Raw genomic sequence first — 55728 nt, 5'->3', positions numbered from 1 at the left:
GATCTCGACGTGGTCGGTCGCGCAGCGCGGGTGGCACCACGTCGCGTTCCGCAGCACCTGCTCCATGTGGCCCTTGACCCCCAGCGCCCGGTAGGCCTGCAGGAGGTGCTCGTTGCCGGTGAGGCCGAAGAGGTACTCGTGGAAGGCCGCGTTGGTCTCCGTGTAGGCGGCCGCGTCGGTGAACGCGTCGCCCTCGACGTAGGGCAGCGTCGCGTCGGCGAGCAGCCGGTACCCCGCGAGCTGTGAGGTCGACAGCCGCCCGACCGTGAGCTCGACGGCGCCGAGCTCGAGGGCCTGCCGGGCGTCGAAGATCGCGTCGGACTTCTCGATGCCCGGGTGCTCCTCGCCGATCTCGTAGACCCCCGCCGCGCCGGTGGGCGCGGCGACGGGCACGGGACGCGGGCGCGGGGCGACGAGCGGGTCGAGGCCGTCGAGGCCGGTCGCGAAGACCTGCCCGGCGGCCGCCGCCGCGTCGGCGTGGACCGTGAGGCCGACCGGCTCGTCGAGCGCGTCGGCGCGGTCGCCGCCCAGGGGGGCGCCCATGAGCTGGCCCGCCACGTGCAGACCGTCCGCCGGGTCGGCGGTCACGCGGCTCGCGCCGCCACCGCCGCCGGACGGGCCGAGCGGCTCGACCTCGATGGGTCCGAAGACGGACTGCCCACCGATGCGGTCGGCCTCCCGCGCGACGATGAGCTCGGCCGCGGCGATCGCGGGCAGCGGGGTCGTGGCGCGGTCGCCGTCGGCCGGGGCGCCGGCGGGCGTGCCCGGGGCGGGCGTGGCGTCCCGCGTGTCCCTGTCCGTGTCCGTGCCGGTGTCGCTGCCGGTGTCGACCGTCTCGGGCGTCGGCTGCGTGGCCTCCGGCTCTTCGTGCGCCTGCGTCACCTCGGCGGGCGGCGCGGCCCCGGCCGCGGTGCCCGACAGGGCGAACTTCTCGTAGTAGAAACCGGCCGGCTCGACGTCGCCGGAGGCGAGGTGGGAGCGGACGGCCTCGACCATCGGCGGCGGACCGCACAGGTACACCGCGGCGTCGCCGGCGTGCAGGTGCTCGTCGGTGAACAGCGCCGTGACGTAGCCCTGGTTCGTCGCGGTCGTGTTCTTGTCGGCGACGCAGTAGTCCCACGTCATGTTCGGCAACTGCTCGGCGAGGCCGGCGAGGGTGTCGAGCTCGATGACGTCGTCGTCGGTCGTCGCCCCGTACACGAGGCGGATCGAGCGCTCGCTGCCCTCGGCCACGAGCCGCCGCAGGATCGCGAGGATCGGCGCGAGGCCGGTGCCGCCGGCGAGCAGGACGAGCGGCCGCGGCGACTCGCGCAGGAAGAAGCTGCCGTTGGGGCCGGTGAAGGTCACCTCGTCCCCGACCGCCGCCCGCTCCTGCAGGTAGGTCGACATGGCGCCGCCGGGAGTGACCTTGATGAGGAACGTCAGGGCCTCGTCGTCGGGGGCGTTGCTGAACGAGTACGAGCGCGTCTCGTCGGTGCCCGGCACGGCGATGTTGACGTACTGGCCCGGCAGGAACGCGAGCTTGTCGCGGTCGGGGGTGCGCACCTCGAGCGAGAACGTGGTCGGCGACACCCGGTCGAGGCGCGTCAGCTCGCCGCGGAACGTCTGCGCCTGCGTCTTCGCGACGGCCGAGGTCGACGCGATCTGCAGCACGAGGTCGGACGACGGCTTCATGCTGCACGGCAGGCAGTAGCCGGCCTCGGCCTCGTCGCCCGAGAGCGCGTCCTCGATGTACGTGCCGCCGTCGTACTCACCCGACTCGCAGAACGCCTTGCACGTGCCGCACGCGCCGTCGCGGCAGTCGAGGGGGATGTTGATGCGGGCGCGGTAGGAGGCGTCGGCGACGGTCTGGCCGTCGGCGCACGTGATGAACTTCGTGACCCCGTCCTCGAAGGACAAGGCGACCTGATGGGTCATGGACGTCACAGCCTCTCCCTGTTCGTGTGCGGGGCCATCAGACGTGGTAGACGTCGACGACGTGGTGGATGTAGTCGTTCTTCAGCACCACGGTCTTGCGGCGGATCAGCGGGGTCTCGCCCGAGAAGTCGATCGTGTAGAACGACGTGCCGTAGTACGGGTCGACGGTCTTGTAGCGGAAATACATCGTGTGCCAGTTGAACCTCACGCTGACGAGGTCGCCCTTGCGTTCGATGACCTCGACGTTGGTGATGTTGTGGCTCGTGCGCGGCTCGGGCAGCGACGTCGCGCTGGAGCGCTCGGTGCGGATGCGGAACACCCGGTCCTCGAGGCCGCCCTTGTTCGCGTAGTAGATGAGCGACATCTCACGCTGCGGGTCCTCGGTGAGGCGATCGGCGTCGTCCCAGCACGGCATCCAGTACACGACGTCGTCGGCGTAGCACTCGAGCCACTTCTCGAACTCGCGGTCGTCGAGGTAGCGGGCCTCGCGGTAGAGGAACTGGTCGATCGTGTGCTGGTCGATGTGGGCGTTGCCCGGCTCGGATCCCGCGGCGGGCGTCGCGGCGGGGGCCTGGGTGGGAGCGGTCGTCGTCGGTCGGTCGGTCGTCGTCGTCATGTCGGTGCTCCTCACGCACTCGTGCCGGGGGTGGGGCTCGTCGCCGCGGGCGTCGAGCCGTTCGCGCGGGTCGCCTCTTCCTGGGCGAGGGCGCCGCGCATCGTCTCGAGCCAGTAGCCGTGCTGGACCGGGTAGAGGCCCTCGTCCTCGTTCGTCGTGCCGGCGGAGATGACGCCGTCCATGCCGAGGGAGGAGGCCACCGGGTCGGGGCCCGTGAGCCAGTGCTCGGCGCCGCGGCTCATGTCGTTCCACGGGGCGGCCGTCGCCCGGAACGTCAGCTGGCAGGAGCGGAACTCCTCCAGGTCGTCGGGGGTCGCCATGCCGGAGGCGTTGAAGAAGTCCTCGTACTGGCGGATCCGCCAGGCGCGCGCCTCGTCGGACTCGCCCTTGGGGGCGATGCAGTAGATCGTCACCTCGGTCTTGTCCGGGGCGATCGGGCGGAAGTGCCGGATCTGCGTCGAGAACTGATCCATGAGGTAGACGTTCGGGTACAGGCACAGGTTGCGGCTGCCCTTGACCATGAACTCGCCCTTGGCGTCACCGAACTCGGCCTTGAGGCGGTCCATCTGGTCCCATAGCGGGCGGTCCTGCGGGTTGCCCGCCCAGGTCCACAGGCACAGGTGGCCGTTCGGGTAGCTCCAGTAGCCGCCACCGGACTTGCCCCACGTGCCGGCGTCGACGGTCTTCGTCGTGTTCTTGCTCTCGCCGGTGTTGCGGCGCGAGGTCGTGGCCGCGTAGTTCCAGTGCGTCGCCGTGACGTGGTAGCCGTCGGCGCCGTTCTCGGCCTGCACCTTCCAGTTGCCGTCGTAGGTGTACGTCGAGGAGCCGCGCAGCACCTCGAGGCCCTCGGGCGACTGGTCGACGAGCATGTCGATGACCTTGGTCGTGTCGCCCAGGTGCTCGGTGAGCTCGGGCACGTCGGGGTTGAGGCTGCCGAAGAGGAACCCGCGGTAGGAGGCGAACCGCGCGACCTTCGTGAGGTTGTGCGAGCCGTCGGTGTCGAAGTTCTCGGGGTAGCCGGCGCCGTCGGGGTCCTTGACCTTGAGCAGCGTGCCGTCGTTGCGGAACGTCCACCCGTGGAAGGGGCAGGTCAGCGTCGTGCGGTTGTCGGTCTTGCGGCGGCAGATCATCGCGCCGCGGTGGGCGCAGGCGTTGATGAGGCAGTTGAGGGTGCCGTCGCGGCCGCGGGTGATGACGATCGGCTGGCGGCCGATGTAGGTCGTGAAGTAGTCGCCCGGGTTCGCCACCTGGCTCTCGTGGGCGAGGTAGATCCAGTTGCCCTCGAAGATGTGCTTCATCTCGAGCTCGAAGATCTCCTCGTCGGTGAAGATCCGGCGGTTGGCCCGGTAGACGCCGGACTCGCGATCGTCGACGACGGCATCGGTGAGGACCGCGCGGGCGGTGTCGAGGGTGCTGGTCATGGTGACTCCTTCGTCTCCAGGGGTTTTCGGGGGCCGCTGCCGACGGGCGGTCGGGGCGGGACGAATGGCCCGACCATCCCACCGACGCACCGCGGCGCGATACTGGGGGAATGCCTAGGGGCGACCTGGGTGGGGGCAGGTTCGGCGTCCGAAAAAGCGACGATCATGCAGCTCAGGAGATCTAAGGGCCGCCTCGGTCGGCCTTTCGGACCGAATTGCCGCTCACCGATATTCTCTGCGTATGGAACTGCGCCAGGTCCGGTACTTCGTCGCCGTCGCCGAGGAGTGCCACTTCGGCCGGGCCGCCAAGCGGCTGCACATGGCCCAACCGCCCCTGAGCCAGCAGATCCGCCGGCTCGAGGACGAGCTGGGGGTCGTCCTGCTCGAGCGCACGACGAGGCGCGTCGCGCTCACGCCCGCCGGCGAGCGCTACCTCGAGCGGTGCCGCCGCATCCTCGCCGACGTCGAGGCGGCCGGGCAGGAGGCGGCCCGCGTCTCGGCGGGGGAGGTCGGCCGGGTCGTCGTCGGGGTCGTCGGCTCGGCCACGTACGCCGTGCTGCCGAGCCTCGCGCGACGGCTGCGCGCGGACCTCCCGGACATCGAGGTGGAGTTCACGAGCGAGATGCTCACGCCCGACCAGGTGGTGGCCCTGCACGAGGGGAGCCTCGACGTCGTCCTCATGCGCACCCCGACGCCCGTCGGCGACCTGCTCGTGCGGGTGCTGCGTCGCGAGCCGCTCGTCGTCGCCGTCCCGACCGGGCACGCGCTCGCGGAGCGCGAGAGCCTGCGCCTGGAGGACCTGCGCGACGAGCCGTTCGTCACCTACCCCTCCGGGTACCGGTCGGTGCTGCACGACGTCGTCGCGGGGGCGTGTCAGCGCGTCGGCTTCCGGCCGCGTCAGGCCGCGCAGGTGGCGCAGACCTCGACCCTGCTCGTCTTCGTCGCCGCCGGCATCGGAGTGGCCGTCCTGCCGGAGTCAGGACGCCGGCTGCGGCTGGAGGGCGTGACCTTCGTGCCCCTGCAGGACGGCCCGAGCGTCGAGCTGGCCGTCGGCTGGCGGCCCGGGTCGTCGGCCGCGGTCCAGCGCGTCGTCGACCTCACGACCGATCTGCTCACGGCGCCGGACCCGGTTTCGGCCGACTCGCGGGCCGCCCGCGACGAACCGCCGCAGGTGAGCGGCCCTTAGGTATATCTATCGTCTCAATCGCTCATAAATGGGTACTTGTGTGTCCGAATGTCCACCCCTACGTTGAGGGCAGATCGGCAGCGCGGCAGACGCCTCGCCTCCGCCGATCACCCGTCTTCGAAGGGAGGACCCCGTGACCGCGCTCGACACCGACCTGGCCGGGACCGGCCCGGGCGCCACCGACGCGGGGGCGGTCGATCACGACCGCGCCGCCCGCTCCGCCGCCCGGGACCTGCGCATCACCCGGATCGAGGCCGTCCCGTTCGCGATCCCGTACGTCAAGCCCCTGAAGTTCGCGAGCGGCGAGGTCCGCACCGCCGAGCACGTCCTCGTCCGGGTCCACACGCACGACGGCCTCGTCGGCGTCGCCGAGGCCCCGCCGCGCCCGTTCACGTACGGCGAGACCCAGGCCTCGATCATCGCCGTCGTCGAGCAGGTCTTCGCGCCCCAGGTGCTCGGCCTCTCGTCGCTCGCCCGCGAGCAGGTGCACGCCCGGTTGCGTCGCACCGTCGGCAACCCCACCGCCAAGGCGGCGCTCGACATGGCCCTCTGGGACATCGTCGGGCAGGCCTTCGGGGCGACGGTCACCGAGCTGCTCGGCGGTCACGGCACGTCGATGCGGGTCAGCCACATGCTTGGGTTCGCCGACCCGGCCGCCATGGTCGACGAGGCGACCCGCATGAGCGAGACGTACGGCATCTCGACGTTCAAGGTGAAGGTCGGCCGGCACCCGGTCGAGCTCGACGTCGCCGTGTGCCGCGCCCTGCGCGAGGCGTTCGGTGACGCCGTCGAGCTCTACGTGGACGGGAACCGCGGCTGGACCCCGTCCGAGTCGGCCCGGGCGCTGCGCCTCATGGACGACCTCGACCTCACGCTGGCCGAGGAGCTGTGCCCCGCCGACGACGTCCTCGGGCGCCGCTGGCTCGTGCGCCAGTCGCGCATCCCGGTCGTCGCCGACGAGAGCGCGACCACGCCCGGCGAGGTGACCCGCGAGCTGCTCGGGGGCTCCGCCGACGCCATCAGCATCAAGACCGCCCGGACCGGCTTCACCGATTCCCAGCGCGTGCTCTTCCAGTGCGAGGGCATGGGGGTCGAGGTCGTCATGGGCAACCAGATCGACGGCCAGCTCGGCACCGCCTGCACCGTCGCCTTCGGCGCGGCCTACGCCTCGACGAGCCGCCGCGCCGGCGAGCTGAGCAACTTCCTCGACATGTCCGACGACCTCCTCGCCGAGCCGTTGGAGATCTCCGGCGGCGAGCTCGCCGTGCGCGAGGGTCCCGGGCTGGGCCTGCGCATCGACGAGGCGAAGCTCGCCCGCTACCGCACGGATCGCTGAACCGGGCGGGGCCCGACGGTCCCGCCCGCACGATCCACCCGATCCACCCGATCCACAGGACAACCGGCGGCCCGCCCGTGCCCCGGACGCACCACCCGTCAGCACACCATCACGAAGGAGTGACCAGGATGACCATCGACGAGAAGACCGAAGCCACGCAGGCCGCGAAGGAGCAGGGCGACCTCATCGCCCGCGCCGCCGACTCCGGCGCCAACGCCACCGCCGCGTTCCGCAAGAAGCAGGGTCAGGGCCTCGACGTGCCGCCGGAGCGCGTCAGCGCCATGGCCACCGACGCCGTGCAGGCCCTGCACGACGTCATCCGCAAGCACCAGATGACCTACGCCGAGTACGACGCGCTCAAGGCGTGGCTGATCCGCGTCGGCGAGGACGGCGAATGGCCGCTGTTCCTCGACGTGTGGATCGAGCACGTCGTGGAGGACGTCAACACGAGCCACCGCGAGGGCAACAAGGGCAGCATCGAGGGCCCGTACTACGTACCCGACGCCCCCGAGCAGGGCTCGCACGCCTCGATCCCGATGCGCGACGACGAGTCCGGCGACGAGCTGCTCTTCCAGGGGCAGGTCCGCTCCACGGACGGGTCCGCCCTCGGCGGGGCGAAGGTCGAGCTGTGGCAGGCCGACGCCGGCGGCTTCTACAGCCAGTACGCGCCCGGGCTGCCGGAGTGGAACCTGCGCGGCACCTTCACGACGGACGACGAGGGCCGCTTCGGGATCACGACGATCCGTCCCGCGCCGTACCAGATCCCCACCGACGGTGCCTGCGGCAAGCTCATCGCCGCCGCCGACTGGCACGCCTGGCGCCCGGCCCACCTGCACCTCAAGGTGTCGGCGCCCGGCCACGAGCTGCTCACCGCCCAGCTCTACTTCCCCGGTGACCCGCACAACCAGGACGACATCGCCTCGGCCGTCAAGCCGGAGCTCATGCTCGACCCTCAGGTCGGCGAGAACGGCGCGCAGACCGTCGACTACGACTTCGTCCTCGACCCGGCCCGCGGCTGACGCGCGAGCCATCTGCACGACGCCGGGCCCCGGTGAGCGCGTCTCACCGGGCCCGGCGCCCGCGGTCGGGCGACCCGACCGCCCCCGCCCTCTCCCCGCCACCGGCCTGTCCCCGCCACTGACCTGTCCCCGCCACAAACCTGTCCCCCCGCGTCGACCCCCCTCGGCCGACCCGAGCCCCCGCGAGGCCCCTCATGCTGTTCGCCGTCAAGATGGACGTCGCCCTCCCCACCGACCTCGACCCGACCGTGCGCGACGAGACGCTCGCCCGCGAGAAGGCCTACTCCCAGGAGCTGCAGCGCGGCGGTGAGTGGGTCAGCATCTGGCGGTGCGTCGGGAAGTACTCGAACCTCTCGATCTTCGACGTCCGCGACAACGAGCGGCTCCACGAGATCCTCTGGGGTCTGCCGCTGTTCCGCTTCATGAGCATCGAGGTCACCCCGCTGGCCACGCACCCCTCCGACATCCGCGCCTGAGCCCGTTCACGGGCCGCCCCCACCCCGAGCGAGGTACCGCCATGACCGTGTCCCCGTCCCGAATCCCCGGCGATCTCAACCGCCTCGACCGCGAGACGGGCATGCTGCTCGCCACGGTCGACAGCCTGTCCGCGGAGGAGATGGCCGGCCCGTCCCGCTGCGAGGGATGGACGCGCGCCCACGTCGTCACGCACCTCGCGCGCAACGCCGACGCCCTCGTCAACCTGGTCCACTGGGCGCGGGCGGGGGAGGAGACCCCCGCCTACGCGTCGACGCAGGAGCGTGACCGCGCCATCGCCGAGGGCGCCCAGCGGCCCCACGACGAGATCAAGCGCGACCTCACCGCCGCCTGCGAGCGGTTCGGTGTCGCGGCCCGCGACCTCGCGGGGACCCTCGCGGTCGAGGACGTCGCCATCCGCGGCCGGGCCGTGCCCGCCCGCGGCCTCGTGGCCACGCGGATCACCGAGGTGATCCTCCACCACGACGACCTCGACACCGTCTGGGAGCTCGAGGAGGCCGACCCCGACGCCCAGCTCGACGCGCTCGAGGAGGCGATCCGCCGGCTCGAGGCGAACGACGCGGCGCCCGGCCTGGAGCTGCGCACCCAGGAGAAGGACGCGTGGCAGGTCGGCGGCGGCGGCCCGGTCGTGTACGGCTCCCGCGCCGGCGTCCTCACCTGGCTCGCCCGCGGCCGGGCCGACGCCGTGCGCAGCGACAGCGACCTGCCCGACCTGCCCTCCTACGGCTGATCCGCGCGAGGCGCCGTGACGTGCCGCGAGCTGCGACGCAGGGTCGGGCTCGACATCGGCATCGTCGGCGTTCACCGCCCTCAGGGACGTCGGGTCAGCTCACCGCGCCGGGGTCGACGTCGGTGTCCTTCTGTTCGTGGACGTCCTGCGCGATGCGCTCCACCTCGTCCGGATCCACGTCGACGCCGGCCTCCTCGAAACCCTCCTGCAGGTTCGACGCCACGGTCGACGGCTCCGCGCCAGGGTCCCAGCCCTCGGCGCGCTCGACGACGTGCTCGGCCGCCTCGGTCTTCGCGGCCTGCTCCTCGCCCGACCCGCTCGTGGCGGTGCCGGGTCCGTTCGGGTTCTGTCCGGTTCCGTTGTCAGCGCTCATGCCGGACGGGTACCCGGCAGCGACGCCCGGAAAACGACGGACCGCGCGAAACGGGCGAACCCGCTCCGCGTGGGGGCCTCGGACGAGGCCGTGACGAAATCGTGACCTTCGTGAACTCACTGGTTAGTACAAAACCGTTGACGGCGCCGGTGGCGGTCCGCCATCGTGGGGGACGCACCTCGACGGGGAGGGCAGCGGAACGACGCGCGCATCCCCGAGCCGGAGCCCGCGCCGCGGGTCTCCACAGGACCGCGCGGCAGCGCCCCTCGGAAGGAACGTCGACCCATGTCCGTCACGCACGCGCCCGGCGCGCAGTCGAAGAAGGCCGCCGCCAGCGGCTGGATCGGCAGCGCGCTCGAGTACTACGACTTCTTCATCTACGCCCAGGCGGCGGCGCTCATCTTCCCGACGCTCTTCTTCGACAAGAGCAACCCGCAGATGGGCATCATCGGCGCCCTCGGCACCTACGTCGTCGGCTACGTCGCCCGCCCCATCGGCGCCTTCGTCCTCGGGTCGTGGGGTGACAGGCACGGGCGCAAGAACGTCCTCGTGCTCTGCATGCTCCTCATGGGCGTCTCGACGATGCTCGTCGCCCTACTGCCGACCTACCAGCAGGTGGGCCTGCTCGCCCCGGCCCTGCTCGTGGCCCTGCGCATCGTCCAGGGCTTCGCGGTCGCCGGTGAGATCTCCGGGGCGTCGTCGATGATCCTCGAGCACGCGCCCTTCGGCCGACGCGGCTTCTTCGGCAGCTTCACGCTGCAAGGCACCCAGTTCGGCCAGATCCTCGCGGCCGCGGTCTTCCTCCCGCTCGCGCACTTCCTCCCGGACGAGGCCTTCCAGAGCTGGGGCTGGCGTATCCCGTTCGCGCTCAGCGCGTTCGTCGTGCTCGCGGGCTACATCATCCGCCGTCGCGTCGACGAGACGCCCGCCTTCGAGGAGGAGATGGCCGAGGGTGAGGTGGCCCAGGCCCCCATCGCCGTCGCCTTCTCCCGCAACGGCAAGACGATCCTGTGCGTGTTCCTCATGGCGCTGACCAACATCGTGGCCGTGACGACCTCGATCTTCGGCGCGACGTACGCGACGAACAAGTCGTACGGGATCGGCTTCAGCGCCGACATCTACCTGTGGATCCCGGTGCTCGGCAACATCCTCGCGTGCCTCGTCATCCCGCTCGTCGGGAACCTCTCGGACAAGATCGGCCGCCGCCCGTGCATCATCGGCGGCGCGGTCGTCGCCGGCGCCCTGAGCTACCCCTACCTGTGGGCGATCAGCCAGCACAACGTGCCGCTGGCGATCTTCTTCTCGCTGCTCATGTGGGGTGCGGTCTACCAGGGCTACAATGCGGTGTTCCCGTCGTTCTACCCGGAGCTCTTCCCGACCCGCACCCGCGTCACCGGCATGGCGATCGCGCAGAACCTCGGCACCGTCGCCTCGTCGGCGATGAGCATCGTCTTCCCGATCGTCGCGCCGCCCGGCTCCACGAACGTGCCCCTGATCGTCGGTGGGATCACGTTCGGCATCACGCTGCTCGCGGCGCTCGGCGCCATCATGTCGCCGGAGACCTTCCGCCTGCGCGCCGACCAGCTCGGTGACCCCAAGGCCGTGCCGATGTCGGCGGAGCAGTACGAGCGCGAGCGGGCCGAGGCCATCGCCGCCCGTCGTTCCGCGGCCGCGGTCTGAGGTCGACGATGCAGACGCTCGTCGCGGCGGTGCTCGCGCTCGTCCTCGCCGGCGCCGGTTGGTACATGGTGTCGGGGTCGACGGGGCCGGGTGTGACCTTCGGCTGGCTGTTCGTCGGCGTGGGCGTCGTCGGCGCGGTCGCGAACACCGCGCTGTACCTGCACGAGCGGCGCTCGCGCTGACCGCTCGGCGGCACCGCCCCATCTCGGGCGGTGCCGCCGACGCGTTCCCGTCCCCGGTCGACCCCCCTCCGCACTCACTTTGCGCCCCAGGAGGCCGCATGAGCCCGACGGCCACGAACGGCACCACGACCCGGACCCGTGACCCCGACCGCACGCGGGCCGAGATCCTCGAGGTGGCCGTGGCCGAGTTCGCCCGCAGCGGGTACGCTGGGGCGCGCGTCGACGAGATCGCGCGCCGGACCCGCACCACGAAGCGGATGATCTACTACTACTTCGGCGGCAAGGAAGGGCTCTACGTCGCCGCCCTGACCTCGGCGTACGCGCGGATCCGGGAGCACGAGCTGCGCCTCGACCTCGAGGACCTCGACCCGCTGTCGGCCCTGCGCCGGCTCACCGAGATGACGTTCGACTACCACCACGAGCACCCGGAGTTCGTGCGGCTCGTGCAGGTCGAGAACATCCACGGCGCCGAGCACCTGCGCCGGGAGGTGGAGGCGGTCCAGCACACCGGGCGCGACGGCATCCTCGCCGTCATCGCCGACGTCCTCGAGCGGGGCCGCGAGGCGGGGGTGCTGCGCGGCGACGTCACCCCCGTCGAGGTCCACACGATGATGAGCGCCCTCTGCTTCTACCCGGTCGGCAACCGGGCGACGGTCTCGGTCCTGTTCGCCTACGACATGGGCGAGGACGGCGTCTCGGCGCGGCGGCGCACGCTCGTCGCCGACGCGATGGCCGGATGGCTGGCGGCATGAGGGCGGCGATCATCGGGTGCGGCGTCATCGCCCGCAATCACGTGGAGGCGTGGCGCGCGGCCGGCGTGGAGGTCGCGGTCGTCGCCGACGTCGACGCCGCCAAGGCGACGGACTTCGCCCGGCGGCACGACGTCCCGCTCGCGGTCGCGGACGTCGCCGACGCCCTCGCCGCCGGGGTCGACGTCGTCAGCGTGTGCACGCCTCACCCGACGCACCCGGCGATCGTGCTCGCCGCCGCGGCCGCCAGGGTGCACGTCGTCTGCGAGAAGCCGCTGAGCATCGACGTGCCGGCGGCCGAGCGGATGGTCGCGGCGTGCGAGGAGGCGGGGGTCGTCCTCGCCGTGTGCTTCCAGCGCCGCTTCTGGCCCGCGGCGCGGCGGATCCGGGCGGCTCTCGTCGACGGTTCGCTCGGCCCGGCGACCCTCGGCGACTGCACGGTGTTGCTGCACCGCGACGCCGACTACTACGCGCGCGACGCCTGGCGGGGGCGATGGGACACCGACGGCGGCGGCGTGCTCATGACCCAGGGCATCCACTACGTCGACATGCTCCTGTGGTTCATGGGGGAACCGGTCGAGGTGAGTGGACGCGTCGCCACGTACGTGCACGGCGACCACATCGAGGTCGAGGACAGCGCCGTCGCCCACGTCACCTTCGCCGACGGGGGGATGGCGACCCTGCGGTGTTCGACGGCGGTCACCCCGTCGCTCGGGGCGCGGGTCAGCGTCACCGGGGCGAGCGGAGGCACCGCGAGCGTCACCGAGTTCCCCGAGGGCGCGCCGGGCGTCCTCGACACGTGGAGCGTGGCCGGCCGGGCCCGCTTCGAGCCGTCGCACCGCGCCGACGTCGACCCCGACATCGACCTGGGGGCGATCAACGCCGGGCACATCCCCTTCCACACCGCGTTCGTCGCCGACGTCCTCGACGCGATCCGCACCGGCCGCCCGCCGCTCGTGACCGGTCGGGAGGCGCTGCGCTCGCTGCGCGTCGTTCTCGCCGTCTACGAATCCGCCCGCACCGGGCGGCCCGTCCGCCTCGACGGCTGAGCCTGGCGCGCCGGCCGACCGCGGCACGGCGGGGAGCTCGGCTCGGCGGCCGAGCGGCCTCGGCCGCCTCGCCGGTACCGGCCGACGGCGCTGCGGGGCTACTGTCGAGAGGACAACAGACCTCCAGCGGACAGCGAGACCTCGTGCCCCGACCAGCTGTACGACGCCGCCGCTGGGTATGGCCGTGCAGCGTCGCGGTGGGGCTGGCCCCTTGGGCGGTGATCCTGCGCCCCGTCAGCCGAAGGTCTGCTGCTTCTCGCAGCCGCGCTCGTCATGGCGCTGGGCGTCGTCGGCAGCCTCGTCGCGCTCAGGACGCCCGCCTGGCTGGTCGTCGTCGTGCTCCTGCCCGTCCTCGCCCTCTGCTCGTCGGCTGCGACCTACGTGATGGTGTGGGCGGGGCCCGACGACGCGGAGGCCATCTCGCCGATCAACGGGTATGTCGTGGGCTTCGCAGTCGTGTGGGCGGTGCGGCTGGTGCCCGACCCGGCAGGGTGACGCTTCCTGCCCCGAGGTCGTCACCTCGGACGGTCACCTCGCCGTTCGGGATGTACCGACTCTGATCAGGCAGGGCCGCATCGGAGGTCCGTAGTTGGCAGACGTCTGAGGTGTGGCACCGCCTCGGTCTCTCGCGCCTCAGTCCCGTGCCCACGTGATGGCATCAAGATCGAAGCGGTCGCGGCTGGTCCCCGGTGCAGACAGCTCTCCCGCGGCGTGGGCTGCCCGTCCGAACGCCGTCATCGAGGTGACTTCCCAGTGCGGCGGGATGGTGAACTCGGCTGCGACGCCCTCACGGTCAAAGGCTCGGAACTGGTGTGAGTCCAGTCCCATCGACAGCCCCTGGATGGTCATGTGGGCGACGGCCTGGCCGAGGTCGTACCGGGAGAACTCGGAGTACTCCCAATCGGTGGTGTCTTCCACGAAGACGTGCGCGAGGTTGACGACGACCAGTGAGGCTGGCGGGACCCACCGCGCCGAGCTCCGCGCCAGGTGAGGGACGAGCCGGGCATGGGTGTCATCGCCACGGACCGCGACGATGAACATCCACGGCTGAGAGTTCCCCGCCGACGGCGCGCGCCGCGCTGCCTCCAGCAGAGTGTCCACGTGGTCGGAGGTGACGGTGGCACGGCCGTCGAACTGCACCGGGCTGAATCTCGCTGCGAGCGCCGGGTGCAGGGCCGGGGCCGGCGCGATCTCGCACTGGGTCATGCTCCGTATCCTCGCCCAGCGGTACGAGGCATGGCATGCCGGGCGCAGGCACGGTCGTCTCAGGACAGCTGCGACACCGGCTCTTCGCTCACAGGCTGCTCGGGTCGAGTGGCTCATCTCGGCCTTCCTCAGGTGGATCGAGCAGCATCTAGCAGGGGTTTGATGGTCCGGTGCCTGTCATCATCCGCGCCGACCTCGACGACGTCCGCCTGCTCACCTTCCTCGAGGAGCACCTCGACGAGCTCGCCCCGACCGCGCCGCCAGAGAGCCGGCACGCCCTCGACGTCGACGGGCTGCGCAGACCTGGGGTTTGCATGTGGGTCGCGCACGACGGCGGCGGCGACGTCGTCGGCACGGTCGCCCTCGCTGAGGTCATTCCCGGGCACGAGGAGCTGAAGAGCATGCGCACGGCCCCGCACCGCCGGGGGTCGGGGATCGGCGGACTCCTCCTGGGGCACGCGCTCGACGACGCGCGGGGGCGCGGGGTCGAGCGGGTCTCGCTCGAGACGGGCAGCGCCGATTTCTTCGCGCCGGCCAGAGCGCTCTACCACCGGGCCGGGTTCGTCGAGTTGGGGCCCGCTCGAGGTGCGTGCCGAGCGCGACCTCGCCGAGGGTGTGGAGGGTGCGACGCAGCAGGGACCGACGGAGTGGGCTGTGGTCGACCATTGCGCGCGAGGTGGGCCGAAAAGGGCGAGCGTCCGGCGGCGGCCCGGGCGACGGCCTGTCGGCGACGATAGGGGACCTACGGGCGGCTCGGGCGGCGGTGGTGGGGGAGCTCCGCTCGGCTGGGCGCATGTCCGGTCGCACCCGGCCGGCGGTAAATGTGATCCAGATCACACGCAGAGAGGGTCGCAAGAAGCGTTGCCGCGCAAGGATTTTGATGCCGGTCAAGGGCTCATGAATGCCCCTGTGGCAGTAAGCCGCTGGCCTGTGGATAGGAGGTTTGTCGGATGCGTGTTCGATAGAATGGGGCATGACGTCGACCACCCTTCCCGAGTCGCCGGCCGTGCCGGCCGGCGATGGGTTGCGGGCGCAGATCGACGCCATTCTGGCTTTCCCGCGGGGTTTGTCCGCGGTGGCGAATGCGGAGTTGGCGGGTCTGGCCGCGTTGACGGCGGAGTTGGTCGCGGCGGCGTCCGCCGCGCAGGCGGCGGTCGTGCTCGAGGCGTCGGCGCGCGGGGTGATCGCGGAGTCGGATCACCCCCGGGCGCGGGCGTGGGTGGAGCAGTCCTGTCGGGATGCGGGGGTGCCGGTGGCGAAGGGCCAGGCGCGGAGTCTGCACGAGGTCGCGCAGACGTGCGTCGGGTATGACGTCGAGGCGTTGCGGGCCGCGGTGACGCAGGGGCGGGTCGGCATCGACCTGGCCGGGGGTGGTGGCGAAGTCGTTCCGGCGGTTGAAGCGGGACATCGAGTACCCGAACTGGGACGCGCTGCTGGCGATCCTCATCGACCATGCGGCCGAGGGTGCGCCCGTGAAGGATTTCGCGGCGATCGAGGATCTGTTGTCCGGTCAGTACGGGATTCCCGGGCGGCTCGAGGACCAGCACGAGCGCCTCCGGGACCGGCGAGAACTGTCGGGGTTCCATCGGGACCGCAACGGGATGCTGGTCGCGACGTTGCGGCTCGACCCGGCCTCCGAGGCCGTCTTCACCGCCGCGATCAACGCCCTGTCCGCGCCGATCGTCGACGAGCGCGGCAACCTCGACCCCCGCTCGGCCGGCGCCCGCCGCGCGGATGCGCTGCTCGACATGGTCGCCGCGGCAACGGAAGCGGACCGGGATGTGCCGGGGTCGGGGACGAAGGCGAAGGTCGTCGTGACGATCCCGCTCGAGACCCTCATGTCCGGCCTCGAAGATGCCGCCGAGAAGGGCTGGGCGACGACGGGCTTCTCCCAGGCGCTGTCGCCGAGTGAGGCGCGGATCCTCGGCTGTGACGCCCAGATCATCCCCGCCGTGCTCGGGTCGAAGAGCGAACTCCTCGACCTCGGGCACGCGAAGCGGCTCATCACCCCAGCTCAGCGCCTCGCGCTGCAGCAGCGCGACGGCCGCTGCACCTTTCCCGGCTGCACGATCCCGCCGGCCTGATGCGACGGGCACCACTTGATCTATTGGGCCCTGGGAGCGGCGAACGGAGGCGAGCTTGCGAGCCGCAGTGAGCGCGACAGAGGGATCGGCGGGCGAACGGCTATGACGAATCTGGCCTTGCTCTGTCGCCACCACCACACCGAAGTCCACCGACAACGACACCGCGGGAAAGTCACCCCCGAGGGAGTTCGATGGACCAGATCCGACGGCTCCCCGATCGGCAACGGCCCCCGCGTTACGTCCTTCTGAGCCGAGGCGTGCCCGGCCGTCGTGCCGGCCCGCACCTGCCTGCCACCGGACCTCCTTCAGGCCGGACGGTGGTCGGCGTCGCCGAGATGGCGCCCTACGGTTTCGCGGGTCATCACGAGCGCGAGCACGGCGACGGCCATGGTCACCACGAGGTAGGCGACGACCGCGCCCGCGCCCCACCGGTCCGCGAGCCACACGCCGATGAACGGGGCCGGCGCACCCGCGATGATCGAACTCCCCTGGAAGACGAGGGACGCCCCGGCGTACCGGTGCGACGTCGGGAAGAGCTCCGCGATCCACGCCGCTTCGGGGCCGGCGAGCATCCCGTGACCGAAGGCGCCGACGGCCACCCCGACCGCGAGGAGGGCGATGCTGTGCTGGCCGGCGAGCCAGAAGAACACCGGGGCCCAGACGCACAGGCCGATGGCGGGCACGATCATCGCGCGCCGCCGCCCGACCCGATCGGACCAGGCGCCGCCGAGGATCATCCCGGCGAACTGGCACGCCGATCCCAGCGTGACCACCTGCAGGACGTCACCGCGCGGCAGCCCCTGGAAGCGGGTCGCGTAGGCGACGACGAACACCGTGTAGACGTAGAAGGCGACGTTCTCACCGAGCCGGACACCGAGGCCCTGCAGGACCGGCCGAGGCGAGCGCAGCGCCTCGACGACGCTCGATCGCTCGGGCCCGGCGGCGCGGGACGCGGCCCGGTCCTGCGCGGCGCGGAAGACCGGTGACTCCTCGATCCCGTGGCGGATCCAGAAGCCCACGGCCAGCAGCGGCAGGGCCACGAAGAAGCAGGCCCGCCAGCCCCACTCGAGGAAGGCCGGGCCCTGCCACACGGCCCCCGCGATCGCGGCGACGACCGTGGCGAGCAGGGTCCCGAGCGGACCCCCGGCCTGCGGCCAGGCCGCCCAGAAGCCGCGTCGTCGCGGCTCGCCGTACTCGCTCACGAGCAGGACCGCCGCGCCGAACTCGCCACCGAGGGCGAAACCCTGGACCAGTCGCAGGGCGACGAGCAGCGCGGTCGCCGTGATGCCCACCTGTGAATACGTGGGCAGGAGGCCGATCGCGGCCGTCGAGGCGCCGAGAAGCAGGAAGGTGACGACGAGCATGGGCTTGCGGCCGATGCGGTCGCCCACATGCCCGAAGACGACACCGCCCAGCGGCCGCGCGACGAACCCGATCCCCTGGGTCGCCAGGGCGAGCAGCAGGCCGGCGATGGTGTCGCCCTTGGGGAAGAAGAGGGGGCCGAGCACGGTCGCGGCGAGGATGCCGTAGATCGCGAAGTCGTACCACTCGAGCACGGCCCCGGCCATCGAGCCGGTGAGCACGCGCCGGAAGCTCGTCGAGCCGGCGCCGTGCCGGGATGCGGAAGGGGAGGAGGCCACAGTGACTCCTTGCGGCAGTGGGGGCGGCGCCACCGTACTGGCTGCGCCGCCCCGAGGAACCGCGTTTCGGCGCCATGGCCCCTGACCTGGCTGACGTCGCGCTCAGTAGCGCACGACCACCCGGCCGCCGATCTTGCCCTCGCGCATCTCGCCGAAGACGTCGTTGATCTCGGTCAGCTCGCGTGCCGTGCACTTCGGCTTGACCTTGCCACGGGCGTAGAAGTCGAGCGCCTCGATCATGTCCTGGCGGGTGCCGACGATCGAACCGCGGACCGTGAGGCCCTTGAGCACGATGTCGAAGATCGGTGCGGGGAAGTCGCCCGGGGGCAGGCCGTTGAAGACGATCGTGCCGCCGCGGCGGGCCATGCCGATGGCCTGGCCGAAGGCGGAGGGATGGACGGCCGTGACGAGCACCCCGTGGGCGCCGCCGCCGGTGCCCTCGCGGATCGCCTCGACCGGGTCCGTCTCCGTGGCGTCGACGACGAGTTCGGCGCCGTAGGAGGTCGCGAGCTCCAGCTTGTCCTTGCCGACGTCGACGGCGGCGACCCGCATGCCCATGGCCACGGCGTACTGCACCGCGAGGTGACCGAGCCCGCCGATGCCGGAGACGACCATCCACTGCCCGGGGCGGGTCTCCGACACCTTGAGACCCTTGTAGACGGTGACACCCGCGCACAGGATCGGCGCGACCTCGACGGGGTCGGCGCCCGCGGGGATCCGAGCGGCGAACCGCTCGTCGACGAGCATGTACTCCCCGAAACTGCCGTCGATGGCGTACCCGCCGTTGACCTGCTTCTCGCACAGGGTCTCCCAACCGGTGCTGCAGAATTCGCAGACGCCGCAGGAGGACGAGAGCCAGGCGTTGCCGACGACATCGCCCTCGGACAGGGTGCTCACACCCTCACCGAGCGCGACGACGGTGCCCACGCCCTCGTGGCCGGGCACGAAGGGCGGGCTGGGCTTGACCGGCCAGTCGCCCTCGGCGGCGTGCAGGTCGGTGTGGCAGACGCCTGTGGCCAGCAGCTTCACCAGCACCTGGCCGGGGCCGGGTTCGGGTATCGGCAGCTCGTCCACGACCAGGGGTGTGCCGAACTCGCGCACTACTGCGGCGTGCATCGTCGTCGTCATGGTCTTCGTCCTCTCGGTGCGGTGCGGTGCGGGTGTCGAGGCACCGAACCGGCTCCGACGTGGCGGCGGCACGGACACCTCGTGTGGCCGATGGTGGTGGAAACGGTGGGGCGGGGGAGGGGGCCGAAGGTCCCCAAGCCGCACGGACGGCCTACCTGACCGACGGCTCAGCTCTCCTGGCGGTCAACGTAACTCGCGCGCGGCTGGCCCGCCTCCCGTCGGCCGGCCCGCAGCACCCCTCCACTGACCGCGACGAGGACCGACGCACCTGCGAGCACCCGCGTGCACGGGCTCGACGCGCTGCGGGCCGGCGCCCTGCTGCTCGGCATCGTGCTGCACTCGCTGCTGCCCTTCGCCCCCGGGATGCCCTGGCTCGTGAGCGACACGCGCAGTACGGGGTGGTCGTGGTCCCCGTGTACGTCATCCACCTCTTCCGGATGGTGCTGTTCATGTGCCTGGCCGGCTACGTCGGCCGGATGGTCGTGCAGCGCCGCGGCCCGTCGTCCTACCTGCGGGACCGGCTCCTGTGGATCCTGCTACCGCTCGTGGCGTTCTGGCCGGTGTCCGTGCTCTCGCTCGGCCTGCTCGTCGTGCTCAACGCCCGGGTGCACGACCTCCCGTTCACCCCGCCGCCGACCGACGGCGATCCCCTGTCCGCCGTCACGCCCGGGCAGCTGTGGTTCCTGCTCGTGCTCGTGGAGTGCGTGCTCCTCACCCTCCTCGCGCGTGTCGTGGCCCGCCGGGTGCTGCCCGCCGCGACGGGAGCGGTCGAGCGGCTCGGGCGCCTGCTGGCCGCCCCGGCGGAGTCCTCGTCGCGGCCGCTCCGTATCTGGCCTGCCTGCTCATGCAGGGGACCGTCGTCGGCGGGGTGCTCGCGCCCCAGACGCTCGCGCCGTCGGCGTCGGCGCTCACCGCCTACCTGGGCGCCTTCGTCGCCGGGTGGGCCCTGCACGCCCGGCGCGACGCCCTCGCCCGGCTCGCGCGCTCGTGGCCGGCGCACCTGATCGCCGCACTCGTCCTCACGGCCGTGGGGCTGACGCAGAGCGCTCCCGACGGCGGCACCCCGCTCCCGGTCGCGGCGGCGGTCATGGCCGTGAGCGCCTGGTGCTGGGTGTACGCGCTGACCGGGTTGTGCGTGCGCTTCCTCACCGTCGAGCACGCGTGAATCCGCTACCTGGCCGACGCGTCGTACCGGATGTACCTCGTCCACCTGCCGCTGCTCGTCGCCTTCGAGATCCCGCTGGTGCGGCTCGACTGGCCGATCCCGGCGAAGCTCGCGGTGACGTGGCTCGTCGTCGACGCGGTCATGGTGACGAGCTACCACCTCCTCGTGCGCTCCACCCCGCTCGGCCGGTGGCTCAACGGCCGCAGGCATCCCTTCCGGTGGCCCCCCACCCTCGTCCCGTCCCCGTCCCGACGAGCGCGCCGGCTCAGGGCCGCGGCCCGGCGGAGATGATCCGCCCGCCCCGCGAGCCGGCGCCGGGGCCGAGTTCGACGACGTGGTCGGCGGTGGCGAGCGCGGCGGGGTGGTGGTCGACGAGGACGACGGTGTGGCCCTGGTCGACGAGGTTGTGCAGGCGGGCGAGCAGCCGGTGGGCGTCGGAGGGGTGCAGCCCGGTCGTCGGCTCGTCGAAGAGGTAGAGGGTGCTCGCCCGGCGGTCCTTCTGCAGCTCGGTGGCGAGCTTGATCCGCTGCGCCTCGCCGCCGGAGAGGTCCGTGGCGGGGCGGCCGAGGCCGAGGTAGCCGAGGCCCAGGGAGTCGAGCGCGGCGAGCGCCCGGTGGACGGGCGGGTCGTCGGCGAACACCTCCACCGCCTGCGCGACCGTGAGGTCGAGGATGTCGGCGATCGTGAGCCCGCGGTGACGGATCTCGAGGGTCTCGGGCGCGTAGCGCGACCCGCGGCAGTCGGGGCACGGCGAGGAGGTCCCCGGCAGGAAGAGCAGCTCGACCGCGACGACGCCCTCGCCCTGGCACGTGGGGCAGCGCCCCGTCGCGACGTTGAAGCTGAACCGGCCGGGGGAGTACCGGCGCTGCCGCGCGGCAGGTTCGGCCGCGAACCGGCGCCGGACGTGGTCGAACAGCCCGGTGTACGTCGCGAGGTTCGAGCGCACGGTCCGCCCGATCGGCCGCTGGGTGATCCGCACGAGCCGCCTCGGGGCGCCCGAGCCGCGGGTCTCGACCGCCGTCCACGTGGCGTCGGCGTCGAGCGGCGGCAGATCGACGTCGGCGTCCTCCGCCTCCTCGTCCTCGCCCGCTGCGTCGCCACCGCGCTCCAGGGCGGCGCCCACCGCCGCGTCGAGGGCGGTGAGCAGCGACGACTTACCCGACCCCGAGACGCCCGTGACGACGGTGAACGACCCCAGCGGCACCTCGACGTCGAGGCCGTCGAGGTTGTGCAGGGCCACCCCGCGCACGGTCAGCGCGCCGGACGCGGCCCGCGGTGCGCCGGTCCGGATCTCGTCGGCGTGCACGGGCGCGGGCAGGTAGCGGCCCGTCGCCGACTCGCCGACCGCGGGCAGGCCCTCAGGCGCCCCGACGTAGAGCACCCGGCCGCCGAATCCTCCGGCGCCGGGGCCGACGTCGACGACGTCGTCGCAGCGGGCGACGAGGGCCATGTCGTGCTCGACGACGAGCACGCTGTTGCCCGCGTCGACGAGGTCGCGCAGCAGCCGCAGCAGGGGCTCGGCATCGCGGGGATGCAGCCCGGCCGACGGCTCGTCGAGCACGTAGACGACCCCGAACAGTCCCGAGCGCAGCAGCGTCGCGAGGCGAAGCCGCTGCAGCTCGCCCGCCGAGACCGCCGGGGTGGGCCGCGCGAGGTCGAGGTGGCCCAGGCCCAGCTCGACGAGCACGTCGAGGCGGGACAGCACGTCGCGCAGCAGCATCGACTCCGCGTCGCCGATCCCGTCCGGGACCGCGGCCACGAGTTCCTCCAGCCGCGCCCGCAGCAGCGGGGTGAGCTCGTCGATCGGCAGGTGGCTCGCCTCGTCGATCGCCAGCCCCTGCCACGTGACGCGCAGGGCGTCGGGGTGCAGGCGGCGGCCGCGGCAGCGCGGGCACGGCGTCGTCTCGACGAAGCGCAGGGCCCGGCGGCGCTGGGTCGGGCTCGCCGAGGCGAGCGTCCGCAGCAGGTGACGGCGGGCGCTCGCGAACGTGCCCTGGTAGGGCCGTTGGATGCGGTGCGCCTCGCGGACCGAGTGCACGGTGACGACCGGCTCCTGCTCGGAGAAGAGGAGGAAGTCGCGGTCCGCCTGGGGCAGCTCCCGCCACGGCCGGTCGATGTCGTAGCCGAGGGTCGCGACGATGTCGCGGTAGTTCTTGCCCTGCCAGGCGCCCGGCCAGGACGCGATGGCCTTCTGCGCGATGCTCAGCGACGGGTCGGGCACCATCGAGGCCTCGGTCGGCTCGTGCACCTGCCCGAGGCCGCCGCACCCCGGGCACGCCCCCGCGGCGGTGTTCGCCGAGAAGTGGTCGGAGTCGATCCGCTCGAGCCCGGCGGGGTAGTCGCCGCACCGGGACCACAGCATCCGCAGGGTGTTCGAGGTCGTCGTCACGGTGCCGACGCTCGAGCGGCGGCTCGTCGCCGCGGCGCGCTGCTCGAGCGCGACCGCCGGCGGCAACCCGGTGATGTCGCGGACCTGCGGGTCGACGGCCGTGTGGATGAGCCGCCGCGCGAACGGCGCCACCGACTCGAAGTAGCGGCGCTGCGCCTCCCCGTGGATGGTGCCGAACGCGAGGGAGGACTTGCCCGAGCCCGAGACGCCGGTGAACGCGACGAGCCGCCCCCGGGGCACGTCGACGTCGACGTCCCGCAGGTTGTGCAGCCGCGCCCCGCGCACCCCGATGCAGCCGGAATCGTGGCGCGTCCCGGGTGCCCACCCGCCGCTGCCCGACCGGTGCGCGGGGCCTGTCGCGTCGCTCATGGTGTCCTTCGGTGGTCGGCGGGTCTGCTCGGTCGCTCGTGGCACAGCCTGACAGGCGACGCCTCCCGCGACCGGTGGGCGCCACCGCGCGGCCGCCCGACCCTCGTCCGTGATGCGTGCCCGGCTTCTCGGGCCGGGGGTCAGCTGCGGTGGCGCACGTCGAGGTCGTCGCGGTGGGCGACGAGCTTGTCGAGCAGTCGCACGAGGGTGGCCTGCTCGTCGGGGGACAGGGCGGCGGCCCAGGCGATCTCGCGCTCGTGATGGGCGCGGAACGTCTCGGCGATCTCGCGCCGCCCCGCGTCGCTCAGCGACAGGCGGACCGAGCGCCCGTCGTCGGGGTCGCGCTCGCGGTCGACGATCCCGTCGGCGGCCAGGGGGCCGAGCAGGTTCGACAGCGCGGCGCGGCTCAGGCCCGTGAGCTCGGCCGTCTTCTTCGCCTCCAGCGGTCCGGCGAGCCAGAGGACGTAGAGGATGCGAAAGCTCGACCAGGACCGGCCGGCCGGCCGGTGCACGGCCGCCTCGAGGTCGTAGGTGACGACGCCCGAGGCGCGGTTGAGGGTGAGCAACAGCTCGGTCGCGGAGACGTCGTCGTAGCCGAACTCCTCGGCCAGCCGGGCGCGGGCGCGGGGCACGAACGACCAGAACGTCAGCTCCCCGTCCATGTTCGTCCTTTCCCTGGCGGGCCCCGGCGGAGTCCGCTACCGTCGAGATAATACATTCCTGAACTATCTCGACGACGAGACAGGTGGAGGAGACCGCGCATGGCCTACTACCGCAACCTCGGGCACGTCCCGCCCAAGCGGCACACCCAGCACCGCGACCCCGACGGCCGCCTCTACTACGAGGAGCTCATGGGGGAGGAGGGCTTCTCGGCCGACAGCTCGCTGCTCTACCACCGCAACATCCCCTCGGCGATCCTCGACGTCCGCGAGTGGGAGGTCGGGGACCTGTCGCTCACGCCGAACCACCCGCTCAAGCCGCTCCACCTCAAGCTGCACGACCTCTTCGAGGCGGGCAGCGAGGCCGGGGTCGACGCGGTCCGGGGGCGCCGGCTCGTCCTCGGCAACGCCGACGTCCGCCTCACCTACGTGGCGGCCGACGCGCCGAGCCCCTGGTACCGCAACGCCATCGGCGACGAATGCGTCTACGTCGAGCGCGGGAACGCCCGACTGGAGACCGTGTTCGGCGCCTTCGACGTCCGCGAGGGCCACTACGCGATCATCCCGCGGGCCACGACGCACCGCTGGCTGCCCCTGGCGCCCGGCGACGACGGCTACGTCGAGCCGTTCCGCGCCTACGCGATCGAGGCGAACAGCCACATCACCCCGCCGCGGCGCTACCTGAGCCGGTTCGGTCAGCTCCTCGAGCACAGCCCGTTCTGCGAGCGCGACTACGTCGTGCCCACGGCCCCGCTGCTCGCCGAGGACGTCGGTGCCGACCCGTCGGAGCCCACCGAGGTCTACCTCAAGCACCGCGGCCACGGTTCGGGCGGCGTCGGCGGCACGATCCACGTGCTCCCGCACCACCCGCTCGACGTCGTCGGGTGGGACGGCTGCCTCTACCCGTTCCTCTTCCACATCGACGACTTCGAGCCCATCACCGGCCGCGTCCACCAGCCGCCGCCCGCCCACCAGGTGTGGGAGGGGAACAACTTCGTCGTCTGCAACTTCGTGCCGCGCAAGGTCGACTACCACCCGCTGGCGATCCCGGTGCCCTACTACCACTCCAACGTCGACTCCGACGAGGTGATGTTCTACGTCGCCGGCGACTACGAGGCCCGGAAGGGCTCTGGGATCGGGCGAGGCTCGATCTCGCTGCACCCGGGCGGGCACGCCCACGGGCCGCAGCCCGGCGCGATGGAGGCGAGCCTCGGCGCCGAGCGCTTCGACGAGACCGCCGTCATGGTCGACACGTTCCGGCCGCTCGACCTCGGGGAGGCCGCGTTCGCCTGCGACGACGGCGTGTACGCGTGGTCGTGGACCGGTGGCCGCCGGGCGGGGGAGCAGCGATGAGCGAGACGTCGACGGCGCTGTCGATCCCGCCCGTCCTGCGCCGGCTCTGCGATGACGCGGCGATCTTCCCGCCCGGCCTCGTCCCGCTCCCGGAGGCGGTTCCCGCCCACGAGCGGCACCGGCGCGGCCCGCACGGGGCGTTGGTCGGCCCGTTCGTGCTCGGCGCGGCCCGGCTGCTCGACCTCCCGCCGCTCGTCCGGGGCCGCCCGGCCGGCTCGCTCGACATCGCGGTCACCGTGCCGGCTCCCGACGGGGTCCAGGCCGTCGTCACCACCGTCGCGTTGCTGCCGCCGCTGCGGCTGCGGGCCCTCGAGGTCGCCGTGCCGCCCTCCATGGCGGCCGACGCGGTCGTGCCCGCCCTCGACGGGGCCCTCGCCGGGATGGACGTCGCCGGCGGCGCGCTCGACGTGTACGTCGAGGTGCCCCGCGACGACCGGCGCCCCGACCTCCTCGCCGCGCTGGCCGGGTCGCCCTACCGGGCGAAGTTCCGCACCGGCGGGGTCGAGGCCGACCTCGTCCCCGGCGAGGCGGAACTCGCGCGCGCGGTCCTCGACGCCGTCGCGCGGGGTCTGGCGTTCAAGGCCACCGCCGGCCTCCATCACGCGGTGCGCGCCGTGGACCCGGAGACCGGGCTCGACCAGCACGGCTTCCTCAACCTCATGCTCGCGACCGACGCCGCCCTGCGCGGCGGGTCCGAGGACGACCTCGTCGCGATCCTCGCCGAGCGCGACGGCGCCGAGCTCGCGGCGCGGTTCGCCGGCCTCGACGACGAGCGGGGGGCGGCCCTGCGGCGCACCTTCGTCTCGTTCGGCACGTGCAGCATCACCGACCCCCTCGACGACCTCGTCGACCTGGGCCTCGTCGGCCCCGCGAAGGAGACCCCGTGACCTTGCTCGACATCCCCGCCGACTCCGGCTTCGGCCTCGCCAACCTGCCGTACGGCGTGTATTCCGTGGCCGGCGGGCCGCGGCGGTGCGCCACGCGGGTGGGCGACGTCGTCGTCGACCTCGCCGTCCTGCTGGGTGACGACGACTTCGCCGCCGGGACCCTCGAGACGTTCATGGCGGCGGGCCCGCGGCGGTGGGCGCAGGTCCGTGAGGCCATCCGCGCGGCGGTGAGGGCCGACGTCCCCGACGCGGCGCTCCACCCGGTGGGCGAGGTGACCATGCACCTGCCGTGCGAGATCGCCGACTACGTCGACTTCTACGCGAGCGAGCACCACGCCTCGAATCTCGGGCGGTTGTTCCGGCCCGACAATCCCGACCCCCTCCTGCCGAACTGGAAGCACCTGCCCGTCGGCTATCACGGCCGGTCGAGCACGATCGTCGTCTCGGGCGTCGACGTCGTCCGACCGTGCGGTCAGCGCAAGGGCCCGAACGACCCGGAACCCGTGTTCGGCCCGAGCGTGCGTCTCGACATCGAGGCCGAGCTGGGCTTCCTCGTCGGGGTCGGCAACGACATGGGTTCGTCGATCGGCACGGGCGCCGCGGACGAGCACCTGTTCGGCGCGGTCATCTTCAACGACTGGTCGGCCCGCGACATCCAGGCGTGGGAGTACGTGCCGCTCGGCCCCAATCTCGGCAAGAGCTTCGCGAGCTCGATCAGCCCGTGGGTCGTCCCCATGGCGGCGCTCGAGGCGGCGAGGGTGCCGACCCCGACGCAGGAACCCACGCCGTTGCCCTACCTGCGGATGGACGAGCCGTGGGGTCTCGACATCGACCTCTCGGTCAGGTGGAACGGCCACGAGGTGAGCCGCCCCCCGTACCGCGAGATGTACTGGAGCCCCGCGCAGATGCTGGCCCACACGACGGTCAACGGTGCGCGGACGCGTACCGGCGACATCTTCGCCTCGGGCACGATCTCGGGGCCGGGCGCGGACCAGCGCGGCGCCTTCATCGAGTTGACCTGGGGCGGGAAGGAGCCCGTCGACGTCGGCGGGCAGGAGCGCACGTTCCTGCTCGACGGCGACACGGTGACGATCACGGCGACCGCCCTCGGCGCCGGCGGCGAGCGCGTCTCCTTCGGCGAGGTGACGGCGAGCATTCTCCCTGCGCGCTGCTGACCGGTCGGTCCGGATCGGGACCGGTCGGACGTCGCCGTCGGCGTCGGGCACCGCGTGTGCGTGCGCCGGGAGGAGGTGGCAGGGTGATTCCATGCTGGAAAGATTCTCGGGGCACATCCTCGGCGTCGGGACGACGTCCGGGACACGCATCGTGCTCGGGAACTGGGCGCGGACCCCGTTCGGGGCGTTCGCCGACGTCATGGTCGCGCGGCCCGACGGGCGGCGCATCCTGCTCGCCCCCGATGCGCGCATCGCGGAGTACGTCTCGAGCACCTACCAGTTCGACGAGGTCGAGGTCGTCGACGTGCAGGTCGTCCGAGAGCGCGGCTTCGGGCCCGCCGGTGACGGCGACCTCGTCGGCGACGTGTGGGTCGTCCGCGCGGGCCCCCTCGCGATGCGGGTGCGGATCGGTGGGCCGACCCCGCTGGGCCGACTGCTGTCGCTCGTGCCCGCCCGGCTCGCGACGTCGGCCGGTTTCACCCGCCTGACCGACCCCGTCGCCCGCGTCGCCCTCCGCGGTGTCCGCACCCGCGGCAGCGCCGGTCACGGACGGCGGGAGTTCTACGGGGCGCGCGGCATGCACGCCGTCACCGCCCTCACGGCCACGTGGGACGGCGTCGACCTCGGGGCGCTCGCGCCGGTCTCGCCCGCCCCCGACTTCGGGTTCGGCTCCACGCCGGAGCGGCCCGCCGTCGTGGCGGTGACGACGACGATCCTGGGCGCCGAGACGGGCGCGGCCCACGGATGACCGGTGAGCACACCCGCGGCCCGTCCCGGGTCGGGTCGACCGGGGGGCCTCGCCGGGGGGCGCCCACGCCGCCGGGTTGCCGCCGTAGCACAGTGGGTAGCCTGCTCCCGGCACGACGCGCGACGACGCGCCACGAACGCGCACGGACGCACGACGGAACGGCACCAGGACACACGAGCACATCGGGCACGCGGCAAGTCGGCTTCCGCGGCGACACGGAAGGCGTGACATGACGGGCAACGCGACGTTCCACCCCCGCGACACCGCGATCCACGGGGTCGAGATGATCGAGGCTCCGGAGGTGGTCACCTCCGACGAGATCGACGAGATGCTCGCCCCGGTGTACCGGAGCGTCAAGATGTCGCCGGGTGCGATCGAGGAGCTCGCCGGGGTGCGCGAGCGCCGCTGGTGGCCCAAGGAGAAGGACTTCGTCGAGGGCGCCGTCGACGCCGGGCGCCTCGTCCTCGAGCGCACGGGGGTGGACCCCTCCCGCATCGGCCTCGTCGTCAACGCCTCGGTCACCCGCCCGCACCTGGAGCCGGCCATCGCCGCGCGCGTCCACCACGAGCTCGGGCTGCGCAGCAACTGCATCGCCTTCGACATCACGAACGCCTGCCTCGCCGTCGTCAACGCGATCCAGGTCGCCGGCACGATGATCGACGCCGGCCAGATCGAGTACGCGCTCGTCGTCGCCTCCGAGGGGATGCGCGGGCCGCAGGAGGCGACGATCGCGCGCCTCGTGGCCGGGAGCCCGTCGCGGCAGGACGTCAAGGACGCCTTCGCGACCTTCACGCTCGGGTCGGGCGCCGTCGGCGTGCTCGTCGGGCGGGCGTCGGAGGGCGGCCACCGCGTCGTCGGCGGCGTCACCCGCGCCGGCAGCGAGCACCACGAGCTGTGCATCGGCTCCATGGACGGGATGGTCACCGACGGGCGGCGCCTGTTCGTCGAGGGCATCGGGCTCGCCATCGAGACGTGGCGCGACGCCCAGCAGACGTTCGACTGGTCCGACATGGACGCCTACGTCGCGCACCAGACGTCGACCGCGCACATCGACAGCCTGTGCCAGGCGCTGGGGCTGCCCCGGGAGAAGTTCCCCCTGACGATCCCGACGTTCGGCAACATCGGTCCGGCCGCCCTGCCCTTCACCCTCGCCCGGGTGGCGCCCGACTACTCCGCGGGCGACCGCGTCCTGCTCATGGGCATCGGCTCCGGCCTCAACACGGCCTTCCTCGAGATCGAATGGTGAGGCCGCCGGCCGGTCTGCCCGGGCTGGACCCCTCCTGGTCGCTCGAGCTGGAGGCGCCCGACGCCGACGGGGTCCCCCGCCGCTGGCACGTCCTGGAGCGGCGCCCGCAGGGCGAACCGGTGGGGACGATGCTCTGCGTCCACGGCAACCCGACGTGGAGCTACCTGTGGCGCCGCGTGCTCGCCGCCGCCCCGGACGACTGGCGCGTGATCGCCGTCGACCAGCTCGGCATGGGCTACTCCGAGCGCCTCGGACCGGACCCCACCCGCACCCTCGCCCAACGCATCGAGGACCTCGACCGGCTCGCCGCCGCCCTCGACGTGCGCGGTCCCGTCGTCGCCGTCGGCCACGACTGGGGCGGCATGGTCGTCTCGGGGTGGGCGCAGCGGCACGCTCGTCCCCTCGCCGCCGACGCCGTTGCCGACGCTCCCGCCGACCCTCCTGCCGACGACGCCTCCGGAGCGGGGGAGGGCGAGACCGCCGACCCGATCCGCGTCGCCGGGATCGTGCTCGCCAACACTGCCGTGCACCACGACTTCGCGGCCGGGTTGCCCCCGGCGCTGCGCCTCGCCCGGCACCCGCTGGCCTGGCGGGCGGCGTGCGTCGACACCCCCGCCTTCGTCCGCGGCGCGACGGCCGTCTCGTCGCCACGGCCCGACGCGGCGGTGGCGCGCGCCTACGCGGCGCCGTACGGCTCCGCCGCCGACCGCGGCTCCGTCGGCGCGTTCGTCGCCGACATCCCCCTCGAGGAGGGGCACCCCACGCGCGCCACGCTCGCCGGGGTCGCCGCGGGCATGAGCGCGTTGGCCGAGTTCCCCGCGCTCCTCCTGCGCGGACCGAAGGACCCCGTCTTCTCCGAGGCGCACCTGCGGGACCTGCGCCGCCGGCTCCCGCGCGCCGACGTCCACCGCTACGAGACGGCCTCGCACCTCGTCCTCGAGGACGCGCCCCGCTCGGCGGCCGACATCTGGGCGTGGGTGGCGCAGCGCGTCACCCCCACCCTGGCCCCGCGCGAGGCGGCCGCCGCGTCGGGCCCGCCCGCCGTCGCGGCGCCGACCGACGGGTTCCTCGCCGGCCGGCCTCCGGTGCCCGAGGTCGCGGTGGGCACGGCCGAGGTGCCGTGGCAGGGCCTGCTCGACGCGGTCGCCGCCACCCCCGACGAGCTGTGCGTCACCGAGATGCGCACCGGCCGCCGGATGTCGTTCGCCGAGCTGGAGACCGACGTCGCGGCGGTCGCCGCCGGGTTCGCCCGCCTCGGCATGCGCGACGGCGACCGGGTCGCCCTTCTCGTGCCGCCCGGCATCGACCTCACCGTCGCCGTCTACGCGGCCTGGCGGGTCGGCGCCGTCATCGTCGTCGCCGACGCCGGCCTCGGCCTCGCGTCGACGGGCCGGGCGCTGCGCGGCGCGGGACCCGCGTTCGTCGTCGGGATCGCCCAGGGCATCGCGGCGTGCGCGGCGATGCGCGTGCCCGGCGCCCGCATCGTCGCCGGACCCGTCGCGCCAGCCCTGCGCCGCACGCTCGGCGTGACCGCGACACTCGACGAGCTGCGTCGGAGCGAGACCCCCGCGCGTCGGATCGACCGCGACGACGAGGAGCGCGTCGCCCACGACGACGGCCCGGGCCCGCTCCGGGAGCGCGAGCCCGACGCCGAGTGCGCCGTGCTCTTCACGTCCGGTGCCACCGGCCCGAGCAAGGGTGTGCTCTACCGCACCGACGGGCTGCGCACGATGATCGGGCACGTCGGGGGCATCTACGAGCTGGAGCCCGGCGACCGGCTCGTCGCCGCCTTCGCCCCGTTCGCGCTGTACGGACCCGCGCTCGGCATCGGCGCGGTCGTGCCCGACATGGACGTGACCCGGCCCGGCTCCCTGTCCGCCGCGGCCCTTGCCGACGCGGTCCTCGCCGCGGAGGCCACCGTCGTCTTCGCCTCCCCGGCCGCCCTGCGCAACGTCGTGCGTACCGCCTCGGATCTGACCGACGAGCAGCGGACCGCCCTGGGGCGGGTGCGGGCCGTGATGAGCGCGGGCGCTCCCGTGCCCGTGTCGCTGCTGCGCGCCGTGCGCGAGGTCATGCCCGCGGCCGTCCCGCACACGCCGTACGGGATGACCGAGACCCTCCCGGTCAGCGACATCACCCTCGAGGAGATCGAGGCTTCGCGCGACGACGGCGGCCCCGCCGGCGGGGTGTGCGTGGGGGTGCCGCTGCCCGGCGTCGACGTGCGGATCGCGCCCCTGCCGGCCGACCCCGACGACCCCGACGGCGCGCTCACCGACGAGCCGGGCGTCACCGGCGAGATCGTCGTGCGAGCCGCGCACGTCAAGGACCGCTACGACCAGTTGTGGGCCACCCAGCACGAGACCAGCCCCGCGCCGAGCGTGCACCGCACCGGAGACGTCGGCCACCTCGACGGCCGCGGCCGCCTGTGGGTCGAGGGTCGCCGCGTCCACGTCCTGCACACGGCCGCCGGGCCGGTGACGCCGGTCGGGCTCGAGCAGGCCGCCGGCACGCTGCCGGGCGTCGCGTCCGCGACGGTCGTCGGCGTCGGCCCCCGGGGCGCCCAGCAGGTCGTCGTCGTCCTCGTCCTCGAGCCGGACCACGCCCGCGTCGCGAGGCGGCTGCCCGGCCTCGCCCGCCACGCGCCGCGGCTCGCCCCGCCGAGCCTCGCCGCCCGCGTCCGGGAGGCCGCACCCGCCGGTCTCGACGTGGCCGCCGTGCTCCTCGCGCCGAGGGTGCCCGTCGACATCCGGCACGAGTCGAAGGTCGACCGCACCGCTGTCGCCGCGTGGGCCACCCGCGTGCTCGCCGGGCAGCGGGTGGGGGCCCCGTGAGTCCCGTTCGTGGTCCCGTCGCCGCGTCCCACCCGGCGACACGGACGGGACGAGCGCGATGAGGGTCCTCGTCACGGGGGCCAGCGGGATGCTCGGCGGCGCCGTCGCCCGCCTGCTCGCCGACCGCGGCGACGAGGTCACCGTCCTGCAGCGGCGGTCGTCGTCGCTGCCCGTGCGCGAGGTCCTCGGCGACGTCGCCGACCCCGACGCCGTCCACCGGGCCGTCGCGGGGCAGGACGGGATCGTCCACCTCGCCGCGAAGGTCAACGTCGTCGGGCCGTGGGCGGACTACGAGCGCGTCAACGTCGGCGGCACTCGCCACGTCGTCGAGGCGGCGACGGCGCAGGGCGTGGGCCGGCTCGTGTACGTCTCCAGCCCGTCGGTCGCGCACGCGGGGTCGTCGATCTCGGGGGAGGGGGCGGGCCCCGCCGACCCCGAGCGGGCGCGCGGCCCCTACTCCCGCAGCAAGGCGATCGGCGAGCGGATCGCCCTCGCGGCGGACGGCCCGACGCGGGACGGTGTCGACCTCGCCGTCGTCGCCGTGCGACCCCACCTCGTGTGGGGGCCGGGGGACACCCAGCTCGTCGGCCGCATCGTCGGCCGCGCCCGCGCGGGCCGGCTGCCCATCATCGGCAGCGGCGCCCCGCTCATCGACACGACCTACGTCGACAACGCCGCCGACGCCCTCGTCGAGGCGCTCGACCGCGCCCCGCTGGCCCGGGGGGAGGCGTACGTCGTCACCGACGGGACACCCCGCCCCGTCGGCGAGGTCCTCGACGCGTGGGCCCGCGCCGGGGGAGCCACCGGCCCGAGTCGGCGCGTCCCCTCCGGCCTCGCCCGCGCGGCGGGATCCCTCGTCGACGCCGGGATCGGGGTGGCGCTCCGCCTCGGACACGACGTCGAGACCGACCCGCCGATCACGCGGTTCCTCGCCGAGCAGCTCAGCACCGCCCACTGGTTCGACCAGCGCCGCACCCGCGCCGCCCTCGACTGGGCTCCTCGGGTCGGCCGCGACGAGGGCCTGCGGCGCCTCGCCGCGAGCTACGCCGCAGACACGCCGGACGCGCGAGAGAGGGGCCACCGTGCCTGAGCTGCCCGAGGTCGAGAGTGCCCGCGCCGCCATCGAGCAGGCCGCGTTGGGGCGCGTCATCGCCGACGTCGACGACACCGACACCTACGAGTGCCGCCCGCACGCGCCGGGCCAGATCCGTGACGCGCTCCTGGGCCGAACTCTCACCGGCGCCTTCCGCCGCGGCAAGGCGATGTGGTGCGAGACGTCCGGGCTGCCCGGGGACGACGCCGGCGGCGACGCGGGTGAGGGCCCGGTGCTCGGCATCCACCTCGGCATGAGCGGCCGCGTCATGATCACCGGCCCCGACGGGGAGCAGATCTCCGGCGGCGACCCGCCCAGCGGGCGGTACGGCCTCGACGCCGACGCCCCCGGCCGCAAGGCGGAGTGGGACCGGTTCACCCTCACGTTCGAGGACGGCGGCGCCCTGCGGCTTTTCGACAAGCGGCGGCTCGGGCGGGTGCGCCTCGACCCCGACCTCGACGGCATCGGGCCCGACGCCGAGCGCATCGGGGCGCAGGAGTTCGCCGAGCGCGTCGGCCGGGGCAGCGCCCCCGTCAAGGCCCGGTTGCTCGACCAGGCCGTGCTCGCCGGGGTGGGCAACCTCCTCGCCGACGAGACGCTGTGGCAGGCCCGTCTCGATCCGCGTCGGGCGGCCGGTGAGCTCACCGCCGACGAGCTCGACCGGCTCCACGACGCCCTCGGTGCCGCGACCCGTTCGGCGATCGCCCAGGGCGGCGTGCACACCGGCGAGTTCATCGCCGCCCGCAAGAAGGCGGGCACGTGCCCCCGCTGCGGCGCCGCCCTCGACCGCGCCACCGTCGGCAGCCGCACGACGTGGTTCTGCCCGCAGGAGCAGGTCTGATCCGGCCGAAGACCGTGTAGGAGACGGTCAGCGCACGGCCCGGGCGACCTGCCGGACGTACTCGCGGTACCCCTCGCACGCCTGCGGCACCGAGTCGGCCACGACGCCCCGGTCCACGCGCAGATACTCGTGAGTGACGTCGGTCATCGCGCGAGATGCTCCAGCAGGGCCCGCCGCAGGGGGGCGGTGTCCATGTACTCCCGCATGGCCCAGAGCTCACGCTCGAAGAAGGCCGCGGGGGTCGCGGCGAAGAGCACCCGGCCGCCGACGAGAGCACGATGCCGGGCCACCGGCCCGGCGCGGTCGAGGTCCATGACGTCGAGGTGGTCGCCGGGCACGAGGTCGGCCAGGGCGTTGACCACGGCGATAAGGTCGGCTCGGGGTGTAAGGCCCACCGCCACGTCGACGTCGCCCGGGGCCCTGGAGTCCACCGATGACCCGAACTGCACCACCAGGTCGACGCCCTCGCGGTGGCACAGTCGTTCGAGCTCCCCCGACGCCGCCGCCGCGACGAGGCGGGCGGCGGCCGAGGCGGCGGAGTCGGACATGGCCCGAGTGTAGGTCGCGGCCCCGCCCCGGGCCGGTCATCCCAGGAGGTCACCCCAGGAGGTGGACGAGGCCGAGGCGGCCGGCCGCGTCGGCGGCCAGGAGGAAGCCGACGATGCCGAGCACCCAGCCGAGGATCTCGTCGGAGTTGCGTGACAACCACGCGCCGAGGCGGAGCAGGAGCGGCTCGACGGCGCGGGCCACCACGAGGCGCAGCCCGAGCAGGACGAGCGCGGGGGCAATCATGATGCCCACGTACGCGGCGAGCGCGGCGGCCACGCCCGCCGGAGTGAGAGCCGACTGCGTGATGATCCCGACGGCGCCGAGGTAGGGCAGCATCGACGCGACCTCGACGAGTCCGGCGGCGAGCGCGACCCCGACGACGACGGCCGGCCGGGGCGCGTCCCCGACGAGGGCGTCGGTCCAGCGCTCGCGCCGGTTCGGGCCGCCCCCCGCCGCGGCGCGACGCTCGCGGCGGGCCGCGGCGCGCGTGCCGTCGAACAGCCAGCTCGCGGCGAAGAGGGCGACGCCGACGACGAGCTGGGCCCACGCGAGGGCCCGGTTGTCGCCGGCGCCGGCGAGAAGGCTCTGCAGGGCGCCGGCGCCGAGGACGAGACCCACGCCCACGAGCCAGTAGAACGCGGCGATGGTCGCGAGGTAGCCGAGCAGCGCCCGCACGTGGACGCGGCCGCGGGCGAGGAGGACGACGGGCACGCCGAGGGTGCCGAAGCTCGTGCTGTCGACGAGCGCGAGCCCGGCGAGCGGGGCGAGCGTGAGCGGGGTGGCGAGCGACATCATCGGGGTTCTCCTCGTGGGGGTTATTCAGCACGATCGCACTAAAATAAAGAAAGCGCAACTGTGCTATAAAGGCCCCATGCCGAAGATCGTCGATCACGCCGCCCGCCGCGAGGAGCTCGCCGGGGCCGTGTGGCGCCTCGTCGGCCGCGAGGGGATCGAGGCGGCGACGGTGCGGGCGGTGGCCGCCGAGTCCGGGTGGTCGATGGGGGCCGTGCGGCACTACTTCGGTACCCACTCCGAGCTGTTGCTGTTCGCGGCGCAGGTCATGGCCCAGCGCGTGGGGGACCGGGTGGTGGCGCTGTACGCCGCTGCCCTGCAGCCCGGCGGGAACGGCGGAGGGAACGGCGCGCACGTGGGCCGGGGCGACCCGGAGCAGCGCCTCGACCGCGCCTGCCGCGCGCTCGAGCAGCTCCTGCCGATGGACGAGGAGCGCACCGTGGAGGTGCTCGTCTGGCTCGCGTTCATGACCCGCGCCCGCGTCGACCGGGGCCTCGACGAGCTGCGGCATTCGGGCTGGGTGGGGGAGCGGCTCGTCTGCCGGACCGCCGTGGCCGACGTGCGCGGCGCGCCCCTGCCGACCGACCTCGACGCGCGTCTCGACCCGGCCCTCGAGGCGGCCGTCGACCGCGTCCACGTCGCCGTCGACGGCCTGAGCCTGCAGGCCGCGACCTACCCCGAGCAGTGGCCCGCCGAGGCGCTGGCCGCCGCGGTCCGCTGCGTGCTCGTCGACGCCACCGCCGCCACGTGAGCGCCGCGGGGCGCGGGAGGAGTCCCGCGCCCCGCGGCGGTGTGAGCGGCGCGGGTCGGCTCAGGCCGTGAGCGAGTCCCGCACGACGTCGATCATCAGGCTCAGGTCCTCGTCGGAGGCGACGAGCGGCGGGGCGAGGCGGATCGTCGAGTCGTGCGCGTCCTTGGCGAGGACACCCCGGTCGGCCATCCGGCGGCACAGCTCGTAGCCGGTCATGAGCGCCGGGTCGACGTCCAACCCGGCCCACGCGCCGCGCACCCGGACCGCGACGACGCCGTGGGCCGTGAGCTCCTCCAGCCCGGGGCGCAGGATCTGCTCCATCTGCGCGGCGCGCTCCTGGAACTCGCCGGTGGCGAGCATCGCGACCACCTCGTGGCCGATGGCGGACGCCAGGGGGTTGCCGCCGAAGGTCGAGCCGTGCGAACCGGGGGTGATGACGTCGAGCACGTCGCGGTTCGCGGCGATCGCCGACACGGGCATGATGCCGCCGCCGAGGGCCTTGCCCATGACGTAGACGTCGGGCACCACGTCCTCGTGATCGCACGCGAAGGTCCGGCCGGTGCGCGCGAGGCCCGACTGGACCTCGTCGGCGACCATGAGCACCGAACGCCGCGAGCACAGCTCGCGCACCTCGCGCAGGAAGCCGTCCGGCGGGATGAGGACGCCGCCCTCGCCCTGGATGGGCTCGAGCAGGACGGCGACGGTGTTCGCGTCGATCGCCTCCTCGATCGCGGCGACGTCGCCGTAGGGCACGACGCGGAACCCGGGCATGTACGGGCCGTACGCGCGGCGGGCGTCCTCGTCGGTCGAGAAGCTGACGATCGTCGACGTGCGGCCGTGGAAGTTGCCGGCCATCGTCACGATGTTCGCCTGGTCGGCGGCGACGCCCTTGACGTCGTACCCCCACCGCCGGGCCACCTTGAGGGCCGTCTCGACGGCCTCGGCGCCGGTGTTCATCGGCAGGATCATGTCCTTGCAGGTCAGGGCGGCCAGGTCCCGGGCGAACGGTCCGAGCTGGTCGCTGTGGAACGCGCGGCTCGTCAGCGTGAGGTGGTCGAGCTGGTTCTTGGCCCGCTCCACGAGGCGCGGGTGGGAGTGGCCGAAGTTGAGGGCCGAGTAGCCGGCGAGCGCGTCGAGGTAGCGCCGCCCCTCGACGTCGGTCACCCAGGCGCCCTCGCCGCGGCTGATGACGACGTCGAGCGGGTGGTAGTTGTGTGCGGCGTAGGTCTCGACCAGGTCGATGTGCTCGCGGGCGGGCCCGTCGGCGCGCGTCGTGATCGTCGACTCCTGCGCTGTGGTCATGCACGTACTCCTTCACATCTGCTCGGTTGGGTGCCGGGCGTGGTTCGCGGGCGGACCCGACCACCCTCAGCATGACCGAGGGCGGCCGGTTTCCGTCAGGGGTTGGGGCGGACGTCGTCGCGGTCCTCGCCGAGGATCCGGCCCCGGGTCTCGGGGAGGGTGAGGATGGTGACCGCGCTGACGAGGAGCAGGGCCATGACGTAGTAGGCGAAGGCGTCGGGTCCGAACGAGCGCGTCAGCCACGTCTGCAGGTACAGGCTCGTGCCGCCGAAGACGGCGACGGCCACCGACAGCGGCAGCGCCACGCCGATCGTGCGGATCCGCGTCGGGAGGATCTCGCACATGACGGCCGGGGTGATCGCGCAGGGCGCGGCGACGAAGAACTGCGCGATGCTCAGCACGACGAACAGGCGCAGGGGGTTCCCGTCGATCATCCCCGACAGGGGCAGGCACGTGACGAAGAGCCCGACGATGCCGATGAGCAGGACCGGCTTGCGGCCGATGCGGTCGGAGAGGATCCCCCAGAACGGCAGCCACAGGAGGAACACCGTGTTGGCGGCGACGCTCGCGAGCAGCGTCGTCGTCGGGTCGGCCCGCAGGACGACGATCGAGTACGAGGCGGCCGCGACGACCCACAGGTAGTACGACACGGTGAGCCCGACGGTCATGCCGATGATCTGCAGGGACGCCCCGCGGTGGGCCCACATCTCGCGGGCGAGCGAGACCCGCGCCGGCGCCTTCTCGATCCGGGTGAACGCCTCGGTCTCGCTCATCCGGGCGCGCATCCACAGCGCGACGAGGCCGCCGAGGGCGCCGACGACGAAGGCGATGCGCCAGCCCCAGGAGGTCATCTGCTCGCGGCCGAGCAGCGCCGAGAGCACCGTCGCGAGGACGAGCCCGACGTTGGCGCCGATGGTCCCCGAGAAGTAGATGAGGGTGGACCACAGGCCGCGTCGCGCCGGCGGGGCCGCCTCAGCGAGGTAGGCCTGCGCCGCCGGCTGCTCGCCGCCGTGGGCCAGCCCCTGCAGGATGCGGCCCGTGACGAGGACGACCGACGCGAGCGCTCCCACCATGAGGTACGTGGGGGCGACGGCGATGAGCAGGCTGGCGGCCGCTCCGAGCCCGACGGTGAGCGCGAGCGAGGTCTTGCGTCCCCGGCGGTCCGAGATGCGGCCGAAGAGGAGCCCGCCGACGAAGCCGACGGCGAAGACCGCCAGCGTTGACAGGAACGCCGACAGCGGATCGGTCGCGACGAAGAACTCGCGGCGAAGAACGGGGCGAAGCTCGAATAGATGCTCCAGTCGAACCATTCGATGGCGTTGCCGATCCCCGTCCCGACCAGCGTGTGGCGGCCGCGGGACGCGGCGGGCGCGGCCGGAGGGGCCGAGGTGGAGGTGGCGGCCGGTGAGGGCGGGTCGGCGTGCGGGCTGCGGGTCATGACGGGCTCCGGTCGGTGGAGACGGGGCTGCGACGTGCGAGGACGTCGAGCCGGCTGAGGGCGAGTCGGGCGTAGACGGCCGCGCCGAGCGGCAGGACGTCGTCGCTGAAGGTGGCGTGGGCCGAGTGGTTGAAGGGGGCGGTGGCCGGGTCGCGGCCCGCCCCGGTGGCGCCCAGGCCGACGAAGGATCCCGGCACCCGTTCGAGCACGCGGGAGAAGTCCTCCGACCCGGTCAGGGGGTCGAGCAGGTGGGCGAAGGCGTCGTCGCCGAGGAGGCCCTGGACGACGCCGGCCGCGAAGTCGGTCTCGTCGGGGTCGGTGACGGTGACGGGGTAGCCGTCGATGTGACGGACCTCCGCGTGCAGGCCGTGGGCGGCGGCGATGGAGCTCGCGAGGGTCGCGGCGTGCTCGCGGAAGCGCGTGCGGACCTCCGGCGACCAGGTCCGCACGCTGGCCGTCAGGTGCGCGGTCTCGGGGATGACGTGGGGGCCTCGCCGGCGTGCAGGCTGCCGACCCCGACGACGACGGGTTCGAACGGGCCGAACCGGCGCGTGACCATCGTCTGCAGCGCGAGGACGATCTCGCAGGCGACGGGGACCGGGTCGAGCGCCTGGTGGGGCGCGGAGCCGTGCCCGCCGCGCCCGATCACGGTCACCTCGAGACCGTCCGCGGCGGCGAGCATCGGGCCCCGCCGGGCGACGAACCGCCCGGTCGGGAAGCCCGAGGAGAACAGGTGCATCCCGTAGGCGGCGTCGGCGCGGCGGCCGGCGGCGTCGAGCACGCCCTCGGCGATCATCAGGGCCGCGCCGTCGTGCATCTCCTCGCCGGGCTGGAACATGAGGACGACGTCGCCGGGCAGCTCGTCCCGCCGCGCGGCGAGGATGCGGGCCGCCCCCACGAGCATCGCCGTGTGCAGGTCGTGGCCGCAGGCGTGCATCGCGCCGGGGACCCGGGAGGCGTAGGGCACGCCGCTGTCCTCGTGGACGGGCAGCGCGTCCATGTCCGCGCGGAGGAGGACCACGGGGGCGTCCGCGGGGCGGTCGGGACGCGTGCCGGTCAGGACGCCGGTGACCGAGCTGAGCCCGACCCCGGTCGACGTCTCGATCCCGAGGCCCCCGAGACCGGCGAGGACGCGTTCCTGCGTCCGGGGCAGCGACAACCCGATCTCGGGGTGGGCGTGCAGGTCGTGGCGGAGCTCGACGAGGTCGCCTGCGATGGCCAGGGCATCGTGGGACACCGGCATTGAGGACTCCTTCGTCGTCGGCGCGGGGTGCGTCGTGGTTCCCGCCAGTGTTCCGAGGCCGGCTCGAGGCTGCCGCCGAGCCGGTGATGTGTGCGAATATCCGTCCCGACGACCTGAATCGTTCAGGCCGGGCCCCGGCCGGAGCGGATTCGTGCACATGGCGACACTCGACGAGATCGACCTCCAGCTCGTCCACGTGCTCCAGATCGCCCCGCGGGCCTCCTGGGCCCGCCTCGCGCCCGCGCTGGGCGTGTCCGAGTCCGCGCTGGCGGCGCGCTGGCGGCGGCTCGTCGACTCCGGCCTGGCCTGGTCGACCGTGCACGCGAACCAGGCCGTGACCGGCGACGTCACGGGGGTGGCGCGACTCGAGGCCGTCCCCGCCGCGCGTTTGCGGCTGAGGGAACGGCTCGTCGCCGACCCCCGGGTCGTCGGCGTGGACGAGTCGTCCGAGGGCGAGTTCTTCGTCACCGTCATGGAGGGCGACCTCGCGGCGCTGCGGAGGGCCCTGCTCGACGACCTCCCCGCCCACGACGGGGTGACCCGCGTCCGCTCCCACGTCGTCCGGCAGGTCGTGCGCGGCGGCAGCGACTGGAGGTCCGGCGGGCTGGACCGCGAGCAGCGGGAGGCCGTCGCCGCGCTCGTCCCGGCGCGGCCGGCCCGGCGTCCGGCGCCGCCGCCGGGGGCCGACCGGCTCGTCGCCGAGCTGCGGCGCGACGCCCGCGTCCCCGTCGCCGAGGTGGCCCGCCGCACGGGCTGGACGGCGGCCACGACGCGGCGCCGCCTCGACCAGCTCATCGCCTCGGACGTCGTGACCTTCCGCTGCGACGTGGCGCACGAGGCCGCGCAGTGGCCGCTCACCTCGACGTGGTTCGTGTCCGTCGCGCCCGCCGACCTGCCCCGGACCCTGGCCCTGCTGGCCTCGCTCGACCAGGTGCGGCTCGCGCTCGTCGTCACGGGCGAGACGAACGTCGTGTTCTCCGTGCTGGCCCGGTCGCTGGGCGGGGTCAACGCGTTCCACGACTCGGTGGGGGACGTTGGCGAAGAACAGTTCGTCGCCCGGGAGCTGGACGTCGCGACGTGTGACGCGCGGAAGGCATCGGCGTGGGGTGTATCACCAGGGCACCCCACGCCCTCCCCGCCGCTCTCGGGGTGGCGTCCGCGGCTCCGCGGCCCCTGGCGGTCCTCGCGGGGCAGACCCCGTGGGCGGGTGACCGGTCATCGACGACCGACGGGACTCGACTCGCCTACTCCGTCGCAGCCGATCGACCGGCCGTGTGCACGGCCCGTTCGACGCGTAGCCGGCGACCCCGCACGCCCGGCCGCGCACTACGGTGGGGGCACCACGGACCCCCGCCGTCGGCGACCCGGATCTCATCCACGACATCCGGGGTGTTCGCTGTGTCGACCGGGCCGGACGTCGTCAACCCTGGTGGTCGACGACACCACGGTGCCCGCGAGGCGCGGGCCTCCGCGGGTTCGCACTCACCCCCAGAGGAGTCGTCATGACCGCAGCGTCGTTCGCCCGTGGTCTGCTCGTCCGCGACGTGCGCGTGGTCGCGCTCTCCGATCCGGCGCCCCCAGGCCTCGTCGACGTCCGGATCGTCGACGGCGTCGTCGTCGAGATCGGGCCGGACCTGGCGGCCGACGGTCTGCCGGAGCTCGACGGCGCCGGCGGGTTCGCCCTGCCCGGGCTGTGGGACCACCACGTCCACTCGGCGCAGGCCGCCGCGCAGCGGGTGCGACCCGACCTCGGCCCGGCGCGGGGCCCGCAGGAGGCGGTCGACCTCGTCGCCGCCCATCTCGCGACCCTCGACGACCCGGAGGTGGCGGTCGTGGCCTGGGGGCACCGCAGCGCCCTGTGGTCGCAGCCGCCCACCGTCGCCGCCCTCGACGCGGTGAGCGGGGCGCACCCGGTCGTCGCGGTCAGCGGCGACGGCCACAACGGCTGGCTCAACTCGCGGGCCCTGCGCCTGTTGGGCCTCCCGCCGCGGACGGGCCCCATGGACGAGGACGAGTGGTTCCCGGTCTTCGCCCGGCTCGGCGAGCTGCCCGGCGTGACGGACGCCGCCGAGGCCGGGGTGGCCGGGCTCCTCGCCGACGCCCACGCGATGGGGGTCGTCGGCGTCGTCGACCTGGAGTTCGACGGCGCCTTCACCCGCTGGCCGGAGCGCGTCGCCGCCGGCCTGGACACGATGCGGGTACGGGCCGCCGTCTACCCCGACCGCCTGGACGAGGTCATCGCCGCCGGGCTGCGCAGCGGCGACCCGCTCGGCGGCCTCGTGACGATGGGCCCGCTGAAAATCATCTCGGACGGCTCCCTCAACACCCGCACGGCCTTCTGCTGCGAGCCCTACTGCGACGCGGCCGGGCTCGACTTCCCGCGCGGCAAGGAGGGGTTCACGACGGCGCAGGTGAGCGACCTCATGGGGAGGGCGCACGCGGCGGGGCTCACCGTGGCGCTCCACGCGATCGGCGACGCGGCGGTCGGCCAGGCGCTCGACGCCTACGAGGCCACGGGAGCACGCGGGACGATCGAGCACGCCCAACTCGTGACCTGGCCCGACGTCGAGCGCATGGCGCGGACGAGCGTGGCCGCGAGCGTCCAGCCGGCCCACCTGCTCGACGACCGCGACGTGAGCGACGTGTGCTGGGCCGACCGCACCGAGCGGTCGTTCCCGCTGCGCGCCCTTCACGACGCGGGGGTCGAGCTCCGGCTCGGCTCGGACGCGCCCGTGGCGGCGCTGGACCCGTGGCTCGCCATGGCCGCGGCCGTGCACCGCAGCGGCGACGACCGCGGGCCGTGGCATCCCGAGCAGTCCCTGACGACGGCGGAGGCGCTCGCGGCGAGCACCGACGGCCGCGGCACGCTCGCCGTCGGGGCGGTCGGCGACGTCGTCGTGCTCGCCGACGACCCGCTGCGGTACGCCGGTGGCCCGGACGCCGCCCGCCATCTGCGGTCCCTCGGGGACGGCGGCGTGCGCGCCACCGTCGTCGACGGGCGTCTCGTCTTCTCCGCCTGAAGGGGGCGTCCATGCACGAGATCGCCTTGTGGACGATGCTGTTCGCGGTCGTCGTCGTCCTCGTCGCCGCGCTGTGCACGCGGTGGGGGCTGCCGTCCCCGCTCGTCCTCACGGCGGTCGGCATCATCGGGTCGTTCCTGCCGTTCATCCCCCACGAGCCGCTGGAGCCCGACCTCATCCTCGTCGTCCTCCTCCCGCCGCTGCTGTACGCCGCCGCCATCCAGGTCTCGCTCGTCGACCTCAAGCGCGACCGGCGCGGCGTCGTGCTCCTCGCGGTGGGGCTCGTCGTCGCGACCGCCGTGGTGGTGGGGTTCGTCGGGTGGTGGCTCCTGCCCGTCCCGCTGGCGGCGGCGCTGGCGCTCGGGTCGGTCGTCGCGCCGCCGGACGCGGTGGCCGCCACCGCGATCGGCCGCCGCATCGGCCTGCCCCGGCGCGTCGTCACCCTCCTCGAGGGCGAGTCGCTGCTCAACGACGCGACCGCGATCGTGCTCCTGCACACGACGACGGCCGCGATCGTCGGCACGATCACGGTCGGGGATCTCGCCGGCGGGTTCGCGCTCTCGGTGCTCGGCGGTGGGGCGGTCGGGGTCGCCGCGGCGTGGCTGCTCGGTCGGCTGCGGTCGCACCTGCCCGACCCGGTGAGCCGCACGGCGCAGTCCCTCATCACGCCGTGGGTCGTCTACCTGCCCGCGGAGGAGATCGGCGGGTCGGGCGTGCTCGCCGTCGTCGTGGCGGGCCTGCTGCTCGCGGACCGGTCCCCGATCCAGCTCGACGCGACGACCCGCATCTCCCAGCGCATCAACTGGGCGACGATCCAGTTCCTCCTCGAGAACGCCGTGTTCCTCATGGTGGGCCTCCAGCTCGCGGGGATCCTCCAGGGCGTGGCGGCCTCCGAGCTCGACCCGTGGCTCATCACCGGGTTCTGCGCCGCCGTGTTCGCGACCACCGTCCTGTTCCGGCCGCTGTGGATCATGGCCTCCGCGATCCTGCCGAGCCGCGAGGGGTCGCTGACGGTCGGCGAGCTCGGGGTGTTGTCGTGGGCCGGGATGCGGGGCGTCGTCACGCTCGCCGCGGTCTTCACCCTCCCGCCGCAGACGCCGCACCGGGAGGTGCTCGTGCTCGCGGCCATGGTCGTCGTCGCGGGGACGCTGCTCCTGCAGGGCGCGACGCTGCCCTGGGCCGCGCGGCGGTTCGGGGTGCGGGGGCCCGACCCGCGCGCCGACCTGCTCGCCGCGGCCCAGGTCATGCGGACCGCCTCCCGCGCCGGCCTGGCCGAGCTCGACCGGCTGAGCGCCGACCCGGCGGTCGACGTCGACGAGGCCACCGTGGCCGACCTGCGGGCCCGCGCGCAGCGCCGGGCCGACGCCCACTGGGAGGGGCTCGCCGGGTCGGGGCGCGCCGGCTGGAGCCCGCCCGGCGCCTCGTACCGCCGGCTGCGGGCGGCGATGATCGACGCCGAGCGGGACGCCGTGCTCGAGGTCCGCGCCCGCGGGGACGTCGACCACGAGGTGCTCGCCGGGGTGATGAACGCGCTCGACATCGAGGAGTCGATGATCGCCGACCTCGCGGAGCGTCTCGACCGGACGTCGAGCACCGCGGGAGTGGCCGTCGACCACGTCGCCGCCCCGGCGAGCGTGGCCGGGGAGTGCGAGCACCTGCGCGCCGACGAGGGCCGCCCCGACCCCGAGCCCCGGTCGCAGACCTGCCCCATCTGCGAGGCGGAGGGCCTCAACCCCGTCCACCTCCGCCTGTGCCTGACCTGCGGGTTCGTCGGCTGCTGCGACTCCTCCCAGGGCCGGCACGCCTCCGCGCACGCGGCCGAGACCGGCCACCCCGTCGTCCGTTCGTTCGAGCACGACGAGGTGTGGCGCTGGTGCTACGTGGACGAGGTACTCGGGTAGCCGAGTCGGCTCCCGTCAGGGGGCCGCCCCTTGCGCCGCGGCGGCGACGACGAGGTCCTCCCAGGACATCCCGACCGTCTTGACGACGCTGGGCCGATCCACCGGGCGTGCGACCCGCCCCGCCGCGACGTCGGCCAGCGTGTGGAGATCGTCGGCGTCGAGCGCGCCGTCGGCGACGGCGAGGACGACGTCACCGGCCTCCCGCAGCGCGGTCTCGCGGTCCTCGACGACGCCGAGGGACCGGCCCATGAGCCCGGCGTCGAGCTCGCGTCGCTCGGGCGAGTGGGACCCGACGGCGACGACGCACGCGCCGTCGGCGACCCAGGCCCCGTCGACGACCGGCTCGGCCGCCGACGTCGTACACAGGACGACCTGCGCGTGCCGCACCGCCTCCTCGAGGCGGGTGCGGTCGGTCGTGGCCGCCACCTCCGTCGCGCCGCCGAGCGCCTCGATCCGTCGCGCGCAGGCGTCGGTGCGGCCCGGGTCGCGGCCGACGACGACGAACCGACCGACGTCGCGCAGCGCGAGCAGCGCCTCGGCGTGCCCGACGGCCTGCGGCCCGCTCCCGAGCACGACGGCGACCTCGACGACCTCGGGGGCGAGGGCCTCCAGGCCGACGGCGGACACCGCGGGCGTGCGCAGCGTCGTCAGCGCCGTGCCGTCGAGCAGCGTGGTGGGCGTGAGCGTGGCGCCGTCCATGAGCAGGTACCAGCCCTGGATGGTCGGCAACCCGCGGGCGGTGTTGCCGGGGGCCAGCCCGAGCACCTTCACGCCGGCGACGTCCCCCACCTGCGACGGCATGAGCAGGAACTCGCCGGAGCCGAGCGGCGTCGAGACGCGCGCCGGGTCGCCGGCGGGGTCGAAGCCGGATCGCAGTGTCTCGCCGAGCACGTCGCGGGCCCGGGACGGAGAGACGCGGCGACGGAGTTCGGCGGCGTCGATCCAGGTGGGTGCGCTCATCGCGACTCCCGTTCTCTCGCGGCGGTGAGGTGAGCCGGGGGACGGGACCACTCCACCACATCCCGTCCTCGACGGGGACCGAGGTGAGGCCCGCGGCACCTCGAACGTCCGCGGGCCCCGGCCGGTCAACCCGCGGCGACGAGGCGTTCGAGCGTGGTCTCCATGGGCGTCGAGGCATCGACGCGCCGATCGCCGCGCGGGGCCAGCAGCCCGTGTTCGTCGGCGCGATAGAGCTCCGCCAGGCTCCGCGCGACGTGGCCCGCGAAGCCGGCCTCCTGCAGAGCGCCCACCCAGGCCTCCTCGGGGAGAGGCTCGACGAGGAGTTCGCGGCCCAGGGCGTCGGCCAGCAGCGCGGCCACGGCGCGCTCGGTGTAGGCGGGGCCGAGGACGTCCACCGCCTCGCTGGCCGCGGGCGGCGAGAGGAGCGCGGCGGCGGCCGCCACCCCGATGTCGCGGGTGGCGACGAGCGGGAGCGGCACGTCGGCCGACGCGGCGAAGACGGGATAGACGCCCGCACCGCGCGCGGCGTCCACGACATCGCCGACCTTCTCCTGGAAGTGGCCCGGGCGCAGGGCCGTGAGTGTCGTCCCGGTGCGCAGGAGGGCGCGCTCGAGGCGGTGCAGCCAGGTGATCGGCCCGGTGCCGTCGGTCAGGTCGGCGCCGCCGGAGGAGAGCATGACGACGTGCGGCACGCGCTGGTCACCGACGGCCCCGGCGATCGAGGCGATGAGGGTGTCGGCGTGCGCGTCGAGGTCGTCGACGGTCAGGTCGAACGGCAGCAGCACGAAGAACCCGGCGCAGCCCGCGAGCACCCCGCTCAGCGCCGCCCGGTCCTCGAGGTCCACCCGGTGTGCCCGGGCCCCGCGGGCCTCCCACGACGCGGCGTCCTGCGGTCTGCGGACCAGGACTCCGACGTCCGCGCCGGCCTCGAGCAGGCGTGTGGCGACGACCGATCCCACGCGGCCCGTGGCTCCTGCGACGACGTACATGATGATCTCCCTTCGTGAACGGTGACCTTGCATGACCGACGCTAGGCACCATCCACCGGTCGATCCATGCGCCATCGACCGAAGTTCTTGCTCGTTCGTCCGGTGCCGCGGGCGACAGTGCGCTGGCACGATGGCGGCATGACCGCGGCGCCGCACCGAACGGGCGATCGGCTCGCCAGGGTGCTGCACTCGCTGAGGATGCGCAGCACGTTCTACTGCCACGCCGAGGTGCGTGAGCCGTGGGCGCTGGAGATGCCGGCGATCGCCGACTCGATCAGCTTTCACGTGCCGACCTCGGGCGTCTGTTGGCTGGCGCTCCCCGACGCCGATCCGATCGAGCTGCGGCCCGGGGACCTCGCGTTGGTGCCGCACGGACGCGGCCACGACCTGCTCAGCAGTCCGGAGGCCGGCCCGTCGGCGCGTGTGGACCTTCTGCCGCAGCACTACCTGAGCCCGCAGTATTCGACCCTGCGGCACGGCGACGACGGTCGGGTGACGGACCTGATCTGCGGAATCGTCGCGTTCGACGATCCCGCCGCCCGCGAGCTCATGGGCGCCCTCCCGGCGAGCCTCGTCGTCGGCGACGGCAGCGTGACGGCCACCGCGGCCATCCGGGACACGCTGCGCCTCATGGCGGGCGAGCTGTCCCGGCCGCAGTTCGGCGGGGAGGCCGTGGCGTCCCGGCTCGCGGACGTCCTCGTCGTGCAGGCGATCCGCTCCTGGCTCGCGCACGACGCCGCCGGCGACGGCACGGCGGGCTGGCTGAGCGCCCTCCAGGACGAGCGGATCGGCCGGGCGATCGAGGCGATGCACGACGATCCAGGGGCCGAGTGGACCCTCGACGGACTGGCACGGGTCGCCACGATGTCCCGGTCGGCGTTCAGCGCCCGCTTCACCGGCCTCGTCGGAGAGTCGCCCATCGCCTACCTCACCCGATGGCGGATGAACGTCGCCCGAGCCCGCCTGTCGGAGGGGGATACCACCGCCGCCCAGCTCGCCGGCGAGCTCGGCTACCGGTCCGAGGCCGCGTTCCACCGGGCGTTCACCCGAGCCACCGGCAGCACCCCCGGCTCGGTCCGCACGCAGGGCCGGGGGAGCTGACGGGGCCGTCAGCGCACGAGGCAGGGGCGCTTGGGGTCGAAGGCCCAGTTCGGCACGAGGAACTGCATCGCCGTCGCGTCGTCGCGGGCGCCGAGGCCCTCACGCAGGTAGAGAGCTCGTGCGCGGCGTCGAGGCGGTCGCGGTCGATCTCGATCCCCAGGCCCGGGCGCTGCGGCACCGCGATCGCGCCGTCCTCGATGCGCAGCGGGTCGGTCGTCAGGCCCTGGCCGTCCTGCCAGATCCAGTGCGTGTCCAGGGCGGTGATCTCGCCCGGGGCCGCGGCCCCGACGTGCGTGAACATCGCCAGCGACACGTCGAAGTGGTTGTTGGAGTGCGAACCCCACGTCAGCCCGAAGTCGTTGCACAGCTGGGCGACCCGCACCGAGCCGGCCATCGTCCAGAAGTGCGGGTCGGCGAGCGGGATGTCGACGGCGTCGACCCGCACCGCGTGGCTCATCTCGCGCCAGTCGGTGGCGATCATGTTCGTCGCCGTCCGCAGGCCCGTCGCCCGCTTGAAGTCGGCCATCACCTCACGACCGGAGAAGCGGCCTTCGGCGCCGCACGGGTCCTCGGCGTAGGCGAGCACGTCGTCGAGCCCGCGGCACAGCCGGACCGCGTCGGCGAGCAGCCAGCCGCCGTTGGGGTCGAGGGTGACGTTGCCGTCGGGGAACCGCCGGGCCAGCGCGGTGACCGCCGCGATCTCCTCCTCGCCCGCGAGCACCCCTCCCTTGAGCTTGAAGTCGCGGAAGCCGTAGCGTGCCGCCGCCTCGGCGAGCGCGACGACCGCGTCGGGGTCCAGCGCCTCGCGCCGCCGCAGCTGCGACCAGCGGTCCGCCCCGGCGTCGTCGGTGACGTAGGGGAGCTCGGTCCGGTCCGCGTCCCCGACGTAGAAGAGGTAGCCGAGCATCGGGACGCGGTCGCGCTGCTGCCCGTCGCCGAGCAGCTCGGCGACCGGCACCCCGAGGTGCTGACCGTGCAGGTCGAGCAGCGCCGACTCCAGCGCGGTCACCGGGTGCACGGTCGTGCGCAGGGTGAAGGTCTGCAGCCCCCGCCCGCCGGCGTCACGGTCGGCGAAGGCGGTCGCGATGTCGCGCAGGAGGCTCTTGAAGCGGGCGACGGGCTGCCCGACGAGCCGGCTCCCGGCCTCCTCGATCGTCGAGCGGATCGCCTCGCCGCCGGGCACCTCGCCGAGGCCGACGCGGCCGTCGGAGTCGGTGACCAGGGCGATGTTGCGGGTGAAGTAGGGGCCGTGGGCCCCGGACAGGTTGAGCAGCATCGAGTCGTGTCCGGCGACGGGCACGACCTCGACGGTCGCGACGGTGGGGGTCATCGGTGGGTCACTCCCTGAGAGGGGGCGAGGTGGAGCGTGCCGTCGATGCGCCGGGTCAGGCCCCACGGGTTGTCGTCGGCCAGCGCCTGCGGCATGAGTGCGGCGGGCAGGTTCTGGTAGCAGACCGGGCGCTGGAAGCGCTCGATCGCCAGCGACCCGACGGACGTCGTGCGGGAGTCGCTCGTCGCGGGGTACGGACCGCCGTGGACCATCGCGTCGCAGACCTCCACCCCGGTCGGCCAGCCGCCGACGAGGATCCGGCCGACGCGGTCCTCGAGGACCGGCAGCAGCTCGCGGGCGGCCTCGACGTCGGTGTCGTCGTCGGCGTCCAGGTGCAGGGTCGCCGTGAGCTGCCCGTCGATCCGCGCGAGGCGCCGCGCGAGGGCGGCGGTGTCGGCGTACCGGACGATGACGCCGCTGGAGCCGAAGACCTCCTCGGTCACCGCGTCCCAGGCGTCGTCGACGGCGTCGGTGCCCACCTGGAGCAGCTGCGGCGCGGGCGCGCCCGCACCGCCGGCGCTGCCCTGGGCGAGCACCTCGACACCGGCGGTGTCGCGCAGCCCGGCGGCGCCCTTCTCGTAGGCCGAGGCGATGCCCTCGGTGAGCATCGTCTGACCCGAGGCCTGCGCCACCGCGGCGGCGGCCGCCTCGACGAAGGCGTCCCCGGCCTCGCCGGTCGGCAGGAAGAGCAGCCCCGGGTTGGTGCAGAACTGCCCCGACCCCTGCGTCAGCGAGCCGACGTACGCCGTGGCGAGCGCGGCCGGGTCGCCGAGCGCGCCCGGCAGGACGACGACGGGATTGACCGCCGACATCTCGGCGTAGACGGGAATCGGCACCGGCCGGGAGGCGGCGGTGGCGACGAGCGCGAGCCCGCCGCGGCGGCTGCCGGTGAAGCCGACGGCCGTGATGTGCGGCGAGGCGACGAGGGCCTGACCCGCCTCGATGCCGCCGAGGATGTAGGAGAACACGCCCCCGGGCAGGCCGGAGTCCGCGACGGCCGAGGTGAGCGCGCGGGCGACGAGCTCGCCGGTGCCGGGGTGCGCCTCGTGGCCCTTGACGACGACGGGGCACCCGGCGGCCAGAGCGGAGGCCGTGTCGCCCCCGGCGACCGAGAAGGCGAGGGGGAAGTTGCTCGCGCCGAAGACGGCGACCGGCCCGAGCGGCACCATCTGCAGGCGCAGGTCGGGGCGCGGCAGGGGCGTCCGGTCCGGCAGCGCGGGGTCGAGGCGCACGCCGCGGTGATCGCCCTGGCGCACGACGCGGGCGAAGAGCCGCAGCTGGCCGGTCGTGCGGCCGAGCTCGCCGGTGACCCGCGCCTGCGGGAGGCCGCTCTCGGCGACCGCACTCGCGACGATGTCGTCGCCGTCGGCCTCGAGGGTGGCGGCCATCGCCTCGAGCAGGGCGGCGCGCTGCTCCGGGGACGTGGCGCGGTAGGCGCCGAACGCCTCCGCGGCCGCCCGGGCCGCCTGCTCGACCTGCTCGACCGACACGAGACCGTGCTCGGGCTCGAGGGTCTCACCGGAGGCGCCGGCGCGGGGGGTGAGCGTGCCGGCGGTGCCGCTGACCTGCGAGCCGGCGATGAAGGAGTATCCGCTGGGGGTCATGGTGTGCGTCCTTGATCGATGAGGGATCCGTCGATGGTGGCAGGCCGGCCGGTCACCGGGGGCCGGAGGTGGCGTGGGCGACGGGGGCGACCGGGGCAGAGGCCTGCTCGATGAGCGCCTTGAGGTCGGCGAGCTCGTCCTGCGTGAGGTTCGTCAGCGGCGGGCGGACCGGGCCGGCCGGGCGCCCGACCGCGGACAGGCCACCCTTGACGATCGAGACGGCGTACCCGGGCACGCGGTCGCGGATGTCGAGGTAGGGATGACGAACTCGCGCAGGCGGCGGTAGACCTCCGCGTGGTCCTGCGCGCGGACGGCGTCGTAGAACTCGACGGCGAACTGCGGCACGAAGTTGAAGATCGCCGAGCTGTAGGTCGTCACGCCGAGCTGGAGCAGCGGCAGCGCGAACGTCTCGGCCGTCGGCAGACCGCCGATGTACATGAGGCGGTCGCCGACGCGGGCGTACGTGCGGGTCATCTGCTCGATGTTGCCGACGCCGTCCTTGAAGCCGACGAGGTTGGGGTTGCGCTCGGCGACGAGCTCGACGGTGTCGTCGCGCAGCACGGCGTGGGCGCGGGAGTAGACGACGACCCCGAGCTCGGGCACCGACGCGCAGACGCGGCTCACGTGCTCGGCAAGGCCGGGCTGACCCGACTCGGTGAGGTAGGGCGGCATGAGCAGGATGCCGTCGGCACCCGCGGCCCGGGCGGCCGTGGCCTGCTCGATCGCGCTCGCCATGCCGCCGGTCGCCGGCGCGAGCACCGGGACCTTGCCGGCCACCTCGTCGACCGCCGCGCGCACGACCGTGTCCATCTCGGCACCGGTGAGCGAGAAGCCCTCGCCGGTGCCGCCGGCGGCGAAGAGCCCGGCGACGGGGAAGCCGCTCAGCCACTGCAGGTGCTCGCGGTAGGCGCCCTCGTCGAAGGCCAGGTCGGCGTCGAAGTGCGTGACGGGGAAGGACAGCAGGCCGCTGCTCAGGCGCTGCGCGAGTTCTGCGGGGGCAAGTGCGGGCACGGTGGGTCCTCGATGTCGGTGGGCCGTCGGGTGATGGCGGCCACGCTAGGAGCCCGGCTTCATGCCTGTCCAAGACTGAATCGGCATCCAGCGATACTCTCGACGCATCGCGCGCCGCGGCCCGCGAGGTACCGCGACGCGAGCCGAGTCGGTCACACGGGGCGTACGTATGCTGGGGGGATGACGATCAGCATCCGCAACCAGGCCACCGCTGGTGCGATCCGAGAGCTGGCGGGGCGCACGGGCCTCACGCTCACCGAGGCCACCGACCGCGCCGTGCGCGCCGAGTTGGCTCGCCTGACCGCCCAGGAGGAGAACGAGGACGCCGGCGATCGTCTCGCGCGGATGCGCACCTTCGCGCGGACGATGCAGGAGCGCGCCGGCCGTGGACCCGCCCCCTGGCCGACCGACCGGGACCTCTACGACGACGAGGGCCTGCCGCGGTGATCGTGGACACCTCGGCGATCGTCGCCGTCCTCCGGGGCGAGTCCGACGCCGACGACTACGTGCGGGCGTTGTCGGTGTCGACGTCGACGCGGATCGCCCCCGGGACGCTCGTCGAACTGTCCGTCGTGATGTGGCGCCGCTTCGGCGCGTCCGAGAGCGACGTCCGCGCCGCCCTCTCGGAGTTCGGGATCCGCGTCGCCGACGACGTCCCCGGTCAGCACTGGGCCGCTGCCGCCGCCTACAGGCGGTTCGGGCCGGGCGCCCCGACGGGTGCGCGACTGAACTTCGGCGACTGCTTCGCCTACGCCCTGGCCTCCCTGACGCAGGAGACGCTGCTCTTCAAGGGCGACGACTTCCACGCGACGGATGTCCGACCGGCCCTGGCGCGCGTCGACGACCCGGGTGCGGGCTCTCCCCGGCCGTAGAGGCCGACCGCGGGACGCGCCGTCGGCCCGGCCGCACACCCGGCGGCGGGTGCCCCGGCGATGAGGTTCACGTCGCCACGGCCGCCGGGCCCGAGATGGGGTGCGGATCGGCGGGATCGCCCGAGATCGACGCCAGGACGCGCAGCACGCGGCGCATGAGCGGGTCGGGGGTGGCGCGCGGCCAGATCGCGTGCAGCTCCACGGGACGCTCGCCGACGGAGTCGCCGAGCTGCAGCTCCTTGAACTCCACGCCGGCGACGCCGAGGTGCACCGCGGAGGCGGGGGCGAAGGCGAGCCCGCGACCGGCGGCGACGAGCAGCAGGGCGGTGAGCACCTGGTGCACCTCCTGGTCGAAGCGGGGGTGGGAGTTGAGCAGGAAGCGGACCGTCAGCTCGTGGAAGTAGCGCGACTGCACGGGGTTGTAGGCGATGACCGTCTCGGCGTCGAAGTCGCCGGGCAGGAGCGGGCCGGGGCGTTCGGCGAGCGGGTGCCCGGTCGGCACGACGGCGCACAGCGCTCCCGGACCAGCAGCCGCGAGGCGAGCAGCGTCGTGTCGAAGGGCGGCCGGGCGAGGCCGAGGTCGAGTTCCCCGCGGCGGATGCCCTCGACCTGCGCCGACGTCACCGCCTCGCGGAGCACGACGTGGACGTCGGGCAACTGCTCCCCGAGTGCGCGCAGCAGCGGCCCCAGTAGGCCGATCGCCGAGACCGCCGTGAAACCGAGCCGGATGACGCCCGCGACGCCCTGGTCGACCCGCTGCGCGACGTTGCGGGCCGAGTCGACGAGCGCGAGCATCCGGTAGCACTCGACGAGGAAGGCCTCGCCGGCCCCGGTCATCCGCACCCCTCGGCTGTCCCGGTCCAGGAGGGTCGCGCCGACGGACCGCTCGAGCTTCTGGATGCTGCGGCTCAGCGGGGGCTGCGTCATCGCGAGCCGCTCCGCCGCCCGCCCGAAGTGCAGCTCCTCGGCGACGGCGACGAACGCCCTGACCTGGTCGAGGCTGAAGTTCATGCCCTCAGGGTATTCGTCCATGCCGAATGAGCCTTGGGCAGGCATCGAGGGTCGGCCTAGTTTTGCCGACAGCCAACGACGCCTTCCGCCCCCGTCGGCGGGCACCAGCCAAGGAGAACCGATCATGACCAGCCTGCGACTCGGACTTCGCACCGTCGGCGCCCTCGCCGTCACCTCCCTCGCCCTGTCCGCCTGCGGCGGCGTCAAGACGAGCACCGGCGGGGGCGGCGGCGACGCGAGCGCCACATACCCGAGCGGCAACATCGAGATGAGCGTCGGCGCCTCCGCCGGCGGCAGCAGCGACCTCATCAGCCGCGCCCTGTCGACCGGAATGGGCAAGGAACTCGGTGTCTCGATGCCCGTCATCAACAAGCCCGGGGCCAACGGCGCGCTCGTGGCCAAGGAGCTCAAGGGCGCCAAGCCCGACGGCAGCAAGATCGCGGTGCAGAACGCCTCCCTCTTCGCCATCACGCCCCTGGCCGTCAGCGAGGCCGAGGTGACGAAGATCGAGGACTTCGACGTGATCTACGGGGTCTCGATCGACGACTACGTCATGGTCACCAACCCCAAGAGCGGCTACAAGACCCTCGCCGACGTCAAGGCCGCGGGCAAGAACATCAAGTACGGCACGACCGGCGTCGGCACCGGCGCCCAGCTCGCCTCGGCGCTCACCTTCAAGACCGCCGGCGTCAACGCCACCCCCGTGCCCTTCGACGGCGGCGCGCCGAACCTCACCGCCGTCCTCGGTAACCAGGTCGACGCCTCGACCCTGCAGGTGGGTGAGGCCGTCGAGAACATCAAGAGCGGCAAGCTCGTGCCCCTCGCGGTCTTCTCCGGCAAGCGCGTGACGTACCTGCCCGAGGTCAAGACCGCAAGGAGCAGGGCTTCGACGTCGAGGTCCAGCAGTACCGCTTCATCACGACCCCCAAGGGTGTCCCGCAGAACGTCAAGGACACCCTCATCGAGGCGGCGAAGAAGACGTACGCGACCGACGCCTACAAGAAGTTCAACGAGGAGAACAACCTCACGCCGATGGAGATCTCGGGCCAGGAGGTCGTCACGAGGCTCACGGCCGACGCGCAGCGCTACCAGGGCCTCGTCGACAAGTTCGGCATCGACATGAAGAGCAAGTGACGTGAGCAGCCTGGGCCCCGACCCCCGCGACCACACAGCGGGCACGACGCCTGGAACCGCCGGCGAGACCGACATCCTCGACGAGATCAAGGCCGAGGTGTACGCGGAGCTCGAGGAGGAGCGCCCGCCGCACGCGGGCCCGGCCTCGCAGATCGGCGCGGCGCTCGTCGCGCTCGCCGTCGGCGTCGCCGGTCTCGTCCTCTCCTACGGCTTCGGCCTCGGCCGGCTCACCGCGCCGGGGCCGGGGCTGTGGCCCTTCGCGATCAGCGTCGTCGTCACGGTCCTGGCCGCCGTCCTCGTCGTCGTCGGCCGCCGCGGCACCGACACCGAGCAGTTCTCGAAGGCGAGCGTGCTGCCGGCCGTCGGGATCGTCACGTTCGTCGCCCTCGCGGCGCTCATGCCGCTCATCGGCTTCGAGATCCCGGCGCTGCTGCTGTGCATCGTGTGGCTGCGCTTCCTCGGGCGCGAGTCGTGGCGCAGTACGGCCGTCGTCTCGGTCGTCACGGTCGCGGTCTTCTACGTCCTGTTCATCGTCCTGCTGCAGGTTCCCCTGCCCCACCTGATCTGAGGCCGACATGGACGTCAACGACTTCCTCGCCGGGTTCGCCGTCGTCGCCGAGCCCAGCAACCTGCTCTACTGCTTCATCGGCGTGCTCATCGGCGTCCTGCCCGGCCTCGGTCCGGGCGCGACCATCGCGATCCTGCTGCCGCTGACCTACGGCATCGAGCCGGTGACGGCGATCATCATGCTCGCCGGGATCTTCTACGGCGCGCAGTACGGCGGCACGATCACCTCGGTCCTGCTGCGGCTGCCCGGCGAGGCGAGCTCGGTCGTCACGGTCTTCGACGGCTTCGCCCTCGCCAAGCAGGGCAAGGCCGGCACGGCCCTCGGCGTCGCGGCGATCGGCTCGTTCGTCGGCGCGACGGTCTCGATCATCGGCCTGTCGCTGCTCGCGCCGCTCGTCGCCTCGTTCGCCCTCGACTTCGGGCCGCCGGAGTACGCGGCCCTCGGTGTCCTCGGTGTGCTGCTCGTCGCCACGGTGGGCAACGGCACGAAGCTCAAGGCGATCATCGCCGCCGGGATCGGCCTGCTCCTGGCCACGGTCGGACGCGACACGTTCACCGGCGCCGAGCGGTTCACGTTCGGCAGTCT

The 55728-nt window shown here is 73.6% G+C and carries 50 protein-coding genes and 6 pseudogenes (2 of these 56 running past the window's edge); 33 read left to right on the top strand and 23 right to left on the bottom strand.

All coding sequences use genetic code 11. The features are described from left to right. The 3 genes in view from benC to benA are tightly spaced (at most 37 nt apart) and all read right to left on the bottom strand, a layout consistent with a single transcriptional unit that may run on beyond the window. Nucleotides 1-1917, bottom strand: partial view of a benzoate 1,2-dioxygenase electron transfer component BenC gene (gene benC, locus ICW24_RS02820; RefSeq protein ID WP_226344342.1) — the 5' portion only. Its footprint begins 909 nt before the window's first position; 1917 of the gene's 2826 nt are visible here — the first part of the coding sequence; its start codon is at nt 1915-1917; the stop codon falls past the left edge of the window. Nucleotides 1918-1954: 37 nt separating this feature from the next. Beyond that, on the bottom strand, nt 1955-2533 hold the full coding sequence (gene benB / locus ICW24_RS02815; protein ID WP_226344168.1) for a benzoate 1,2-dioxygenase small subunit: 579 nt from the start codon (nt 2531-2533) through the stop codon (nt 1955-1957). A gap of 11 nt (nt 2534-2544) precedes the next feature. Then, nucleotides 2545-3954 carry a benzoate 1,2-dioxygenase large subunit gene (gene benA / locus ICW24_RS02810; RefSeq protein WP_226344167.1) on the bottom strand — a complete coding sequence of 470 codons (1410 nt, stop codon included), beginning with the start codon at nt 3952-3954 and terminating at the stop codon, nt 2545-2547. Between the two features lie 241 nt (nt 3955-4195). Here benA and ICW24_RS02805 point away from each other — a divergent pair, with 241 nt between their 5' ends. The 5 genes from ICW24_RS02805 (at nt 4196) to ICW24_RS02785 (ending at nt 8720) form a co-directional block, all read left to right on the top strand. Further along, entirely contained in the window at nt 4196-5140 is a 945-nt protein-coding gene (locus tag ICW24_RS02805) for a LysR substrate-binding domain-containing protein (protein WP_226344166.1), read from the top strand. A gap of 133 nt (nt 5141-5273) precedes the next feature. Next, entirely contained in the window at nt 5274-6476 is a 1203-nt protein-coding gene (locus ICW24_RS02800; protein WP_307781279.1) for a mandelate racemase/muconate lactonizing enzyme family protein, read from the top strand. Between the two features lie 128 nt (nt 6477-6604). Further along, complete coding sequence (gene catA, locus ICW24_RS02795) at nt 6605-7495, top strand: catechol 1,2-dioxygenase (protein ID WP_226344165.1); 891 nt, start codon at nt 6605-6607, stop codon at nt 7493-7495. 194 nt (nt 7496-7689) lie between these two features. Continuing rightward, nucleotides 7690-7971 (top strand): muconolactone Delta-isomerase, encoded by a 282-nt coding sequence (locus ICW24_RS02790; protein WP_226344164.1) that lies wholly within the window; start codon nt 7690-7692, stop codon nt 7969-7971. 41 nt (nt 7972-8012) lie between these two features. Then, nucleotides 8013-8720 (top strand): maleylpyruvate isomerase family mycothiol-dependent enzyme, encoded by a 708-nt coding sequence (locus ICW24_RS02785; RefSeq protein WP_226344163.1) that lies wholly within the window; start codon nt 8013-8015, stop codon nt 8718-8720. Between the two features lie 94 nt (nt 8721-8814). Here the strand turns inward: ICW24_RS02785 and ICW24_RS02780 are convergent, their stop codons facing one another. Beyond that, entirely contained in the window at nt 8815-9093 is a 279-nt protein-coding gene (locus ICW24_RS02780) for a hypothetical protein (protein ID WP_226344162.1), read from the bottom strand. A gap of 285 nt (nt 9094-9378) precedes the next feature. On the opposite strand from ICW24_RS02780, the gene ICW24_RS02775 reads away from it, so the two are divergent. The 5 genes from ICW24_RS02775 to ICW24_RS02755 all read left to right on the top strand — a co-directional run bounded on the left by ICW24_RS02775 (nt 9379) and on the right by ICW24_RS02755 (nt 13248). Continuing rightward, nucleotides 9379-10773, top strand: a complete 1395-nt coding sequence (locus ICW24_RS02775) for an MFS transporter (protein ID WP_226344161.1) — start codon at nt 9379-9381, stop codon at nt 10771-10773. An 8-nt stretch (nt 10774-10781) separates the two neighbouring features. After that, on the top strand, nt 10782-10955 hold the full coding sequence (locus ICW24_RS02770) for a hypothetical protein (RefSeq protein WP_226344160.1): 174 nt from the start codon (nt 10782-10784) through the stop codon (nt 10953-10955). A 98-nt stretch (nt 10956-11053) separates the two neighbouring features. Next, complete coding sequence (locus ICW24_RS02765; protein WP_226344159.1) at nt 11054-11707, top strand: TetR/AcrR family transcriptional regulator; 654 nt, start codon at nt 11054-11056, stop codon at nt 11705-11707. Then, nucleotides 11704-12753: a Gfo/Idh/MocA family protein gene (locus tag ICW24_RS02760; RefSeq protein ID WP_226344158.1), complete on the top strand. Its 1050-nt coding sequence runs from the start codon at nt 11704-11706 to the stop codon at nt 12751-12753. Before ICW24_RS02765 ends, ICW24_RS02760 begins: the two co-directional genes overlap by 4 nt. 273 nt (nt 12754-13026) lie before the next feature. Next, nucleotides 13027-13248 carry a hypothetical protein gene (locus ICW24_RS02755; RefSeq protein WP_226344157.1) on the top strand — a complete coding sequence of 74 codons (222 nt, stop codon included), beginning with the start codon at nt 13027-13029 and terminating at the stop codon, nt 13246-13248. Nucleotides 13249-13386: 138 nt separating this feature from the next. Here ICW24_RS02755 and ICW24_RS02750 read toward each other — a convergent pair whose 3' ends face one another. Both ICW24_RS02750 and ICW24_RS02745 read right to left on the bottom strand, forming a co-directional pair. Further along, entirely contained in the window at nt 13387-13959 is a 573-nt protein-coding gene (locus ICW24_RS02750) for a nitroreductase family protein (RefSeq protein WP_226344156.1), read from the bottom strand. Nucleotides 13960-14087: 128 nt separating this feature from the next. Further along, nucleotides 14088-14345: a hypothetical protein gene (locus ICW24_RS02745; protein WP_226344355.1), complete on the bottom strand. Its 258-nt coding sequence runs from the start codon at nt 14343-14345 to the stop codon at nt 14088-14090. Here ICW24_RS02745 and ICW24_RS02740 point away from each other — a divergent pair. Both ICW24_RS02740 and ICW24_RS02735 read left to right on the top strand, forming a co-directional pair. Then, complete coding sequence (locus ICW24_RS02740; RefSeq protein ID WP_226344340.1) at nt 14253-14696, top strand: GNAT family N-acetyltransferase; 444 nt, start codon at nt 14253-14255, stop codon at nt 14694-14696. The two genes, ICW24_RS02745 and ICW24_RS02740, sit on opposite strands and share 93 nt — an antisense overlap. Nucleotides 14697-15329: 633 nt before the next feature. Beyond that, nucleotides 15330-16043 carry a DUF222 domain-containing protein gene (locus tag ICW24_RS02735; protein ID WP_226344155.1) on the top strand — a complete coding sequence of 238 codons (714 nt, stop codon included), beginning with the start codon at nt 15330-15332 and terminating at the stop codon, nt 16041-16043. 305 nt (nt 16044-16348) lie between these two features. Here the strand turns inward: ICW24_RS02735 and ICW24_RS02730 are convergent, their stop codons facing one another. From ICW24_RS02730 to ICW24_RS02720, 3 genes are all read right to left on the bottom strand, one after another. Beyond that, nucleotides 16349-17683 carry an MFS transporter gene (locus ICW24_RS02730; protein ID WP_226344154.1) on the bottom strand — a complete coding sequence of 445 codons (1335 nt, stop codon included), beginning with the start codon at nt 17681-17683 and terminating at the stop codon, nt 16349-16351. 102 nt (nt 17684-17785) lie between these two features. Then, nucleotides 17786-18811, bottom strand: coding sequence for an alcohol dehydrogenase AdhP (gene adhP, locus ICW24_RS02725; RefSeq protein WP_226344153.1), 1026 nt, complete (start codon nt 18809-18811; stop codon nt 17786-17788). A gap of 167 nt (nt 18812-18978) precedes the next feature. Then, nucleotides 18979-19239: a hypothetical protein gene (locus ICW24_RS02720; RefSeq protein WP_226344354.1), complete on the bottom strand. Its 261-nt coding sequence runs from the start codon at nt 19237-19239 to the stop codon at nt 18979-18981. A 9-nt stretch (nt 19240-19248) separates the two neighbouring features. Here ICW24_RS02720 and ICW24_RS19865 point away from each other — a divergent pair. The 3 genes and pseudogenes from ICW24_RS19865 to ICW24_RS02705 form a co-directional block, all read left to right on the top strand. Further along, nucleotides 19249-19494: pseudogene (locus ICW24_RS19865) on the top strand (acyltransferase family protein); the annotation flags it as partial. A 161-nt stretch (nt 19495-19655) separates the two neighbouring features. After that, a complete protein-coding gene (locus ICW24_RS02710) occupies nt 19656-19976 on the top strand; it encodes a hypothetical protein (protein ID WP_226344353.1) in 321 nt (106 codons plus the stop codon). Nucleotides 19977-20006: 30 nt separating this feature from the next. Continuing rightward, entirely contained in the window at nt 20007-20267 is a 261-nt protein-coding gene (locus ICW24_RS02705; protein WP_226344152.1) for a hypothetical protein, read from the top strand. On the opposite strand, the gene ICW24_RS02700 is transcribed toward ICW24_RS02705, so the two are convergent. Further along, the gene (locus ICW24_RS02700) at nt 20242-22734 is read right to left on the bottom strand and encodes an excinuclease ABC subunit UvrA (RefSeq protein ID WP_226344151.1); all 2493 of its coding nucleotides are present in this window, start codon (nt 22732-22734) and stop codon (nt 20242-20244) included. The two genes, ICW24_RS02705 and ICW24_RS02700, sit on opposite strands and share 26 nt — an antisense overlap. 140 nt (nt 22735-22874) lie before the next feature. Then, nucleotides 22875-23396, bottom strand: coding sequence for a MarR family winged helix-turn-helix transcriptional regulator (locus tag ICW24_RS02695; RefSeq protein WP_226344150.1), 522 nt, complete (start codon nt 23394-23396; stop codon nt 22875-22877). Between the two features lie 99 nt (nt 23397-23495). Between ICW24_RS02695 and ICW24_RS02690 the strand changes: the two genes are divergently transcribed. The 8 genes from ICW24_RS02690 (at nt 23496) to ICW24_RS02655 (ending at nt 33567) form a co-directional block, all read left to right on the top strand. Next, entirely contained in the window at nt 23496-24746 is a 1251-nt protein-coding gene (locus ICW24_RS02690; protein WP_226344149.1) for a homogentisate 1,2-dioxygenase, read from the top strand. Further along, nucleotides 24743-25633, top strand: coding sequence for a hypothetical protein (locus ICW24_RS02685; RefSeq protein WP_226344148.1), 891 nt, complete (start codon nt 24743-24745; stop codon nt 25631-25633). Before ICW24_RS02690 ends, ICW24_RS02685 begins: the two co-directional genes overlap by 4 nt. Then, the gene (gene fahA / locus ICW24_RS02680) at nt 25630-26808 is read left to right on the top strand and encodes a fumarylacetoacetase (RefSeq protein ID WP_226344147.1); all 1179 of its coding nucleotides are present in this window, start codon (nt 25630-25632) and stop codon (nt 26806-26808) included. Before ICW24_RS02685 ends, fahA begins: the two co-directional genes overlap by 4 nt. Before the next feature lie 91 nt (nt 26809-26899). Next, nucleotides 26900-27556, top strand: coding sequence for a hypothetical protein (locus ICW24_RS02675; RefSeq protein ID WP_226344146.1), 657 nt, complete (start codon nt 26900-26902; stop codon nt 27554-27556). A gap of 229 nt (nt 27557-27785) precedes the next feature. Next, the gene (locus ICW24_RS02670; protein ID WP_226344145.1) at nt 27786-28802 is read left to right on the top strand and encodes a 3-oxoacyl-ACP synthase III; all 1017 of its coding nucleotides are present in this window, start codon (nt 27786-27788) and stop codon (nt 28800-28802) included. Next, a complete protein-coding gene (locus ICW24_RS02665; RefSeq protein ID WP_226344144.1) occupies nt 28796-31633 on the top strand; it encodes an alpha/beta fold hydrolase in 2838 nt (945 codons plus the stop codon). Before ICW24_RS02670 ends, ICW24_RS02665 begins: the two co-directional genes overlap by 7 nt. A gap of 58 nt (nt 31634-31691) precedes the next feature. Further along, complete coding sequence (locus ICW24_RS02660) at nt 31692-32723, top strand: NAD-dependent epimerase/dehydratase family protein (RefSeq protein ID WP_226344143.1); 1032 nt, start codon at nt 31692-31694, stop codon at nt 32721-32723. After that, on the top strand, nt 32716-33567 hold the full coding sequence (locus tag ICW24_RS02655) for an Fpg/Nei family DNA glycosylase (protein WP_226344142.1): 852 nt from the start codon (nt 32716-32718) through the stop codon (nt 33565-33567). The genes ICW24_RS02660 and ICW24_RS02655 overlap by 8 nt, the downstream gene beginning before the upstream one ends. Before the next feature lie 143 nt (nt 33568-33710). On the opposite strand, the gene ICW24_RS02650 is transcribed toward ICW24_RS02655, so the two are convergent. After that, complete coding sequence (locus ICW24_RS02650) at nt 33711-34115, bottom strand: hypothetical protein (RefSeq protein WP_226344141.1); 405 nt, start codon at nt 34113-34115, stop codon at nt 33711-33713. Nucleotides 34116-34164: 49 nt separating this feature from the next. Further along, entirely contained in the window at nt 34165-34911 is a 747-nt protein-coding gene (locus ICW24_RS02645) for a GAP family protein (RefSeq protein WP_226344140.1), read from the bottom strand. Here ICW24_RS02645 and ICW24_RS02640 point away from each other — a divergent pair. Then, nucleotides 34895-35659, top strand: coding sequence for a TetR/AcrR family transcriptional regulator (locus tag ICW24_RS02640; RefSeq protein WP_226344139.1), 765 nt, complete (start codon nt 34895-34897; stop codon nt 35657-35659). The two genes, ICW24_RS02645 and ICW24_RS02640, sit on opposite strands and share 17 nt — an antisense overlap. A 60-nt stretch (nt 35660-35719) precedes the next feature. On the opposite strand, the gene rocD is transcribed toward ICW24_RS02640, so the two are convergent. The 4 genes from rocD to ICW24_RS19555 form a co-directional block, all read right to left on the bottom strand. Further along, nucleotides 35720-36961, bottom strand: coding sequence for an ornithine--oxo-acid transaminase (gene rocD, locus ICW24_RS02635; RefSeq protein ID WP_226344138.1), 1242 nt, complete (start codon nt 36959-36961; stop codon nt 35720-35722). Between the two features lie 95 nt (nt 36962-37056). Continuing rightward, nucleotides 37057-38271 carry an MFS transporter gene (locus ICW24_RS02630; protein ID WP_226344137.1) on the bottom strand — a complete coding sequence of 405 codons (1215 nt, stop codon included), beginning with the start codon at nt 38269-38271 and terminating at the stop codon, nt 37057-37059. Nucleotides 38272-38395: 124 nt separating this feature from the next. Next, nucleotides 38396-38848 (bottom strand): M20/M25/M40 family metallo-hydrolase, encoded by a 453-nt coding sequence (locus tag ICW24_RS19560; protein WP_307781278.1) that lies wholly within the window; start codon nt 38846-38848, stop codon nt 38396-38398. A gap of 8 nt (nt 38849-38856) precedes the next feature. Next, nucleotides 38857-39642 (bottom strand): M20 metallopeptidase family protein, encoded by a 786-nt coding sequence (locus ICW24_RS19555; protein ID WP_307781277.1) that lies wholly within the window; start codon nt 39640-39642, stop codon nt 38857-38859. On the opposite strand from ICW24_RS19555, the pseudogene ICW24_RS19860 reads away from it, so the two are divergent. The 3 genes and pseudogenes from ICW24_RS19860 to ICW24_RS02610 form a co-directional block, all read left to right on the top strand. After that, nucleotides 39614-40444 (top strand): annotated as a pseudogene (locus ICW24_RS19860) (Lrp/AsnC family transcriptional regulator); the annotation flags it as partial. The gene ICW24_RS19555 and the pseudogene ICW24_RS19860 sit on opposite strands and share 29 nt — an antisense overlap. A 700-nt stretch (nt 40445-41144) precedes the next feature. Continuing rightward, on the top strand, nt 41145-42662 hold the full coding sequence (locus tag ICW24_RS02615) for an amidohydrolase (RefSeq protein ID WP_226344136.1): 1518 nt from the start codon (nt 41145-41147) through the stop codon (nt 42660-42662). Nucleotides 42663-42673: 11 nt separating this feature from the next. Beyond that, the gene (locus tag ICW24_RS02610) at nt 42674-44563 is read left to right on the top strand and encodes a Na+/H+ antiporter (RefSeq protein ID WP_226344339.1); all 1890 of its coding nucleotides are present in this window, start codon (nt 42674-42676) and stop codon (nt 44561-44563) included. Between the two features lie 15 nt (nt 44564-44578). On the opposite strand, the gene ICW24_RS02605 is transcribed toward ICW24_RS02610, so the two are convergent. Together ICW24_RS02605 and ICW24_RS02600 are read right to left on the bottom strand one after the other, a co-directional pair. After that, nucleotides 44579-45523, bottom strand: a complete 945-nt coding sequence (locus tag ICW24_RS02605; RefSeq protein ID WP_226344135.1) for an ornithine cyclodeaminase family protein — start codon at nt 45521-45523, stop codon at nt 44579-44581. A 125-nt stretch (nt 45524-45648) separates the two neighbouring features. Then, the gene (locus ICW24_RS02600; RefSeq protein WP_226344134.1) at nt 45649-46512 is read right to left on the bottom strand and encodes an NAD(P)H-binding protein; all 864 of its coding nucleotides are present in this window, start codon (nt 46510-46512) and stop codon (nt 45649-45651) included. Between the two features lie 138 nt (nt 46513-46650). On the opposite strand from ICW24_RS02600, the gene ICW24_RS02595 reads away from it, so the two are divergent. Continuing rightward, nucleotides 46651-47613: an AraC family transcriptional regulator gene (locus ICW24_RS02595; RefSeq protein ID WP_226344133.1), complete on the top strand. Its 963-nt coding sequence runs from the start codon at nt 46651-46653 to the stop codon at nt 47611-47613. Nucleotides 47614-47621: 8 nt separating this feature from the next. On the opposite strand, the pseudogene ICW24_RS02590 reads toward ICW24_RS02595, so the two are convergent. The 3 genes and pseudogenes from ICW24_RS02590 to kdgD all read right to left on the bottom strand — a co-directional run bounded on the left by ICW24_RS02590 (nt 47622) and on the right by kdgD (nt 51558). Then, nucleotides 47622-48943: pseudogene (locus ICW24_RS02590) on the bottom strand (enolase C-terminal domain-like protein). Next, nucleotides 48940-50547 carry an aldehyde dehydrogenase (NADP(+)) gene (locus ICW24_RS02585; protein ID WP_226344132.1) on the bottom strand — a complete coding sequence of 536 codons (1608 nt, stop codon included), beginning with the start codon at nt 50545-50547 and terminating at the stop codon, nt 48940-48942. Before ICW24_RS02585 ends, ICW24_RS02590 begins: the two are co-directional and overlap by 4 nt. 52 nt (nt 50548-50599) lie before the next feature. After that, a pseudogene (kdgD, locus tag ICW24_RS02580) lies at nt 50600-51558 on the bottom strand (5-dehydro-4-deoxyglucarate dehydratase). 180 nt (nt 51559-51738) lie between these two features. Here kdgD and ICW24_RS02575 point away from each other — a divergent pair. Together ICW24_RS02575 and ICW24_RS02570 are read left to right on the top strand one after the other, a co-directional pair. Beyond that, a complete protein-coding gene (locus ICW24_RS02575) occupies nt 51739-52005 on the top strand; it encodes a type II toxin-antitoxin system VapB family antitoxin (RefSeq protein WP_226344131.1) in 267 nt (88 codons plus the stop codon). Continuing rightward, a complete protein-coding gene (locus tag ICW24_RS02570; protein ID WP_226344130.1) occupies nt 52002-52430 on the top strand; it encodes a type II toxin-antitoxin system VapC family toxin in 429 nt (142 codons plus the stop codon). The genes ICW24_RS02575 and ICW24_RS02570 overlap by 4 nt, the downstream gene beginning before the upstream one ends. Before the next feature lie 67 nt (nt 52431-52497). Here ICW24_RS02570 and ICW24_RS02565 read toward each other — a convergent pair. Beyond that, nucleotides 52498-53441 (bottom strand): annotated as a pseudogene (locus tag ICW24_RS02565) (LysR substrate-binding domain-containing protein). 124 nt (nt 53442-53565) lie between these two features. On the opposite strand from ICW24_RS02565, the gene ICW24_RS02560 reads away from it, so the two are divergent. The 3 genes and pseudogenes from ICW24_RS02560 to ICW24_RS02550 form a co-directional block, all read left to right on the top strand. Beyond that, on the top strand, nt 53566-54564 hold the full coding sequence (locus tag ICW24_RS02560) for a Bug family tripartite tricarboxylate transporter substrate binding protein (RefSeq protein WP_307781276.1): 999 nt from the start codon (nt 53566-53568) through the stop codon (nt 54562-54564). A 12-nt stretch (nt 54565-54576) separates the two neighbouring features. Further along, nucleotides 54577-55143 (top strand): tripartite tricarboxylate transporter TctB family protein, encoded by a 567-nt coding sequence (locus ICW24_RS02555; RefSeq protein ID WP_226344129.1) that lies wholly within the window; start codon nt 54577-54579, stop codon nt 55141-55143. Between the two features lie 7 nt (nt 55144-55150). Continuing rightward, nucleotides 55151-55728: pseudogene (locus tag ICW24_RS02550) on the top strand (tripartite tricarboxylate transporter permease); it runs 942 nt beyond the window's last position.

It is taken from the genome of Agilicoccus flavus, from assembly GCF_014857905.1.
GTDB lineage: Bacteria > Actinomycetota > Actinomycetes > Actinomycetales > Dermatophilaceae > Agilicoccus > Agilicoccus flavus.
This window is presented reverse-complemented; position numbering and strand designations above follow the sequence as displayed.

What these genes read in the sequence shown, in the direction of transcription:
- benB (WP_226344168.1), bottom strand. Translation starts at nt 2,533, where the DNA reads ATGACGACGACGACCGACCGACCGACGACGACCGCTCCCACCCAGGCC.
- benA (WP_226344167.1), bottom strand. Translation starts at nt 3,954, where the DNA reads ATGACCAGCACCCTCGACACCGCCCGCGCGGTCCTCACCGATGCCGTC.
- ICW24_RS02805 (WP_226344166.1), top strand. Translation starts at nt 4,196, where the DNA reads ATGGAACTGCGCCAGGTCCGGTACTTCGTCGCCGTCGCCGAGGAGTGC.
- catA (WP_226344165.1), top strand. Translation starts at nt 6,605, where the DNA reads ATGACCATCGACGAGAAGACCGAAGCCACGCAGGCCGCGAAGGAGCAG.
- ICW24_RS02790 (WP_226344164.1), top strand. Translation starts at nt 7,690, where the DNA reads ATGCTGTTCGCCGTCAAGATGGACGTCGCCCTCCCCACCGACCTCGAC.
- ICW24_RS02785 (WP_226344163.1), top strand. Translation starts at nt 8,013, where the DNA reads ATGACCGTGTCCCCGTCCCGAATCCCCGGCGATCTCAACCGCCTCGAC.
- ICW24_RS02780 (WP_226344162.1), bottom strand. Translation starts at nt 9,093, where the DNA reads ATGAGCGCTGACAACGGAACCGGACAGAACCCGAACGGACCCGGCACC.
- ICW24_RS02775 (WP_226344161.1), top strand. Translation starts at nt 9,379, where the DNA reads ATGTCCGTCACGCACGCGCCCGGCGCGCAGTCGAAGAAGGCCGCCGCC.
- ICW24_RS02770 (WP_226344160.1), top strand. Translation starts at nt 10,782, where the DNA reads ATGCAGACGCTCGTCGCGGCGGTGCTCGCGCTCGTCCTCGCCGGCGCC.
- ICW24_RS02765 (WP_226344159.1), top strand. Translation starts at nt 11,054, where the DNA reads ATGAGCCCGACGGCCACGAACGGCACCACGACCCGGACCCGTGACCCC.
- ICW24_RS02760 (WP_226344158.1), top strand. Translation starts at nt 11,704, where the DNA reads ATGAGGGCGGCGATCATCGGGTGCGGCGTCATCGCCCGCAATCACGTG.
- ICW24_RS02755 (WP_226344157.1), top strand. Translation starts at nt 13,027, where the DNA reads ATGGCGCTGGGCGTCGTCGGCAGCCTCGTCGCGCTCAGGACGCCCGCC.
- ICW24_RS02750 (WP_226344156.1), bottom strand. Translation starts at nt 13,959, where the DNA reads ATGACCCAGTGCGAGATCGCGCCGGCCCCGGCCCTGCACCCGGCGCTC.
- adhP (WP_226344153.1), bottom strand. Translation starts at nt 18,811, where the DNA reads ATGACGACGACGATGCACGCCGCAGTAGTGCGCGAGTTCGGCACACCC.
- ICW24_RS02710 (WP_226344353.1), top strand. Translation starts at nt 19,656, where the DNA reads ATGCAGGGGACCGTCGTCGGCGGGGTGCTCGCGCCCCAGACGCTCGCG.
- ICW24_RS02705 (WP_226344152.1), top strand. Translation starts at nt 20,007, where the DNA reads ATGTACCTCGTCCACCTGCCGCTGCTCGTCGCCTTCGAGATCCCGCTG.
- ICW24_RS02700 (WP_226344151.1), bottom strand. Translation starts at nt 22,734, where the DNA reads ATGAGCGACGCGACAGGCCCCGCGCACCGGTCGGGCAGCGGCGGGTGG.
- ICW24_RS02695 (WP_226344150.1), bottom strand. Translation starts at nt 23,396, where the DNA reads ATGGACGGGGAGCTGACGTTCTGGTCGTTCGTGCCCCGCGCCCGCGCC.
- ICW24_RS02690 (WP_226344149.1), top strand. Translation starts at nt 23,496, where the DNA reads ATGGCCTACTACCGCAACCTCGGGCACGTCCCGCCCAAGCGGCACACC.
- ICW24_RS02685 (WP_226344148.1), top strand. Translation starts at nt 24,743, where the DNA reads ATGAGCGAGACGTCGACGGCGCTGTCGATCCCGCCCGTCCTGCGCCGG.
- ICW24_RS02675 (WP_226344146.1), top strand. Translation starts at nt 26,900, where the DNA reads ATGCTGGAAAGATTCTCGGGGCACATCCTCGGCGTCGGGACGACGTCC.
- ICW24_RS02670 (WP_226344145.1), top strand. Translation starts at nt 27,786, where the DNA reads ATGACGGGCAACGCGACGTTCCACCCCCGCGACACCGCGATCCACGGG.
- ICW24_RS02665 (WP_226344144.1), top strand. Translation starts at nt 28,796, where the DNA reads ATGGTGAGGCCGCCGGCCGGTCTGCCCGGGCTGGACCCCTCCTGGTCG.
- ICW24_RS02660 (WP_226344143.1), top strand. Translation starts at nt 31,692, where the DNA reads ATGAGGGTCCTCGTCACGGGGGCCAGCGGGATGCTCGGCGGCGCCGTC.
- ICW24_RS02650 (WP_226344141.1), bottom strand. Translation starts at nt 34,115, where the DNA reads ATGTCCGACTCCGCCGCCTCGGCCGCCGCCCGCCTCGTCGCGGCGGCG.
- ICW24_RS02645 (WP_226344140.1), bottom strand. Translation starts at nt 34,911, where the DNA reads ATGATGTCGCTCGCCACCCCGCTCACGCTCGCCCCGCTCGCCGGGCTC.
- rocD (WP_226344138.1), bottom strand. Translation starts at nt 36,961, where the DNA reads ATGACCACAGCGCAGGAGTCGACGATCACGACGCGCGCCGACGGGCCC.
- ICW24_RS02630 (WP_226344137.1), bottom strand. Translation starts at nt 38,271, where the DNA reads ATGGTTCGACTGGAGCATCTATTCGAGCTTCGCCCCGTTCTTCGCCGC.
- ICW24_RS19555 (WP_307781277.1), bottom strand. Translation starts at nt 39,642, where the DNA reads ATGCCGGTGTCCCACGATGCCCTGGCCATCGCAGGCGACCTCGTCGAG.
- ICW24_RS02615 (WP_226344136.1), top strand. Translation starts at nt 41,145, where the DNA reads ATGACCGCAGCGTCGTTCGCCCGTGGTCTGCTCGTCCGCGACGTGCGC.
- ICW24_RS02610 (WP_226344339.1), top strand. Translation starts at nt 42,674, where the DNA reads ATGCACGAGATCGCCTTGTGGACGATGCTGTTCGCGGTCGTCGTCGTC.
- ICW24_RS02605 (WP_226344135.1), bottom strand. Translation starts at nt 45,523, where the DNA reads ATGAGCGCACCCACCTGGATCGACGCCGCCGAACTCCGTCGCCGCGTC.
- ICW24_RS02600 (WP_226344134.1), bottom strand. Translation starts at nt 46,512, where the DNA reads ATGTACGTCGTCGCAGGAGCCACGGGCCGCGTGGGATCGGTCGTCGCC.
- ICW24_RS02595 (WP_226344133.1), top strand. Translation starts at nt 46,651, where the DNA reads ATGACCGCGGCGCCGCACCGAACGGGCGATCGGCTCGCCAGGGTGCTG.
- ICW24_RS02585 (WP_226344132.1), bottom strand. Translation starts at nt 50,547, where the DNA reads ATGACCCCCAGCGGATACTCCTTCATCGCCGGCTCGCAGGTCAGCGGC.
- ICW24_RS02575 (WP_226344131.1), top strand. Translation starts at nt 51,739, where the DNA reads ATGACGATCAGCATCCGCAACCAGGCCACCGCTGGTGCGATCCGAGAG.
- ICW24_RS02560 (WP_307781276.1), top strand. Translation starts at nt 53,566, where the DNA reads ATGACCAGCCTGCGACTCGGACTTCGCACCGTCGGCGCCCTCGCCGTC.